46 protein-coding genes and 1 pseudogene (2 of these 47 only partly in view) are annotated in these 57,671 nt (G+C 71.5%); 15 read left to right on the top strand and 32 right to left on the bottom strand.

All coding sequences use genetic code 11. From position 1 onward, the window contains the following. A protein-coding gene (locus tag ACZ4NB_RS19180; RefSeq protein WP_467662956.1) for a Uma2 family endonuclease crosses the window boundary here: on the top strand, positions 1-370 show its 3' portion. The gene continues 263 nt to the left of window position 1, outside the view; 370 of the gene's 633 nt are visible here — the last part of the coding sequence; its start codon lies beyond the left edge, outside the window; its stop codon occupies positions 368-370. Positions 371-439: 69 nt separating this feature from the next. On the opposite strand, the gene pruA is transcribed toward ACZ4NB_RS19180, so the two are convergent. Further along, the gene (gene pruA / locus ACZ4NB_RS19175) at positions 440-2,071 is read right to left on the bottom strand and encodes an L-glutamate gamma-semialdehyde dehydrogenase (RefSeq protein ID WP_467662954.1); all 1,632 of its coding nucleotides are present in this window, start codon (positions 2,069-2,071) and stop codon (positions 440-442) included. Between the two features lie 59 nt (positions 2,072-2,130). Beyond that, complete coding sequence (locus tag ACZ4NB_RS19170; protein WP_467662952.1) at positions 2,131-3,057, bottom strand: proline dehydrogenase family protein; 927 nt, start codon at positions 3,055-3,057, stop codon at positions 2,131-2,133. Positions 3,058-3,261: 204 nt separating this feature from the next. Between ACZ4NB_RS19170 and ACZ4NB_RS19165 the strand changes: the two genes are divergently transcribed. Both ACZ4NB_RS19165 and ACZ4NB_RS19160 read left to right on the top strand, forming a co-directional pair. Continuing rightward, a complete protein-coding gene (locus ACZ4NB_RS19165) occupies positions 3,262-4,503 on the top strand; it encodes a PucR family transcriptional regulator (RefSeq protein WP_467662950.1) in 1,242 nt (413 codons plus the stop codon). A 318-nt stretch (positions 4,504-4,821) separates the two neighbouring features. Further along, entirely contained in the window at positions 4,822-6,447 is a 1,626-nt protein-coding gene (locus ACZ4NB_RS19160; protein WP_467662948.1) for a DHA2 family efflux MFS transporter permease subunit, read from the top strand. Positions 6,448-6,509: 62 nt separating this feature from the next. On the opposite strand, the gene ACZ4NB_RS19155 is transcribed toward ACZ4NB_RS19160, so the two are convergent. From ACZ4NB_RS19155 to ACZ4NB_RS19120, 8 genes are all read right to left on the bottom strand, one after another. After that, positions 6,510-7,109 (bottom strand): TetR/AcrR family transcriptional regulator, encoded by a 600-nt coding sequence (locus ACZ4NB_RS19155; RefSeq protein WP_467662946.1) that lies wholly within the window; start codon positions 7,107-7,109, stop codon positions 6,510-6,512. An 81-nt stretch (positions 7,110-7,190) separates the two neighbouring features. Then, positions 7,191-8,162: a DUF2382 domain-containing protein gene (locus tag ACZ4NB_RS19150; RefSeq protein WP_467662944.1), complete on the bottom strand. Its 972-nt coding sequence runs from the start codon at positions 8,160-8,162 to the stop codon at positions 7,191-7,193. Between the two features lie 161 nt (positions 8,163-8,323). After that, positions 8,324-9,916, bottom strand: a complete 1,593-nt coding sequence (gene serA, locus ACZ4NB_RS19145) for a phosphoglycerate dehydrogenase (protein WP_467662942.1) — start codon at positions 9,914-9,916, stop codon at positions 8,324-8,326. 272 nt (positions 9,917-10,188) lie between these two features. Then, positions 10,189-11,187 carry a ketol-acid reductoisomerase gene (ilvC, locus tag ACZ4NB_RS19140; protein WP_467662941.1) on the bottom strand — a complete coding sequence of 333 codons (999 nt, stop codon included), beginning with the start codon at positions 11,185-11,187 and terminating at the stop codon, positions 10,189-10,191. 111 nt (positions 11,188-11,298) lie between these two features. After that, positions 11,299-11,823, bottom strand: coding sequence for an acetolactate synthase small subunit (ilvN, locus tag ACZ4NB_RS19135; protein WP_384431750.1), 525 nt, complete (start codon positions 11,821-11,823; stop codon positions 11,299-11,301). A 41-nt stretch (positions 11,824-11,864) separates the two neighbouring features. After that, positions 11,865-13,724, bottom strand: a complete 1,860-nt coding sequence (locus ACZ4NB_RS19130) for an acetolactate synthase large subunit (protein ID WP_467662939.1) — start codon at positions 13,722-13,724, stop codon at positions 11,865-11,867. A gap of 208 nt (positions 13,725-13,932) precedes the next feature. Then, positions 13,933-16,881: a putative bifunctional diguanylate cyclase/phosphodiesterase gene (locus ACZ4NB_RS19125; RefSeq protein ID WP_467662937.1), complete on the bottom strand. Its 2,949-nt coding sequence runs from the start codon at positions 16,879-16,881 to the stop codon at positions 13,933-13,935. Between the two features lie 290 nt (positions 16,882-17,171). Further along, on the bottom strand, positions 17,172-18,149 hold the full coding sequence (locus ACZ4NB_RS19120; protein ID WP_467662935.1) for a 2-hydroxyacid dehydrogenase: 978 nt from the start codon (positions 18,147-18,149) through the stop codon (positions 17,172-17,174). Positions 18,150-18,237: 88 nt separating this feature from the next. On the opposite strand from ACZ4NB_RS19120, the gene ACZ4NB_RS19115 reads away from it, so the two are divergent. The 3 genes from ACZ4NB_RS19115 (at position 18,238) to ACZ4NB_RS19105 (ending at position 20,918) form a co-directional block, all read left to right on the top strand. Next, positions 18,238-19,284, top strand: a complete 1,047-nt coding sequence (locus ACZ4NB_RS19115) for an aldo/keto reductase (protein WP_467662933.1) — start codon at positions 18,238-18,240, stop codon at positions 19,282-19,284. Positions 19,285-19,402: 118 nt separating this feature from the next. After that, complete coding sequence (locus ACZ4NB_RS19110) at positions 19,403-20,590, top strand: PQQ-dependent sugar dehydrogenase (RefSeq protein WP_467662931.1); 1,188 nt, start codon at positions 19,403-19,405, stop codon at positions 20,588-20,590. A gap of 88 nt (positions 20,591-20,678) precedes the next feature. Beyond that, positions 20,679-20,918: a DUF6191 domain-containing protein gene (locus tag ACZ4NB_RS19105; protein ID WP_467662929.1), complete on the top strand. Its 240-nt coding sequence runs from the start codon at positions 20,679-20,681 to the stop codon at positions 20,916-20,918. Here ACZ4NB_RS19105 and ACZ4NB_RS19100 read toward each other — a convergent pair. The 5 genes from ACZ4NB_RS19100 to ACZ4NB_RS19080 all read right to left on the bottom strand — a co-directional run bounded on the left by ACZ4NB_RS19100 (position 20,821) and on the right by ACZ4NB_RS19080 (position 27,941). Next, a complete protein-coding gene (locus ACZ4NB_RS19100) occupies positions 20,821-21,312 on the bottom strand; it encodes a hypothetical protein (RefSeq protein ID WP_467662927.1) in 492 nt (163 codons plus the stop codon). The genes ACZ4NB_RS19105 and ACZ4NB_RS19100 overlap by 98 nt on opposite strands. Positions 21,313-21,424: 112 nt before the next feature. Further along, entirely contained in the window at positions 21,425-24,529 is a 3,105-nt protein-coding gene (locus tag ACZ4NB_RS19095; RefSeq protein WP_467662989.1) for a helix-turn-helix transcriptional regulator, read from the bottom strand. A gap of 74 nt (positions 24,530-24,603) precedes the next feature. Further along, a complete protein-coding gene (locus ACZ4NB_RS19090; RefSeq protein ID WP_467662925.1) occupies positions 24,604-24,804 on the bottom strand; it encodes a hypothetical protein in 201 nt (66 codons plus the stop codon). A gap of 147 nt (positions 24,805-24,951) precedes the next feature. After that, positions 24,952-25,566, bottom strand: coding sequence for a hypothetical protein (locus tag ACZ4NB_RS19085; RefSeq protein ID WP_467662923.1), 615 nt, complete (start codon positions 25,564-25,566; stop codon positions 24,952-24,954). A 110-nt stretch (positions 25,567-25,676) separates the two neighbouring features. Continuing rightward, the gene (locus tag ACZ4NB_RS19080; protein WP_467662921.1) at positions 25,677-27,941 is read right to left on the bottom strand and encodes an MMPL family transporter; all 2,265 of its coding nucleotides are present in this window, start codon (positions 27,939-27,941) and stop codon (positions 25,677-25,679) included. Between the two features lie 353 nt (positions 27,942-28,294). On the opposite strand from ACZ4NB_RS19080, the gene ACZ4NB_RS19075 reads away from it, so the two are divergent. Next, positions 28,295-30,025, top strand: coding sequence for a chitinase (locus ACZ4NB_RS19075; protein ID WP_467662920.1), 1,731 nt, complete (start codon positions 28,295-28,297; stop codon positions 30,023-30,025). A gap of 124 nt (positions 30,026-30,149) precedes the next feature. On the opposite strand, the gene ACZ4NB_RS19070 is transcribed toward ACZ4NB_RS19075, so the two are convergent. Continuing rightward, positions 30,150-31,055 (bottom strand): LLM class F420-dependent oxidoreductase, encoded by a 906-nt coding sequence (locus ACZ4NB_RS19070; protein WP_467662918.1) that lies wholly within the window; start codon positions 31,053-31,055, stop codon positions 30,150-30,152. Between the two features lie 396 nt (positions 31,056-31,451). On the opposite strand from ACZ4NB_RS19070, the gene ACZ4NB_RS19065 reads away from it, so the two are divergent. The 3 genes from ACZ4NB_RS19065 to ACZ4NB_RS19055 are packed head-to-tail and all read left to right on the top strand — an operon-like array spanning position 31,452 to position 32,574. Beyond that, positions 31,452-31,859, top strand: a complete 408-nt coding sequence (locus tag ACZ4NB_RS19065) for a hypothetical protein (RefSeq protein WP_467662916.1) — start codon at positions 31,452-31,454, stop codon at positions 31,857-31,859. Continuing rightward, positions 31,859-32,296, top strand: coding sequence for a hypothetical protein (locus ACZ4NB_RS19060; RefSeq protein ID WP_467662914.1), 438 nt, complete (start codon positions 31,859-31,861; stop codon positions 32,294-32,296). The genes ACZ4NB_RS19065 and ACZ4NB_RS19060 overlap by 1 nt, the downstream gene beginning before the upstream one ends. A gap of 17 nt (positions 32,297-32,313) precedes the next feature. Beyond that, entirely contained in the window at positions 32,314-32,574 is a 261-nt protein-coding gene (locus tag ACZ4NB_RS19055; RefSeq protein WP_467662912.1) for a hypothetical protein, read from the top strand. Positions 32,575-32,701: 127 nt separating this feature from the next. Here ACZ4NB_RS19055 and gatB read toward each other — a convergent pair whose 3' ends face one another. The 13 genes from gatB to ACZ4NB_RS18990 form a co-directional block, all read right to left on the bottom strand. Continuing rightward, on the bottom strand, positions 32,702-34,210 hold the full coding sequence (gene gatB, locus ACZ4NB_RS19050) for an Asp-tRNA(Asn)/Glu-tRNA(Gln) amidotransferase subunit GatB (protein WP_467662910.1): 1,509 nt from the start codon (positions 34,208-34,210) through the stop codon (positions 32,702-32,704). A gap of 32 nt (positions 34,211-34,242) precedes the next feature. Continuing rightward, positions 34,243-34,485: a hypothetical protein gene (locus tag ACZ4NB_RS19045; RefSeq protein ID WP_467662908.1), complete on the bottom strand. Its 243-nt coding sequence runs from the start codon at positions 34,483-34,485 to the stop codon at positions 34,243-34,245. Further along, a complete protein-coding gene (gatA, locus tag ACZ4NB_RS19040) occupies positions 34,482-35,975 on the bottom strand; it encodes an Asp-tRNA(Asn)/Glu-tRNA(Gln) amidotransferase subunit GatA (protein WP_393497837.1) in 1,494 nt (497 codons plus the stop codon). Before gatA ends, ACZ4NB_RS19045 begins: the two co-directional genes overlap by 4 nt. 5 nt (positions 35,976-35,980) lie before the next feature. Then, entirely contained in the window at positions 35,981-36,277 is a 297-nt protein-coding gene (gene gatC, locus ACZ4NB_RS19035; RefSeq protein ID WP_384431793.1) for an Asp-tRNA(Asn)/Glu-tRNA(Gln) amidotransferase subunit GatC, read from the bottom strand. Positions 36,278-36,734: 457 nt separating this feature from the next. Further along, positions 36,735-38,843: a putative bifunctional diguanylate cyclase/phosphodiesterase gene (locus ACZ4NB_RS19030; protein ID WP_467662906.1), complete on the bottom strand. Its 2,109-nt coding sequence runs from the start codon at positions 38,841-38,843 to the stop codon at positions 36,735-36,737. Between the two features lie 156 nt (positions 38,844-38,999). Then, on the bottom strand, positions 39,000-41,216 hold the full coding sequence (gene ligA, locus ACZ4NB_RS19025; RefSeq protein WP_467662904.1) for an NAD-dependent DNA ligase LigA: 2,217 nt from the start codon (positions 41,214-41,216) through the stop codon (positions 39,000-39,002). Between the two features lie 31 nt (positions 41,217-41,247). Next, a complete protein-coding gene (locus ACZ4NB_RS19020) occupies positions 41,248-42,261 on the bottom strand; it encodes a methionine synthase (protein WP_467662902.1) in 1,014 nt (337 codons plus the stop codon). A 164-nt stretch (positions 42,262-42,425) separates the two neighbouring features. Continuing rightward, positions 42,426-43,847: an MFS transporter gene (locus ACZ4NB_RS19015; RefSeq protein ID WP_467662900.1), complete on the bottom strand. Its 1,422-nt coding sequence runs from the start codon at positions 43,845-43,847 to the stop codon at positions 42,426-42,428. Positions 43,848-43,998: 151 nt separating this feature from the next. Continuing rightward, complete coding sequence (locus ACZ4NB_RS19010; RefSeq protein ID WP_467662987.1) at positions 43,999-44,385, bottom strand: MarR family winged helix-turn-helix transcriptional regulator; 387 nt, start codon at positions 44,383-44,385, stop codon at positions 43,999-44,001. A 163-nt stretch (positions 44,386-44,548) separates the two neighbouring features. Continuing rightward, positions 44,549-45,238, bottom strand: a complete 690-nt coding sequence (locus ACZ4NB_RS19005) for an SDR family oxidoreductase (protein WP_467662898.1) — start codon at positions 45,236-45,238, stop codon at positions 44,549-44,551. Between the two features lie 73 nt (positions 45,239-45,311). Next, positions 45,312-45,854 carry an LOG family protein gene (locus ACZ4NB_RS19000; protein ID WP_467662897.1) on the bottom strand — a complete coding sequence of 181 codons (543 nt, stop codon included), beginning with the start codon at positions 45,852-45,854 and terminating at the stop codon, positions 45,312-45,314. Between the two features lie 137 nt (positions 45,855-45,991). Next, on the bottom strand, positions 45,992-47,368 hold the full coding sequence (gdhA, locus tag ACZ4NB_RS18995) for an NADP-specific glutamate dehydrogenase (RefSeq protein ID WP_467662895.1): 1,377 nt from the start codon (positions 47,366-47,368) through the stop codon (positions 45,992-45,994). Between the two features lie 381 nt (positions 47,369-47,749). Then, positions 47,750-48,511, bottom strand: coding sequence for a VC0807 family protein (locus tag ACZ4NB_RS18990; RefSeq protein ID WP_467662893.1), 762 nt, complete (start codon positions 48,509-48,511; stop codon positions 47,750-47,752). 518 nt (positions 48,512-49,029) lie between these two features. Here ACZ4NB_RS18990 and ACZ4NB_RS18985 point away from each other — a divergent pair. Then, a complete protein-coding gene (locus ACZ4NB_RS18985) occupies positions 49,030-49,872 on the top strand; it encodes a hypothetical protein (RefSeq protein ID WP_467662891.1) in 843 nt (280 codons plus the stop codon). A gap of 117 nt (positions 49,873-49,989) precedes the next feature. After that, entirely contained in the window at positions 49,990-50,343 is a 354-nt protein-coding gene (locus ACZ4NB_RS18980) for a Uma2 family endonuclease (RefSeq protein ID WP_467662889.1), read from the top strand. Here ACZ4NB_RS18980 and mnmA read toward each other — a convergent pair. Then, positions 50,337-51,482 (bottom strand): tRNA 2-thiouridine(34) synthase MnmA, encoded by a 1,146-nt coding sequence (gene mnmA, locus ACZ4NB_RS18975; RefSeq protein ID WP_467662887.1) that lies wholly within the window; start codon positions 51,480-51,482, stop codon positions 50,337-50,339. The genes ACZ4NB_RS18980 and mnmA overlap by 7 nt on opposite strands. A gap of 45 nt (positions 51,483-51,527) precedes the next feature. On the opposite strand from mnmA, the gene ACZ4NB_RS18970 reads away from it, so the two are divergent. Beyond that, complete coding sequence (locus tag ACZ4NB_RS18970) at positions 51,528-52,286, top strand: N-acetylmuramoyl-L-alanine amidase (RefSeq protein ID WP_467662885.1); 759 nt, start codon at positions 51,528-51,530, stop codon at positions 52,284-52,286. A gap of 312 nt (positions 52,287-52,598) precedes the next feature. Next, positions 52,599-54,641, top strand: coding sequence for a PA14 domain-containing protein (locus ACZ4NB_RS18965; protein ID WP_467662883.1), 2,043 nt, complete (start codon positions 52,599-52,601; stop codon positions 54,639-54,641). Between the two features lie 76 nt (positions 54,642-54,717). Here the strand turns inward: ACZ4NB_RS18965 and ACZ4NB_RS18960 are convergent. Together ACZ4NB_RS18960 and ACZ4NB_RS18955 are read right to left on the bottom strand one after the other, a co-directional pair. Beyond that, positions 54,718-55,968 (bottom strand): annotated as a pseudogene (locus ACZ4NB_RS18960) (IS701 family transposase). Positions 55,969-56,036: 68 nt separating this feature from the next. Further along, a complete protein-coding gene (locus tag ACZ4NB_RS18955; RefSeq protein ID WP_467662881.1) occupies positions 56,037-57,206 on the bottom strand; it encodes a cysteine desulfurase family protein in 1,170 nt (389 codons plus the stop codon). Positions 57,207-57,393: 187 nt separating this feature from the next. Between ACZ4NB_RS18955 and ACZ4NB_RS18950 the strand changes: the two genes are divergently transcribed. After that, on the top strand, positions 57,394-57,671 hold the 5' portion of the coding sequence (locus ACZ4NB_RS18950; protein ID WP_467662879.1) for an alpha/beta fold hydrolase. 568 nt of this gene lie beyond the right edge of the window; only the first 278 of its 846 coding nucleotides appear in the window; it begins with the start codon at positions 57,394-57,396; its stop codon lies beyond the right edge, outside the window.

Here is a 57,671-nt window from a genome sequence, read left to right as displayed (position 1 = left end):
GGTCTGGATCCCGGACGCATTCGTCGCACCGGAAGACGACGACGAGTTCGTCACCGAAGACGGTCTCGGTCTCGACGCCCGCTGTGTGGAACTCATCGTCGAGGTGGTCTCACCCGGTCACGACGGTACGCAGCGCGACCGAGTCCGCAAGCGCCGTGCTTATGCCCGCGCAGGAATTCCCGTATACGTACTCATCGACGCATACGACGATCACGGCATCGTCACTCTGCTCACCGATCCTCGCCCCGACGAAGCGAAGTTCGCCGGCGAGAAGCGCGTGCGCTACGGCACCGAGGTCACCATCCCCACAGGCCCCGCCAAGGGCTTCGTCATCGGCGAGGCGATCACCGGCCCGCCCCGGAACGCCTGACACCACGCCGACGGCCCGGCGCCCCTGACGAGAGGGGTGCCGGGCCGTCGGCGTGGTCGCCCGTGGGCGTCAGCCCATGTGGGGGTAGCGGTAGTCCGTCGGCGGGACCAGCGTCTCCTTGATGGAGCGGGTGGAGGTCCAGCGCATCAGGTTCTGCTTGGCGCCGGCCTTGTCGTTGGTCCCGGACGCCCGGCCGCCGCCGAAGGGCTGCTGGCCGACGACGGCGCCGGTGGGCTTGTCGTTGATGTAGAAGTTGCCCGCCGCGAAGCGCAGCTTCTCGCAGGTGACGGCGGCCGCCGCACGGTCCTGGGCGATGACGCAACCGGTCAGGCCGTAGGCCGAGGCGGACTCCATCTGGGTGAGCATGGCGTCGTAGTCGGCGTCGTCGTAGACGTAGACGCCGAGGATCGGGCCGAAGTACTCGTCCTTGAAGATCTCGTTCTCCGGGTCGGTGGAGACCAGGACCGTCGGGCGGACGAAGTAGCCCTCGCTGTCGTCGTACACGCCGCCGGCCACGACCTCGACGGTCGGGTCGGCCTTGGCGCGGTCGATCGCCGCCTTGTTCTTGGCGAAGGAGCGCTCGTCGATCACGGCGCCCATGAAGTTCGCCAGGTCCGAGACATCGCCCATGGTCAGCGACTCGACCTCGGCGGCGAACTCCTCCTTGAAGCCGGCGTTCCACAGGGAGGCCGGGACGTACGCGCGGGAGGCCGCGGAGCACTTCTGGCCCTGGAACTCGAAGGCGCCACGGGTCATGGCGGTCTTCAGCACGGCGCGGTCGGCCGTGGGGTGGGCGACGATGAAGTCCTTGCCGCCGGTCTCGCCGACCAGTCGCGGGTAGGTCTTGTAGTTCTCGATGTTGTTGCCGACCGTCTTCCACAGGTGCTGGAAGGTCCTGGTCGAGCCGGTGAAGTGGATGCCCGCCAGGTCGGGGTGGGTCAGCGCCACCTCCGAGACGTCCTTGCCGTCACCCGTGACGAGGTTGATCACGCCCTTGGGCAGACCGGCCTCCTCCAGCAGCTGCATCAGCAGCACGGCGGCGAAGGTCTGGGTCGGGGACGGCTTCCAGACGACCACGTTGCCCATGAGGGCGGGGGCGGTCGGGAGGTTGCCGGCGATCGCGGTGAAGTTGAACGGCGTGATCGCGTAGACGAAGCCTTCGAGGGGGCGGTGGTCCGAGCGGTTCCACACGCCCGGGGAGTTCGCCGGGGGCTGCTCGGCCAGGATCTGGCGCGCGAAGTGCACATTGAAGCGCCAGAAGTCGATCAGCTCGCAGGGGGTGTCGATCTCGGCCTGCTGAGCCGTCTTGGACTGGCCGAGCATGGTGGCGGCGGCCATCGTCTCGCGCCACGGGCCGGAGAGCAGCTCCGCGGCCCGCAGGATGATCGCGGCGCGGTCGTCGAAGGACATCGCGCGCCAGGCCGGGGCGGCGGCCAGCGCGGCGTCCACCGCGTCCTGGGCGTCCTGGACCGTGGCGTTGGCATACGTGCCGAGCCGGGCCGAGTGGTTGTGCGGCTGTACGACGTCGAAGCGCTCGCCGCCACCCATCCGCCGCTCCCCGCCGATGGTCATCGGCAGCTCGATCGGGTTGCCGGCGAGCTCCTTGAGCTTGGCCTCCAGACGGGAGCGCTCGGGGCTGCCGGGGGCGTAGGTGTGGACCGGCTCGTTCACCGGCACGGGGACCTGGGTCACAGCGTCCATGGCCGTTCTCCTTCGATCGTCGGTTCGTGCGTACGTACTGCGGTCTGCTGGGGTGTCCGTCATCCTCGTGTCGCGAGCGACCTCAGGAAGAAGCCGAGGTTCGCGGGGCGCTCGGCGAGCCGGCGCATGAAGTATCCGTACCAATCAGTGCCATAGGGGATGTACACCCGCATGCGGTTCCCCTCGGCGACCAGCCGCTGCTGCTCCGCCTCACGGATGCCGAACAGCATCTGGAACTCGTAGTCGGTCGGCTTGCGCCCGTTGCGGTGGGCCAGCTCCTGGGCGATGGCGACCATCCGCGGATCGTGCGACCCGATCATGGGGTAGCCCTGCCCGGCCATGAGGATCTTCAGGCAGCGCACATAGGCCCTGTCGACCTCCCGCTTGTCCTGGAAGGCGACGGTCGCGGGCTCCTTGTACGCCCCCTTGACCAGTCGCACCCGGGAGCCTTCCCCGGCCAGCGCATGGCAGTCGTCCTCGGTGCGGAAGAGGTAGGACTGCACCACCGCGCCCGTCTGGGGGAAGCGCTCGCGCAGCTCGGCGAGGATCGCGAGGGTGGAGTCGACCGTGGTGTGGTCCTCCATGTCGAGGGTCACCGTCGTGCCGGCCGCGGCGGCGGCCTCGACCACCGGAGTGACGTTCTTCAGCGCCAGTTCGTGCCCGCCGGCCAGCGCCTGGCCGAATGCCGACAGCTTCACCGACATCTCGGCCTTGACGCCGAGCCCCTGCTCCTTGAGGGCCTCGGCCAGCTGGAGGTAGGCGTCGCGGTTGCGCAGCGCCTCGGCCGGGTCGGTGATGTCCTCGCCGAGGTGGTCGAGGGTGACCTCCATGCCGCGCGCGGCCAGGGACCGTACGGCCGCCATGGACTCGTGCAGATGCTCGCCGGCGACGAACCGGTCCACCACGGGACGAGTGACCGGAGCGGCCGCGACGATACGGCGGATGCTGTCGCTGCGCGCTGCGGCGAGGAGCACGGGACCCAGCATGGGGCACCTCCACGATTCAGGATGACAAATGCCATGCGAACGCCGGACGAGGCGAATGCCCCGGCACGAATGAGCCACCTGAAATTTAAGGATCGCGCCACTTCCCGGCCATCGACAGCTGTCACGCCTTCGTGGCCGGGATCTCAGACAGATGTATGAGAATGGTGGGGGGCGACCACTGCGACAGGAGAGGGCCGGCAAGGGATGCGGGGCGACTACCAGCAGCTCGTGGACGAGATCTCGGCGGCGCTCGGCGCACCGGCGACGCTGGAGGACCGGGATTTCGGGCTGATCGCGTTCGGCGCGCACGAGGGCGAGGACGACGAGGTCATGGACCCGGTGCGGACCCGCTCGATCCTGCAACGGCGCTCGTCGGCGGCCGTACGGGCCTGGTTCGAGGCGTTCGGGATCGCCCGGGCCACGACGGCGCTGCGCATTCCGCCGGACCCGGCGGCCGGGGTCTTCCGCGGCCGGATCTGTCTGCCCGTACGCCATCAGGGCATCGCGCACGGCTATGTCTGGCTGCTGGACGACGGCCATCTGAGCGACCTCGCCCTGGGCGGCCACGGCACACCGCCCGACCCGCGGATCGCCCAGGCCATGGAGACCGCCGCCCGGATCGGCGCGCTGCTGGCCGCCGAGGCCCGCGCCGGCACCGAACTCGGCGATCTGCTGCGGGAGTTGCTGCTCGTCGAGCCCGCCGGGCGGCCGGCCACCGCGGCCGCGCTGCGCGACGCCCTGCGGGACACCCTGCGCTTCACCTCCGGGGTGCCGCTCACCCTGGTCGCGGTGGTGCCCTGGGACACCTCGGACACCGGCGCGGCGCCGCTGCCGAGCCTGCCGGGGCTGCTCGCGGTGTGTGCGCTGCGCGCCGGCGAGCTTCCGGGGTCCGCGGCGGCCGGGCCCGCCCTGGCCGCCCTGGTGCGGCTGCGCTCGACCGGTGCGCTCACCCCCGCCCATACGGTGGCCGAACATCTGCTGCGCTCACCGCGCGCGGGCGCCGCACCGGCCGCCGGGCACCAGTCCCCGCGGCCCGGTTCGGGCGCCGCCGGGATCGCCATCGGCGTTCGGGAGCTGACCGACCTCCCGGCCGCCTGGCGGGAGGCCCTGGACGCCGCCCGCGCGGCCCGCGCCGAGCCCCGGCTGGGGCCGATCGCCCAGTGGGACGCCATCGGCTCGTACCGCATGCTGACCGCGCTGCCCACCACCGGCCCCGACCCCGCGATCGGCCCGCTGCTCACCCCGGCACACGCCGAACTCGCCCGCACCGCCGAGGTGTTCCTCGACTGCGCGGGCCAGGCGAGCCGCACCGCCCAGGCCCTGGGCATCCACCGCCAGACCCTCTACTACCGGCTCGGGCGAGTGGAGAAGCTGACCGGCCTCGACCTGGACGACGGCGAGCACCGGCTGCTGCTGCACATGGCCCTCAAGGCGGCGCGCCTGTAAGGGCGTTGGGGATCCGCGACGCCGTGCTGTGTTACGGTGCGAGTCGACTTCTCACCGTTGGGCCTTACGCCTCGCAACCAGCTTCACCCGGGTCCCGATGACGCGGGGAAGGTGGAAGTCACTCATCACACCTGACAAGGGTGTTCTGTGATGGTGACGACGTGCGTCGGCCCTTCCGGTCCTTTCCGGGGCCCCGGGGAACTGCCGGGGACCGTGTTCCGGCGTGAGCACCGTTCCGGCATCAGCGACCCGGTCCGCAACAGCGGCTCGGTCCGCGTCGTCGCCAGCACAGCCGGTTCCCTCAGGGAGGTTTCCGGAGTGCCGGAAGTCCCATCCATCCCGGACCAGGCCACGCGGCGTCCGTGGCGGGTACTCGCGATCATGTGCATCGGCTTCTTCATGTCGCTGCTCGACGGATCGATCATCAACGTCGCCGTCCCCACGCTGATCCACAGCCTGAACGCCTCCTACGACCAGGTGCTGTGGGTCATCGACGGCTATCTGCTGGTCTTCTCGGTGCTGCTGATCAGCACCGGACGGCTGGGCGACATCTTCGGATACCGCCGGCTGTACGTGATCGGCATCGTCACCTTCACCGTCGCCTCGGCACTGTGCGGGCTGGCCGGTTCGCCGGCCTGGCTGCTGGCCGCACGAGCGCTCCAGGGACTCGGCGGGGCGCTGCTGTTCCCGCAGGTCATCTCGTCGATTCTGACGATCTTCCCGCCGCGGCTGCGCGGTCGCGCGTTCGGCCTCTTCGGCGCGATCGTCGGCTTCGCCCCGATCGTCGGCCCGGTCGTCGGCGGTTTTGTGCTCGCCCGCCTCGGCTGGCGCTGGATCTTCTTCCTCAACGTCCCGATCGGGATCGTCACCGCCGTGCTGGCACTGGCCTGGGTGCCGCCCCTGCGCTCGGGCCGCACCCACCGGCTCGACCTGGCCGGTGTCGCACTGGCCACCGCCGGACTGAGCGGCATCGTGTTCGGCCTGATCGAGGGAGAGCGCTACGACTGGGGCACGGTCACCGGGCCGATCAGCATCGCCTCGGTCATCGCCGCGGGCGTCGTGCTGCTGGCGGTGTTCGTCGTCTGGCAGCACCGGCAGCGGGGGGAGCCCCTGATGCCCCTGGCCCTGTTCCGTACGCGCGACTTCGCGGTCGGCAACGGCGTCGGGTTCGTCTTCCAGCTCGGCATGATCGGCATCATGTTCGTGCTGGTGCTGTACCTGCAGACGGCCCGCGGGTACTCGGCGCTGGAGACCGGCCTGGCGGTGCTGCCGAACGCCGTGCTCACCGCGGTCGGCTCGGCGTACGCCGGGCGGCTGTCGGACCGGTTCGGCGGCAAGTACCTCCTGATGGCCGGGATGACGCTGCTCGCCGTCGGCCTGCTGGTGCTGCTGTGCATGACCGGCCCCACCAGCAGCGCGTGGAGCCTGCTGCCGGGTCTGCTCATCATCGGGATCGCCGGCGGCGCCACGTTCGCACCGCTGCAGCAGGCCACCACGGACGGTGTGGACCCGCGGCTGGCCGGGGCGGCCTCCGGCGTCTCCAGCACCACCCGGCAGATCGGCGGTGTCCTCGGCACCGCCGTGCTGGGCGCCCTGCTGTCGGCCCGCCTCTCCTCGGCCCTGCGCGGCGCGGCGGAGCAGCACGCCGGCCGGCTACCGGAGGAGCTGCGCGCCCGGTTCATCGGCGACAGTGCCACCGCCGCGCAGAACTACAGTCCGCCCGCGCCGCCTGGCGGTCTGAACCGGGCCACGGCCGGCCTGTACGAACGCGTCACCGCCGACACCTTCGCCGCCGGTTTCGCCGACGCCATGCAGACCGTCCTCGCGGCGTGCGCGGTGACCCTGCTGGCCGCCGTGGCGCTCTGCTTGCTGTTCGGCCCGCCCAGGAAGCCGACGGCCGAGCCGGCGCGACAACGGCAGGCCGAGACCGCACCGCGGGACTGACCCGGCCGGGACGTGGCCGCGGCCTGCCGGCCGCGGCCACCGTCGGGCTCCCGGCCGGACGGTCAGGGCTTGCGCAGCACCTCGCCCGCGGTGACCCGCCGCAGCGCGGCCGCCAGGTCCTCCCCGGTGGGCAGCGCGTCGGGGGTGACCAGCGACTGCACCATCAGGCCGGTGAGCAGGGCCTGGTAGAAGGAGCCGACGACCCGGGCCGCCTCCGCGTCGACCTCGGTGTCCGGTACCCCCTCGAAGATCGCGACGAGCCCCTCGTTGCCCTCCGGCAGCACCTCGCCGATCGCCTCGCGCAGCCCCTCGTCGCGCGGCAGCAGCCCCAGCACCTCGACCTGCGCGGCGATGAACTCCCGTTCCGTGGCGATCCGCCGCAGGACGTTGTCCCAGACCGCGGCGAACCGCTCCAGCGGGTCCGCGTCCGCCGCCCGCGCGTCGCCGCCGGCGGACGGCGCCTCGGCCACGCTCGCGCCCCACTCCTCGCTGGACGCGATGACCGCCTGGCGCATCAGGGCGTCCTTGGAGCCGTAGTGGTATCCGATGGAGGCGAGGTTGGCGCCGGAGGCGGCCACGATGTCGCGCGCGGTGGTGCGCGCGTACCCCTTCTCCAGCAGGCAGCGCTTGGCGCCTTCCAGCAGATCTTCACGGTGTCCCATGCCGGCAGCCTAGCTCTGCGCATACGCTCGTACCAGACAGGTGTCTTAAACGTACGTATACGTTCTGGTGGTCACCCCCGGTCACCGGGGGCGGTCCGGCCCGGGGTCCTTGCGCGGCCCCGTGCCGTCGTCGATCTCGACCTCTTCCCGGTGGATCTCGGTGGTGATCTCCTTCTGCTCGGTCACCCGCTCCGTCTCCAGCCACACCCGCTCGACCGGCACCATCTTCTTGCTGATCGTGGGCTGCTCCTCGTGGAGGACCACCTCGGACCGGCCGTGACCGGTCCGCGGCGCCGCCCGGCCCGCCCGCCGGTCCTCCTCGGTGATCTCCTCGCGGACCACCCGGACCTCCTCGTGTGTGACCGGGACGGTGCGGTGCACCTCCTCGGTGACCACGTGCTTGCTCAGGTGGACCCGGCCGGTCACCCGCTCCTCGGTGCCGATCTCCAGCCGCTCCTCGGAGAGCACGATCTCGGTGACGGGCTCGCCACCGGGCCGGGTGTCCGCCCCGTCGCGGCCGCGCGTGGCCGCGCCCGCCCCGGCCGCCGGCTGGTCGAAGAGCTTGTTGCGCTCACCGCGCGCCGGGGAGCGGGCCGTGGTGTCCGCCGTGGCCCGGGGCCCGGCACCGGCCGCGCCCGCCGCGGGCCGCGGGCCGAGGCCGGACGCCACGACGGTGTCGGCGCGGGCGCGGTCGTCGGCGATGCCCTCCAGCTCACCGGGGTCGGCGGCATCCGGCCGCAGCAGCCCGTAGTGGCGGTAGAGCCGGGCCTCCTCGGACGGGTCGAGATGGCCGTCGGCGTCGATCCGCGGCGCCTCCTTGATGGTCGCCTTGGTGTGCGGAACGCGCAGCTCACCGCCGGTCCGGCGGGCCCCGGCGAGCGGGATGAAGGTCTCCTTCATCCCGAACAGGCCGGTACGCACGGTGATCCACTCGGGGTCGTTGGTCGCGTCGTCCCGGTAGACCTGCTGGACCGTACCCACCTTCACGCCGTCCGCATCGACCACCCGCAGGCCGGTCAGGCTCTGCGGGGACTCGCCCACAGGTGCATTCATGGCGTGTCCTCCTTCCGGCACGCGCCGGCGGGGGCGTGCACGCTTCCCCGTGCACTCCTCCCATTGCGCGCCGCCGGGCGGTGCCACGCAAGCGCTGACGCCAACGGGCCCGGACTCCGCGAATGCGGGGTCCGGGCCCGTTGACCTGCGAGATCGTACGATCAGTCGCCGAGGTTCACCGCACGCACGGAGGTCGCGCCGATCTCCTCGGAGATCTCGCTCAGCACGCCCGGCGGAATCGTGTCGTCGACGGTCAGCGCGACCAGCGCCTCGCCACCGACATCGGCCCGGGAGACCTGCATCCCGCCGATGTTGATGCCCGCCTCGCCCAGGATCCGGCCGACGGTGCCGACGACACCGGGGCGGTCGCTGTAGCGCATGAACGCCATGTGGTTCGCGAGCGACAGATCGATCGAGTGGTCACCGACCGCCACGATCTTCTGGATGTTCTTGTGGCCGGCGAGCGTGCCGGAGATCGACACCTCGTCGCCGCCCGCCAGGGTGCCGCGCACGGTCACCACATTGCGGTGCTCGGGCGACTCGCTGCTGGTCGTCAGCCGCACCTCCACCCCGCGCTCCTGCGCGAACAGCGGGGCGTTGACGTACGACACCGTCTCGTCCACGACGTCCTCGAACACGCCCTTGAGCGCGGAGAGTTCGAGCACCTTGACATCGTGCTGGGTGATCTCGCCGTACACCTCCACGTCGAGGCGCATGGCCACCTCGCCGGCCAGCGCGGTGAAGATCCGGCCCAGCCGCTCGGCCAGCGGCAGCCCCGGCTTGACGTCCTCGGCGATCACGCCGCCCTGGACGTTGACCGCGTCCGGCACCAGCTCGCCGGCGAGCGCCAGGCGCACCGACTTGGCGACCGCGATACCGGCCTTCTCCTGCGCCTCACCCGTCGAGGCGCCCAGGTGCGGGGTGGCGACGACCTGGTCGAACTCGAAGAGCGGGGAGTCGGTGCACGGCTCGACGGCGTAGACGTCCAGCCCCGCGCCGGCCACCCGGCCCTCCTTCAGCGCGCTGGCCAGCGCCACCTCGTCGACGATCCCGCCACGCGCGGCGTTGACGATCCGGACCGACGGCTTGACCTTGCGCAGCGCCTCGTCGCCGATGAGGCCGACGGTCTCGGGCGTCTTGGGGAGGTGGACGGTGATGAAGTCCGAGACCTCCAGCAGCTCGTCGAGGGTCAGCAGCTTGACGCCCATCTGGGCGGCGCGGGCCGGCTGGACGTAGGGGTCGTAGGCGACGACCTTCATGCCGAACGCCGACATCCGCTGGGCGACCAGGACGCCGATCCGGCCGAGGCCGACCACGCCGAGGGTCTTCTCGCTGAGCTCGACGCCGGTGTACTTGCTGCGCTTCCACTCGCCGTTCTTCAGGGCGGTGTTGGCCTGCGGGATGTTGCGGGCCGTGGCGACCAGCAGACCGCAGGCGAGCTCGGCGGCGGTGACGATGTTGGAGGTCGGTGCGTTGACGACCATCACGCCGGCCTTGGTGGCGGCGGAGACGTCGACGTTGTCCAGGCCCACGCCCGCGCGGGCGACGACCTTCAGCTTCTTGGCGGCGGCGATGGCCTCGGCGTCCACCTTCGTCGCGCTGCGCACGAGGATGGCGTCGACATCGACGACCGCGGGGAGCAGCTCGGCGCGGTCCGCGCCGTTGCAGTGCCGGATCTCGAAGTCCGGGCCGAGAGCGTCGACGGTGGCGGGCGACAGCTCTTCGGCGATCAGTACGACAGGTTTCGAGCTCACGTGGTCTTCAGTCCTCACTAGTCCTTCGCGGACGGCCGTCCCGACGGCCGAAGGCGGTGAAGGGGGAAAGCCGCGTGGAAGACGCACGACGTTGTGGGCCTGAACGCGCTTGTGATGGGCAGTGTAGTGGCGGTGGAGGGCGTGTCCTGCGCCGTTGCGGAAGGATCACCCGTGCGTGGTTCTACGCGGTGGACAAGGCACCTGGTCGGCGCCCGGCCGGGCACATGGACGAGGGGGCCGCGAGCTGCTTCGCGACCCCCTGTCCGTCGGGCTTACGCCTCGTCGTCCACCCAGCTCATCAGCTTGCGCAGCTGCTTGCCGGTGGTCTCCAGGAGGTGGCCCTCGTCGGCCTTCTTGTACTCGTTGTACTTCGGCAGACCGGCGTTGTACTCCGCCATCCAGTTGTTGGCGAAGGTGCCGTCCTGGATCTCGGTGAGGACCTTCTTCATCTCCGCCTTGGTGGCGTCGGTGATGACGCGCGGGCCGGTGACGTAGTCGCCCCATTCGGCGGTCTCGGAGACCGACCAGCGCATCTTCTCCAGGCCGCCCTCGTACATCAGGTCCACGATCAGCTTCAGCTCGTGGAGGCACTCGAAGTACGCGATCTCCGGCTGGTAACCCGCCTCGACCAGCGTCTCGAAGCCGGCCTTGACCAGCGCCGAGGCGCCACCGCACAGGACCGCCTGCTCACCGAACAGGTCGGTCTCGGTCTCCTCGGTGAAGGTGGTCTTGATGACGCCGGCGCGGGTGCCGCCGATGCCCTTGGCGTAGGAGAGCGCCAGCTCGAAGGCCCTGCCGGACGCGTCCTGCTCGACGGCCGCGATGCACGGCACGCCGCGGCCCTCCTCGTACTGGCGGCGCACGAGGTGGCCCGGGCCCTTGGGAGCGACCAGCGCGACGTCCACGCCGGCCGGGACCTTGATGAAGCCGAAGCGGATGTTGAAGCCGTGCGCGAAGAACAGCGCGTCGCCGTCCTTCAGGTGGTCCTTGATGGACTCCTCGTAGACCTTCGCCTGGATCGGGTCCGGGATGAGGATCATGATGACGTCCGCCTCGGCCGCGGCCTCGGCCGGGGTCACCACGCGCAGGCCCTGCTCCTCGGCCTTGGCCTTGGACTTGGAGCCCTCGTGCAGACCGACGCGCACGTCGACGCCCGAGTCGCGCAGGGACAGCGCGTGGGCGTGGCCCTGGCTTCCGTAGCCGATCACCGCGACCTTGCGGTTCTGGATGATGGACAGGTCGGCGTCGTCGTCGTAGAACAGCTCGGCCACTTCGGGTATCTCCTTGGATCTAGCGGGGTGCCCACACAGTACGTCGGGCGGGGTCGGGAAGGTCGGTGGGTCTCGCCATACGGTCGGAACGAGCCGCGGGCGGATCGGGCGTCAGGCCGAACGGTCCAGCGCGCGCAGCGAGCGGTCCGTGATGGACCGGGCGCCACGGCCTATGGCGATCGTGCCGGACTGCACCAGTTCCTTGATGCCGAACGGCTCCAGCATCTTGAGCATCGCCTCCAGCTTCTCGCTGGATCCGGTGGCCTCGATGGTGACCGCCTCCGGGGAGACGTCCACGGTCTTGGCGCGGAAGAGCTGGACGATCTCGACGATCTGCGAGCGGGTCTCGTTGTCCGCGCGGACCTTGACCAGGACCAGTTCGCGCTGGATCGCGGCGGCCGGCTCCAGCTCGACGATCTTCAGGACGTTGACGAGCTTGTTGAGCTGCTTGGTGACCTGCTCCAGCGGCAGCGACTCGACGCTGACCACGATGGTGATGCGGGAGATGTCGGGGTGCTCGGTGACCCCGACCGCGAGCGAGTCGATGTTGAAGCCGCGGCGGGAGAACAGCGCGGCGATCCGGGCGAGGATGCCGGGGGTGTTCTCCACCAGGACGGAGAGCGTGTGCTTGGACATGGTCTTCTCTCTTCTTCCGTGCGTCCGTGTCGTCCTGGGCTCTAGTCGTCTTCGCTGTCGCCGAAGTCGGGACGCACGCCCCGGGCAGCCATGACCTCGTCGTTGGAGGTGCCGGCGGCGACCATCGGCCACACCTGGGCGTCCTCGTGGACGATGAAGTCCACCACGACCGGGCGGTCGTTGATGGCATTGGCCTTGGCGATGACCGCGTCCAGTTCCGCCGGGTCCTCACAGCGCATCGCCACACAGCCCATCGCCTCGGACAGCTTCACGAAGTCCGGGATGCGGGTGCCGGCGCTCGGCTGCTTGCCGTCCGCCTCCGGGCCGCTGTGCAGCACGGTGTTGGAGTAGCGCTGGTTGTAGAACAGGGTCTGCCACTGGCGGACCATGCCCAGCGCACCGTTGTTGATGATCGCGACCTTGATCGGGATGTTGTTCAGCGCGCAGGTGACCAGCTCCTGGTTGGTCATCTGGAAGCAGCCGTCGCCGTCGATCGCCCAGACCGTGCGGCCCGGCTCTCCCGCCTTGGCGCCCATGGCGGCGGGCACGGCGTAGCCCATCGTGCCGGCGCCGCCGGAGTTCAGCCAGGTGGCGGGCTGCTCGTAGTCGATGAAGTGGGCGGCCCACATCTGGTGCTGGCCGACGCCCGCGGCGTAGATGGTGTCGGCCGGGGCGAGCTGGCCGATGCGCTGGATGACCTGCTGCGGGGACAGGCTGCCGTCGTCCGGCAGGTCGTAGCCCAGCGGGTAGGTCTCGCGCCAGCGGTTGAGGTCCTTCCACCAGGCGCTGTAGTCGCCCTTGTGGCCGGCCTCGTGCTCGGCCTGGACGGCGACGATCAGGTCGGCGATGACCTCGCGGGCGTCGCCGACGATCGGCACGTCCGCGGCGCGGTTCTTGCCGATCTCTGCCGGGTCGATGTCCGCGTGCACGACCTTGGCGTACGGCGCGAAGGAGTCCAGCTTGCCGGTGACCCGGTCGTCGAAGCGGGCGCCGAGGGTGATCAGCAGGTCCGACTTCTGCAGCGCGGTGACGGCGGTGACCGAGCCGTGCATGCCGGGCATGCCGACGTGCTGGGGGTGGCTGTCGGGGAACGCGCCCAGCGCCATCAGCGTGGTGGTGACCGGCGCGCCGGTCAGCTCGGCGAGCACCTTCAGCTCGGCGGTGGCGCCGGCCTTGAGCACGCCGCCGCCGACGTAGAGCACCGGGCGCTTGGACTCGGCGATCAGCCGGGCCGCCTCGCGGATCTGCTTGGCGTGCGGCTTGGTGACCGGGCGGTAGCCGGGCAGCTCGGTGTGCGGCGGCCAGGCGAAGGTGGTCTGCGCCTGGAGGGCGTCCTTGGCGATGTCGACCAGGACCGGGCCGGGGCGGCCGGTGGAGGCGATGTGGAACGCCTCGGCGATCGTCCGGGGGATCTCGGCGGGGTCGGTGACCAGGAAGTTGTGCTTGGTGATCGGCATCGTGATGCCGCAGATGTCCGCCTCCTGGAAGGCGTCCGTGCCGATCGCCTTGGAGGCGACCTGACCGGTGATCGCGACCAGCGGGACCGAGTCCATGTGCGCGTCGGCGATCGGGGTGACGAGGTTGGTGGCACCGGGACCGGAGGTCGCCATGCACACCCCGACCTTGCCGGTGGCCTGGGCGTACCCCGTGGCGGCGTGCCCGGCGCCCTGCTCGTGGCGGACCAGGATGTGCCGGACCTTCGAGGAGTCCATCATCGGGTCGTACGCAGGCAGGATCGCACCGCCGGGAATGCCGAACACGGTGTCGGCCCCGACCTCCTCCAGCGAACGGATGAGGGACTGCGCGCCCGTGACGTGCTCGACGGTCGCGGGCTGCTGCGGTCCGCCGGAGTTACGGGCCCGCGGCTGCGGATGGTGGGCCCCGGAGGCCTGCTCGGTCATCTGCGTCTCTTCTCGAAGCTGAGGGTTTTGGCGGGATTTGTGAGGTTGCTATGCAACAAAAAACCCCTCGTGCCGTGAGGCAAGCGAGGGGAGCGCGTCGGTGCGGTCAGCTGGGTTTCATCAGGGCCCAGCTTCAGCCGACGCGCTTTCCAAGTACGAGAATTCGGGTGCGCATGGCACTGACCCTCCCCCCGTCGTGCACCGAGTGTCAAGTGGGTGGGACGGAGGTCTCACTATTTGAGCGCAATGGCGGATGCACGAGCGAATCCGGACCCGCCAGCCCGCCGCGCCGAACGGGCAGTCCGCTGCCGCTGAGCACCACCGCACGGCCCTGCCCGGCCAGGTCCGGCACGGGGTAGCCGGAGTGCGTCAGCGTGCGCCGCAGCCGGTGCTCGTCGAGCGGCCCGGAGAACGCCACGCCCATGCCGTGGGTGCAGCCCATGGAGCGCAGCGCCAGGACCTGCTCGGGCAGATCGACGCCGTCCGCGACGGACTGCATGCCCAGGTCCCCGGCGATCCGCAACAGCCCGGCGGTGATCTTGTGCAGCCGGGAGGACTCCACCACCCCGTCGACCAGCCCGCGGTCCAGCCGCAGCACGTCGATGGGGAGCCGGCGCAGCGCGCTGATCGCGGCGTACCCGCTGCCGAAGCCGTCCAGGGCGATCCGCACGCCGATACGGCGCAGCGCGACCAGCCGGCGCTCCAGATCGTCCAGCGGCAGCCGGGGATCACTTTCGGACAATTCCAGGACGAGCGCGCGCGAGGGCAGGCCATGCCGGGTGAGCAGCGACTCCACGCCCTTGGGGGACAGCGAGCGGTCCAGCAGCCGCCGGGCCGAGAGCCGGACCGCGACCGGGATCTGATGGCCGGCGCGATGGCGCGCCGCGGCCTGCTCGACCGCCTCCTGCAGCTGCCAGCGGTCCAGCTCGGCGGCGCGGTCGCCGTCTTCCTTGTACCGGCCGCGGTCGCCGACCCGCAGGAATTCGGCCGGGGTGAAGAGGATGCCCTGGGCGGAACGCCAGCGGGCGTGTGCCGCGACCGCGGTGACCCGTCCGCTGGCCAGCTCGACCACCGGCTGGTGCAGCAGCGCGAACTCGCCGTCCTGGAGGGCCGAACGCAGCTTCGTGGCGAGCTCGGCGCGGTGCGCCACCTCGTCCTGCATCTGCGGGGCGTACAGCTCCACCCGGCCCTTGCCGGCCTGCTTGGCGCGGTACATCGCCAGGTCGGCGTTGCGCAGCAGGCCCGCGGGGGTGACGCCGGGCTCGGCGAAGGCGACGCCGATGCTGGCGGCGACCCGTACCTCGCGGCCGTCGATGCGGTACGGCTCGGAGAGCTTGATGCGCAGGCGGTCGGCGATCTCGTGGATCCGGAACTCACGGGCGGCGCGGTCGCGGGTGCCGTCGCCCGTGATCAGCGCGGCGAACTCGTCGCCGCCCAGCCGCGCCGCTATGTCCCCGGAGCGCACCGAGTCGCCGAGCCTGCGGGCGGCCTGCACCAGCAGTTCGTCGCCCGCCTGATGGCCGATGGTGTCGTTGACCTGCTTGAAGCCGTCGAGGTCGATGTAGAGCACGGCGGTGTCGTGGTCGCTGGCCCGGCGGCCGGTGACGGCCTTCGTGACGCGTTCGGTGAACAGCGCGCGGTTGGGCAGGTCGGTGAGCGCGTCGTGCGAGGCGTTGTGCTGGAGCTGGGCCTGCAGCCGGACCCGCTCCGTGACGTCCCGGGAGTTGAAGATCAGGCCGCCGTGGTGGCGGTTGACCGTGGACTCGACGTTCAGCCAGCCTCCCCCATTCTCGGCTTCGCTCGAACGGGAGGTGCCCCCACGGCCCGAGCGCCGGGCGCCGGCGCGGAAGCGGCATTCGATCCGGGTGGTCGGCTCGTCCTCGGGGTCGGCGGCGAGGAACCTGCGGACCTCGTGGACGACCCGGCCCAGGTCCTCGGGGTGGATCAGCGTTGCCAGTTCGGAGCCGACCAGCTCCTCCGCGTCCCGCCCGTAGACGCCGGCCGCGGCCGGGCTGACATAGCGCAGCACACCGGACGGGGCGGCGATCATGATGACGTCGCTGGAGCCCTGCACCAGGGAGCGGAAGTGGTTCTCCTTCTGGGCCAGTTCCTGGGTGAGGGTGATGTTGTCGAGCAGCATGATGCCCTGGCGGACGACCAGTGCGAGGACGACCGTGCAGCCGGTGAAGAGCACCACCCGGTCGATCCGCCGTCCGCCCAGGACGTTGGTCAGGATGCCCAGGGTGCACACCGCGGCGGCGAGATACGGGGTGAGCGCGGCGAGCGAGCCGGCGATGGGGCGGCTGCCGTGCGGCAGCGGGCGGCGGGCGGGCTCGGCCTCTTCGGGCTCCTCCTCGCCCACGCGGCGGGCGACCCAGGGCGCGTACGCGAGAAGTATCGAGCCGGCGAACCATCCGGCGTCCAGGATCTGGCCGGAGCGGTAGTGCTCACGCAGCAGCGGGGAGCTGAACAGGGCGTCGCACAGCACCGTCAACGCCAGTGCCGCGACGGCGGTGTTGATCGCGGAGCGGTGTACGGACGAGCGCCGAAGGTGCAGCGCGAGCACCATGCTCACCAGCACGATGTCGAGCAGCGGATAGGCCAGCGACAGTGCGCTCTGCGCCACGCTGCGGCCCTGGAAGTGGGCGGTTTGCGCGAGCGCGAGGCTCCAGGAGAGCGTGAGCAGCGATCCGGCGATCAGCCAGGAGTCCAGCCCCAGGCAGACCCAGCCGGCCCGGGTCACCGGCCGCTTGGCGAGCACCAGCAGGCCGACGATGGCCGGCGGCGCGAAGAGCAGGAAGCAGAAGTCGGCCAGCGAGGGGCTGGGCACGGCCGTCTGCTCGATGACCTCGTACCATCCCCAGACGCCGTTGCCGATGCCCGCCATCCCCGAGGAGGCGGCGAACAGCATCCAGGCCGGGCGGAACCGGCTGCGGTGCCGGCGTGCGTACAGTCCGCAGGAGACCGCGGCCACCAGGGCCGCGAAGCTGAGGCCGAAGTCGCCCATGAACATGGCGACTTGGCGGGAGCCCCAGCCGAAGGCGGCACCGACGGCGTAGCCGCCGCAGACCACGGCCAGGACGATCTGCGGCACCGCGCTCGACGGACCGCCGACCGGCGCGGTCGACCGGAAGAGCATCGCCCCGGGGGCAGTCACCGTACTCTCCCGCTGTCCCGTGCGGGGCTTCGTCGCGAACGGTGCGCCCGGGGGCCTCGCCGCGGTCCCGCGGGCGCTCGTGGATCACGCATCTCGCGGATCGTCGATCGGCCATACATCACCCGTCGCCCCCCTCGCGTTCCGGATCTTTCCCATCGCGCCGCATTCGTCCGGCGCCGTCCCCGATCGGGACGATACACCAGTTCCGTCACTCAGGGACATAGCACCTCTACGGAGCGTGACTGGTAGCGCGTTTTGAATACCCCCTGCAGTCGTACGGCCTCGTAGTGCTACGCGCAACCGCTTTCACCGGCGGTGGCGACCACGTTGCGCAGGGGCTCGCCCGCCGCGAAAAGCGTCAACTGCTCCCGCAGCAGCCGCTTCGCACGGGGCAGGAAGGCAGAGCTGGGGCCACCGACGTGTGGAGTGATGAGCACGCCGGGAGCGTGCCACAGCGGGTGTCCGGCGGGCAGGGGTTCCGGATCGGTGACGTCGAGCGCCGCACGAAGCCGCCCGGACTCCAGTTCGCCGAGCAGCGCCTGGGTGTCGACGATCGGGCCGCGCGCGATGTTCACCAGCAGTGCGCCGTCCTTCATCCGCGCCAGGAAATCGCCTCCGACCAGGCCACGGGTGCCTTCGGTGAGCGGTGCGGCGAGCACGACGACGTCCGCCGCGGGCAGGAGGGCGGACAGGTCGGAGAGTGGATGCACAGGGCCGCGCACAGTGTCACGCGCGGTGCGTGCGACGCGCACCACCCGCGCACATTCAAAAGGCGTGAGCCGGTCTTCGATGGCACTGCCGATCGAACCATAGCCCACAATGAGGACCGACTTGTCGGCGAGTGCGGGACGGAAGTCCGGCCGCCACTCCCCCGCGTCCTGACTCCGTACGAAGCCGGGGATATCGCGCAGCGCCGCCAGGATCAGGGTGAGCGCCAGCTCCGCGGTACTGGCGTCGTGCAGCCCGCGGGCGTTGCACAGTTGGGCACCGGGCGGCATCTGCGACAACCCGGGCAGCATGTGCTCGATACCGGCGGTGAGGGTCTGCACGACCCGCACCCGGCTCATCCGGGGCAGCGGGCGCAGGCTCGCCTCCGCGCCCTTCATGTAGGGGACGACGTAGAACGCGCACCGGGCGGGATCGGCCGGGAAGTCGGGGCCGGCGTCCCAGTGGACGTAGCGGAATCCATCGGGCAGGCCCTCGATCTCGCCGGGCGGGATCGGGAGCCAGACGTCGTTCGCGTCGCTGCGCTGCTCTGCGGTTGCCATGGCCAGAGGCTATGCGAAGAGATGTTCTGCTCAGACGTTAGTTTGGTCTGGCCCTTGATCGGGGGCGAGGGGACGGAGGCACAACCAGGTGGAGCGCAGGACGATCGGCGCGGCGGCCCTCGAAGTGGGCGCCATCGGGCTCGGATGCATGCCGATGAGCTGGGGGTACACCGAGTCGCAGCGCAACAAGGAGGGGTCGCTGCGGGCCGTGCACACCGCGCTGGACCGGGGCTCCAGCCTGCTGGACACCGCCGATATGTACGGGCCGTTCACCAACGAGCTGCTGGTGGGGCGGGTGCTCAAGGAGCGACGGGCGGAGGCGTTCGTATCGACCAAGTGCGGGCTGCTGGTCGGCGAACAGCACATCGTCGCCAACGGGCGGCCCGGGTACGTCAAGCGGGCCTGCGACGCCTCGCTGCGCCGGTTGCAGACCGACCACATCGACCTCTACCAGCTGCACCGGGCCGATCCGGAGGTGCCCATCGAGGAGACCTGGGGCGCGATGGCGGAGCTGGTGGCGGCCGGGAAGGTGCGGTCGCTGGGGCTGTGCGCGGTGGGCGCGCGGGCGGTACGGCAGGCACGGCCGCCGCTCACCTCCCGTACGCAGCGGCGGACGGTGTCTCCGGCGGCCCGCCCCCGTTCCCGGATGCACGACGGCACGCTGGCCCAACTGGAGCGCATCCAGCAGGTGTTCCCGGTCAGCAGCGTGCAGGCCGAGCTGTCGGTGTGGTCCCCGGAGGCGCTGGAGGAGCTGCTGCCGTGGTGCGCGTCGCGCGGCATCGGCTTCCTGGCGGCGATGCCGCTGGGCAACGGCTATCTGACCGGCACCCTCACCCCGGGGCAGGGCTTCGAACCGGCGGACATACGGGCCCGCCATCCGCGCTTCACCGCCGAGATGATGGCCTCGAACCAGCCGGTGGTGGCCGGGCTGCGCCGGGTCGGCGACCGGTACGGCGCGAGCCCGGGGCAGGTGGCGCTGGCCTGGGTACTGGCCCAGGGCCGCCATGTCGTCCCCGTCCCGGGCGCGAAGAAGGAGCGGTGGGTCGCGCAGAACGCCGCGGCGGCGGATCTGGTGCTCACCCGCGAGGACCTGGCGGAGATCGCGGCGCTGCCGCCGGCGCTGCAGTCCTGGTAGCCGTACGGGTGCCGGTGCCCGCGTGCGGATGGCGACGGCGCGGACGGGCCGAGTGAGCACGTTCGGCGGCCCGATGTGGTGTTCTTGTGCACGCCCCGCCGACGAGAGGACCACTTCCGTGCAACGCCGTTCCCAGACCGCCGTGTTGGCTGCCGCTTCGCTGCTCCTGGCAGCGGGCTGCTCGTCCGGTGGCGGCAAGCCCCAGGACGGCGGGCGTGCCACCGCTCCGGCGAAGAGCCCCGGTGCCTCGGCGGGCGCCGGCTCGCCGGCCGCCACGCCGTCCTCGACCGCGCCGCCCGCCAAGGGCACGGTGAAGGTGACCGCCACGCTGACCACCGGCCTGAAGTCCCCCTGGGGCGTGGCGGTGCTGCCGGGCGGGGACCTGCTGGTCGCCTCCCGCGACACCGGCAAGATCGTCCGGGTGGCCGCGGACGGCGGGAAGACCACCGAGCTGGGCTCGGTGCCGGGCGTGGACCCGGGGGGCGAGGGCGGGCTGCTGGGGATCGCGGTGTCCTCGGCGTTCGGCACGGACCACCAGGTGTACGCGTACTTCACCACCGCCTCCGACAACCGCATCGCACGGATGATCTACGACGAGAAGCGCCCCCAGGGCGATCAGCTCGGCGCGCCCGACACGATCCTGAGGGGGATCCCCAAGGGGCAGATCCACAACGGCGGGCGGCTCGCATTCGGCCCGGACAAGATGCTCTACGCCGGCACCGGCGAGACCGGCGACGGCCAACTGGCCCAGGACAGGAAGTCGCTCGCCGGCAAGATCCTGCGGATGACCCCGGAAGGCGAGCCGGCGCACGGCAACCCCTCCGCCGACTCCGTGGTCTACGACTACGGCCACCGCAATGTGCAGGGCCTGGCCTGGGACGGCGACCACCGGCTGTGGGCCTCGGAGTTCGGGCAGGACACCTGGGACGAGCTGAATCTGATCGAGCCGGGCAAGAACTACGGCTGGCCGGAGACCGAGGGCAAGGCCAGGGCCGGGCAGGCCGGCGCCGGTTTCGTGGACCCCGTCGAGGTGTGGAAGCCCGCGGACGCCTCGCCCAGCGGCATCGCCTACGCCAAGGGCTCGATCTGGATGGCCTCGCTGCGCGGCGAACGGCTGTGGCGGATCGCGCTGAACGGGACGAAGCCGGTGGCGGCGCCGCAGGGCTTCTTGAAGGGCACCTACGGGCGGCTGCGGACCGTCGTGGCGACCGGCGACGGCGGGTTGTGGCTGGTCACCAGCAACACGGACGGCCGGGGCACCCCGCACAAGGGCGATGACCGGATTCTCCGGCTCAAGGTGAGCTGACCCCTTCTGCCCCCTCTTTTCGCCTCTGCTGCCTACACTCGGGTGCCAGGGGACGGGTGCGCGTCATGCCGAAGAGGGGGCAGGCACCATGTTCAACATCGCCGAAGAGCTGTTCTCACCGGGCCGTCGGCACACCGACGAGGAGCGGCAGAAGATGTCGCTCGTCGTCGATGACGTGGGCGACGGCGATCCCGGGACGGGCCCGATAGACCTCTCCTCCGGAGTCGTCGTCATACGGGCGGGACGGGGCGCTGCCCCGGACGCCCGGGGTGCGTGCCCGGGGGCCCGATCCGCGCGGCCGCGAGGTGCCGGCTGCGGGCCGCGGTGACCGCGCCGACCACCGGCATGGCGAGCAGCGCCAGGAGGACCGGCGCGGGGCCTCCGTCGCTCGACTCCATCACGACCACCACCTCGCCGAAGGCCAGCGCCGTGGCGAGCAGGAAACAGACCGGTACCCGCAAGGGCCCGCAGGAGACCAGCCGGAGCGGGGCATAGGCCAGCACCAGGCCGATGACCGCGCCGATCGACGCGCCGACGGCCAGCGAGCCCAGCACCGCGACCGCGGCCAGCACCGGGTCTTCCAGCGTGCTGCCGCCCGGGCCGTTGACGAACCGCGTCAGCAGGGCGAGCACCCACAGGAAGGCGCCGGTCCCCGCCGGGATCGCCCCGGCCCGCAGACCGAACACCAGCCCCCGCCGCAGCACGGCGCGCGAATTCCCCATGTCGTCCCCGCATCCCGAAGTCCCGAAGGCGCCGCCGACCGCCGGCATCCGCGTCCGCAGTATCCCAGCGGCCCACCGTCCGGACGCGGCGGGGCCGGACGCGGCGGCCGGGTCAGGAGGCTGCCGGTTCGCCGAACAGGCGCAGCCGGTGGGCCACCGCGCCCGCCTCGCCGCGGCCGGATACGCCGAGCTTGGCGAGGATGTTGGAGACATGGACGCTGGCGGTCTTCGGGGAGATGAACAGCGTGTCGGCTATCTGGCGGTTGCTGCGGCCCTCGGCGACCAGGCGGAGCACGTCCCGTTCGCGCGGCGTCAGGCCGAGCGCCTCGGCGGGGGCGGGGTCGGCGGGTGAACCGTCCGCGGTGGCGCGGCGGGTGGCACCGGCGGTCGCGAGGGCCGCGGGAGCCGGTATCAGCCCGGTCAGCGGGATCCGGGCCCGCTGGGCGAGGAGGGTGAGTTCGTCGGCGAGCGGGCGGGCGCCCATGGCCGTGGCGGCGGTGTGCGCCTGGGTGAGCAGGAGTGCGGCGGCCTCGCGCGGGCTGCGGCCGTCCAGCCCGGCGGTGGCCCGCTCGCCGGCGTGCAGCAGGGACTCGGCCCAGCGGTAGCAGGACCGGGCGAGGTCGTGCGGGCGCTCCAGGGGCCGGAAGGCGGCGACCACCTCGGCCCAGGCGTCGGGGGTCTCGCGGCCCTCGGCGCGGCGGAGTTCGGCGTCGACGGCGAGGGCGTGCGCCTCCCAGACGGGGGCGAGCCGGGGCAGCTTCTTGGCGGTGTCCCGCACGCGGGCCAGGACCGCGGCCCGGCCGGGCTCGGCTGCGGGCAGTCCGCGGGCGTCCGCCTCGGCGGCGGCGGCCGACCACAGCAGCGGCCAGACATAGCGCTGGGTACCGGGCGGGCAGCCGGCGTCCAGGGCCTGGACGAGGATGGCGCGGGCGTCGAGGATCCGGCTCTGGTGCACGGCCAGGCGCAGGGCGTGCCGCGCGAGCGGGAGGGCGTGCTGCGGCTGGGGGTCGTGGGTGCCGTAGTGCTCACGGGCGACGGCCAGTTCGCGCTCGGCGGCGGCGAGGTCGCCCTGGTCCAGGGCGAGGTCGGTGAGGCGGTTGGCCGCCAGGGCGATCGAGCGGGCGCTCTGGGCGAGCCGGCGGCAGTCGGCGGCGGCCCGGCCCGCCTCCTCCCAGCGGCCCAGGGACTGGAGCGATTCGGCGCGGTTGCCCATCACCCAGCAGGTCTTGTCCTTGAGGCCGTAGCGGGTGGTGAGTTCGATGCCCTGCTCGGTGACCTCGGCGGCCTCCCGGGAGCGGCCCACGCCCTCCAGGAAGGACGGGAGGTTGACATGGCCGCGGCCGATGGCGGAGAAGTAGCCGCGCTCGACGGCGCGGTCGACGGCCCCGCGGAGGTCCGCCAGGCCCTCGTCGACCGCGCCGGAGTCGACCCGCAGACCCGCCAGCGTCAGCCGGGAGTTCAGCTCGGCCTCCTCGTCGCCCACCAACTGGGCCAGCTCCACCGCGCGTTCGGACGTCGCGAAGGTCTCCGGGCCCGGCTCGTGCAGCACCGCCCAGCTGGCGACGGCGGCCAGCACCTCGGCGTGCACGGAGGACGGCGGCAGACCGCGCACCAGCTCCTGTGCCCTGCCGAGGTCCTCCCAGCCGTTGCCGCGGCCGGTGCCCTGGCAGAGGCGGGAGCGCTGGACCAGGAACCAGGCCGTGCGCAGGGGGTCGTTCTCCTCGCGCAGGGCGCGCAGGGCGCGCTTGGTGATCGTGAAGGCCCGCTCGCCGTCGCCGGAGAGCCGGGCGGCCACCGCGATCTCGGCGAGCAGATCGAGGAAGCGCAGCGCGTCGTCGTCGCAGCCGCAGGCCGGATACGCCTCGGTGTAGTCGACCGAGCGCACCGCTTGGCGGACCTCCGCGGGCGCGTCGTCCCACAGCTCCAGGGCGCGGTCCAGCAGCCTGAGCTGCTCGGCGTAGGCGTGGCGGCGGCGGGCCTGGACGGAGGCGGCGAGGACGGCGGGCAGCGCCTTGGCCGCGTCATGGGCCTTGTACCAGTAGCTGGCCAGCCGGGCGGCGCAGGCGTCGGCGCGCACCAGGGAGGGGTCGGCCTCCAGGGCCTCGGCGTAGCGGCGGTTGAGGCGGGTGCGCTCGCCCGGCAGCAGGTCGTCGACGACGGCCTCGCGGACGAGGGCGTGCCGGAAGCGGTAGCCCGTGCCGTCCTGGGTGGGCACGAGGGTGTTGCTGCCGACGGCGGAGCGCAGCGCCTCGATGAGGTCGTCCTCGGGCATCCGGCAGACGGCGGAGAGGAGTTCGTGCTCGATGGTGGAGCCGCCCTCCGAGGCGATCCGCACCACCCGCTGGGCGTCCTCGGGGAGCGCCTCGACGCGCACCAGCAGCAGATCGCGCAACGGGTCGCTCAGCCCGTGCAGACAGCCGTCGGCGAGGCTGCGGGCCAGCTCCTCGACGAAGAAGGCGTTGCCCTCGGAGCGCTCGAAGACCCGGTCGACGGTGGCCTCTTCGGGATCGCTGCCGTTGATCCCCGCTATCTGGGAGCGGACCTCGTCCCTGTTGAAGCGGGCCAGCTCGACCCGCCGGACGGTCCGCATCCGGTCGATCTCGGCGAGGAAGGGGCGCAGCGGATGGCGGCGGTGGATGTCGTCGGAGCGGTACGTCGCCACCAGCAGGATGCCGGCGTCGTGCAGCGCCCTCAGGAGGTAGGCGAACAGCTCGCGGGTGGAGCGGTCGGCCCAGTGGAGGTCCTCGATGACGATGACGAGGGTGCGGTCGGCGGCGAGTCGCTCCAGGAGCCGGGCGGTCAGCTCGAAGAGGCGGGCGCGGCCGATCTCCTCGTCATGCGCCTCGCCCGGTGTCTCCCCCAATTCGGGCAGGATGCGGGCCAGCTCGCCCTCCTGGCCGGCGACGGCGGCGGCGAGCTCGTCGCGCAGATGCCAGTTGAGGGTGTGCAGGATCGCGGAGAACGGGGCGAAGGGCAGGCCCTCGGAGCCGATCTCGATGCAGCCGCCGAGCGCGACCAGCGCGCCCCGGGCACGCGCGGCCTCGCTGAACTCCTCGATGAGGCGGGTCTTGCCGACCCCGGCCTCGCCCCCGATGAGCAGGGCCTGCGGCTCACCGGAGGCCGCGATACGGGCGAGCGCGTCGCCCAACGCGGCGAGTTCGGCCGCGCGGCCGACGAACACGGGACTGACGGACCTGTTCTCCACGCTGCCGAGCATCGCACAGGCCGCTGACATTCCGGCAGGGGGTTTCGCCACGGCGGGATTTCCCGGTCTTCGGGGCCCGGCGAGGGTCAGGCGGCGGCGCGGCGTACGCGCCACCGCCATCCCCGCCTGCCGCTCACCGGCCCTTCGGGTTCGTTCTCCCCGGAGCGGGCGGCCGCGCCGCGCCCGGCGCGCAGGGTGCCGGTCGCCTCGCGGACCAGGCGCTGCCGGTCGGCCTCGCGGCGCAGCTCTTCGTAACGGACCCGCATGTGCAGTTCGGAGGTGTACACGGTGGTTCTCCCTTGAGACGTGGGCTTCTTGATGTGCTCAAGCCTCGTCGCCAAGGGGGGTAAGCCGCATCGGGAGGGTTCCCGATCTTTCCCTACGGGTGGTGCTTAGAAACCCGGCCGCAGGTGCCTCATGGGCCGGTTCCTGCCTTAGGCGCCCGGCCCGGGGCCCTTAGGGACGCTGGGCAGGCTCCCGAACAGGTCGAGGTACATACCGGCGGAGATCAGGATCCCCAGTACGGCGAGCGCCAGTCCGGCCCAGGCGACGGCGCGCACCCAGGGGGCGCGGGGACGGGTCAGCACCACCGCGGCGACGACCGCGGCGAGCACCGCGAAGACGCCGTTGACCAGGGCGGTGGTGTGCCACGGCGTGCCGTACACGGTGGCGATCTGGTCGGTGGCCTTGCCCGTCTGGAGCTTGATCTGGCCCAGCAGCGTCTGCCGCTCGGCCATCAGCGTGCCGAGCCAGGTGCCGGTGACGGACGCCAGGCCGAGCCCGGCGGCAACGACGGCACCGGCACCGGCGGCGACCCCGGTGGCGGGCGGTGCGGCGGCGGTGACTTCGTCGTCGTCACCGAGGCCGTCCTCGCCGTTGTCGTCCTCCTGCCCGGCGGCGGCCGCCTCCTTGGCGGCCTCGGGCTCCGCGCTCCCGGCTTCGGCGCCCGAGGTCCGTGCGCCCTCCGCCTTCTCTTCCTCCGCGGCGGCGGCCTGCGCCGGCACGGTCTCGTCGTCGGTTCGCTTCTCGGTCGTCCTGGTCGTTCCCATGGGCGCGACCGTAGGTGCCGCGTCTGAGAGCGAGATGAGAACGCGCTGCGAGCCGGCGTCTGCGGTGGCCGGGAGGCGGCTGCGGGCCGGGCGGCGGCCCGCGGCACGCCCTACACGCGCACCAGCGGCCGCTCGCCGCCCGGCTCCGGCGCGCCGTCGTCGTCCGGCTCCGGCGCGGCCTCGTCCGGCGACGGCGGCGGTTCGATGCTGATCCGGGGCAGCAGGCGGCCGAGCCAGGACGGCAGCCACCAGTTGGCGCCGCCCAGCATGTGCATCAGGGCCGGGACCAGCAGCGTGCGGAGGACGAAGGCGTCCAGCGCGACGGCGGAGGCCAGGCCGATGCCGAACATCGCGATGGTCCGGTCGCCGCTGAGGACGAAGGCCCCGAACACCGCGATCATGATGACCGCCGCCGAGTTGATCACCCGGCTGGTCTCGGCGAGACCGACCCGTACCGCCCGGCGGTTGTCGCGCGTGAGCTGCCACTCCTCGTACATCCGCGACACCAGGAACACCTGGTAGTCCATGGACAGCCCGAACAGCACCGACACCATGATCACCGGCAGGAACGGCTCGATCGGCCCGGCGCTGCCCAGCCCCAGCAGCTCGCTGCCCCACCCCCACTGGAAGATCGCGACGACGATCCCGAAGGACGAGGCGACGGCCGCGACGTTCATCAGCGCGGCCTTGAGCGGTATGCCGATGCTCCGGAAGGCGAGCAGCAGCAGGAGCGAGCCGAGCGCCACGACCACGCCGATGAACAGCGGCAGCTTGCCGACGATGACGGAGGCGAAGTCGTCATAGCTCGCGGTGATGCCGCCGACCCGCACCTGCATCGTGGTCCCGTCGGCGGCCTGGGGGAGCACGTCCGTGCGCAGGCGCTCCACCAGGTCGGAGGTCTGCCGGGACTGCGGTGAGCTGTCGGGGACGACGGTGATCAGCCCCGTGCTCCGGCTCCCGTCGAACTGCGGACGGCCGACCTCGGCGACGCCGGGCGTGGTGCGCAGTTGGTGCGGCAGTTTGTCGAAGGCGATCCGGTCCTTGGGGCCGTCGAGGGCGCCGACGAGGGTCAGCGGCCCGTTGGACCCGGGTCCGAAGCCGCTGCCGGGGCCGTCCCCCGGCCCGCCGTGCGCCAGCAGGTCGTAGGCCCTACGGGTGGTGGACGCGGCCGGGTTGTTGCCCTGGTCCGAGGTGCCCAGGTGGAGCCCGAAGGCGGGCAGTGCGAGGGCGAGCATCACGGCGGCCGCGGTCGCCCCGAGCAGCTTGGGGTGCCGCTCGACGAAGCCGGCCCAGCGGGCCGCGATGCCGGCGCGCCGCTCGGGCCGCGGCCCCTCCTCGGCGAGCCTGCGCCGCTCCCGACGGCCGAGCACCCGCATCCCGATCAGCCCGAGCAGCGCCGGCAGCAGCGTCACGGAAGCGGCCACGGTCAGGACGACGGTGAGCGAGGCGGCCAGCGCGACGCCGTTGAGGAAGTTCAGCCGCAGCATCAGCATGCCGAGCAGCGCGATGCACACCGTGGCCCCGGCGAAGACGACCGCGCGCCCGGATACACAGACGGCGCGTTCGGCGGCCTGTTGGACCGACATCCCCGCCCGCAGGCCCTTCCGGTGCCGGGTGACGATGAACAGCGCGTAGTCGATACCGACGCCGAGGCCGATCAGACTGCCGAGCATCGGCGCGAAGTCGGCGACGGTCATGGCGTGGCTGAGCAGGCTGATACCGGCCGAGGCGGTGCCGACGGCGGCCACCGCGATGACGATCGGCAGGAACGTCGCGGCGAGCGACCCGAAGGCGAGGAAGAGCACCACGGCCGCGGCGCCGATCCCGATGATCTCCGGGAGCTGGGCCCGCGGCGCCTCGGTGAGCGCGATGCCCGCGCCGCCCAGCTCGACCTGGAGGCCGTCGCCGGCCGCGTCCTGCGCGGTGTCGACGACCTGCTGGACCTCAGGGGCCTCCAGTTCGTCGACGGGCCGGTCGAAGACGAGCCGGGCGTAGGCGGTGTGCCCGTCCTCGCTGATCTGCCGCGCGCCGTGCGCACCGTCGCCGCGGACGCCGTAGGGGCCCCGCACCTCGGAGACCCGGGGCAGCTCGGCGACCTTCTCCAGGGTCTGCCGCATGGTCTTCTCGACCGCGCCGGAGCGCACCGTTCCGCGGTCGGTGTGCCACACGATGGTGTCGCTGTCCCCGGACTGCCCCGGAAACGCCTTCGCCATCAGGGCGCTCGCCCGCCCGGATTCGGTCCCAGGAACCTCGTAGTCGTTCGAGTACGCGGACCCGGTGACGCCCGCGGCGACGGCGGCGCCCGCGAAGGCGGCGAGCCAGAGGACGATCACCACGATGCGGCGCCTGAGACACCACCGAGCAAGAGCGGTCACGACGTCGATGCTTCCCGGGGTCGTGCGTCGATATCTCCCGGGTACGGGTGGTGCCGAGCGCGTATGTACGGGGACGGGCGGATGCGCCGCCAACCGATCGGGCGAGCGGCGGGCCCCTGACTGAGCAGAGTGGCACCCCGAGGAGATCCTTTGCGCTCTTTGTGGAATTCCCCACAAAGGGCCCGGATGCGGGGACTCGTCCCGCGCCGGGCGCGCCCCGCGCCGTCAGACCTCTTGACCACCCCATTGGTCTGAACCATTCTGAGCCACAGGGCCGGTCGAGCCGGCCCCGGCGGCGGTGGCCACCGTCTCGCACAGTTCCCCGGGTTTCCCCTTCGGCACTGGAGACAGCCATGCCTGGCACCGCGCGCACCAGACCGTCCCGCCACAGACGCCTGCTCACCACGCTCCTGGCGATCGTGGCCGCCGCCGCGGCGAGCACGACCGCCTCGGCCGCCCCGGCCCCCTCCCCCACCGCGTCCGCCGCCGACGTCAACGTCGCCAGGAACGCCGGCTACGAATCCGGCCTCAGCAACTGGACCTGCTCGGCGGGCAGCGGCAGCACCGTGACCTCCCCCGTCCACAGCGGCACCGCCGCCCTCAAGGCCACCCCCACCGCCTCGGACAACGCCCGCTGCTCGCAGACCGTCGCCGTCAAACCCGGCGCGACATACCGGCTCAGCGCGTACGTCCAGGGTTCCTACGTCTACCTGGGAGCCTCGGGCACCGGCACCACGGACGTCTCCACCTGGACGCCGTCCGCCACCGGGTGGCAGGAACTTTCCACCACCTTCACCACCGGCCCCAGCACCACCTCCGTCACCGTCTACACCCACGGCTGGTACGGACAGCCCGCCTACCACGCCGACGACTTCAGCGTCCTGGGACCCGACGGCGGAGGCGGGACCGACCCCGGCCCCGAGATTCCGGCCGCTCCTGGCGGTCTGGCGGCCGGTGCGGTGACCTCGTCGTCGGTGGCCCTGTCCTGGAACCCGGTCCCCGGCGCGACCGGCTACACGGTCTACCGCGACGGCGCCAGGGACCGCACGGCGAACGGCACTTCGGCGACGGTCACCGGGCTGAGCCCCTCGACCGCCTACCGCTTCCAGGTCTCCGCCACCAACGCCGCCGGCGAATCCGCCCGCTCCGCGGAGGTCCGGGCCACCACCGCGCCCTCCGGTGGCGGCACCGACCCCACCGTCCCCAAGCACGCGGTCACCGGCTACTGGCAGAACTTCAACAACGGCGCCACGGTCCAGAAGATCAGCGACGTCCCCGGCCAGTACGACATCATCGCGGTCGCCTTCGCCGACGCCACCACCACGCCCGGCGCCGTCACCTTCCACCTCGACTCGGCGGGCCTGGGCGGCTACACCGTCGACCAGTTCAAGGCCGACATCAAGGCCAAGCAGGCGGCCGGCAAGTCGGTGATCGTCTCCGTCGGCGGGGAGAAGGGCACGGTGTCGGTCAACGACGCGGCCTCGGCGGCCAACTTCGCCGACAGCGTCCACGCGCTGATGCAGCAGTACGGCTTCGACGGCGTCGACATCGACCTGGAGAACGGCCTCAACCCGACCTATATGACACAGGCGCTGCGCTCGCTCTCCCAGAAGGCGGGCGGCCGACTCGTGCTCACCATGGCGCCGCAGACCATCGACATGCAGTCCACGTCGGGCGGCTACTTCCAGACCGCGCTGAACGTCAAGGACATCCTCACGGTCGTCAACATGCAGTACTACAACAGCGGTTCGATGCTCGGCTGCGACGGCAAGGTCTACTCCCAGGGCAGCGTCGACTTCCTCACGGCGCTCGCCTGCATCCAGCTCGAAGGCGGACTGGACCCCTCGCAGGTGGGCCTGGGACTGCCCGCTTCCCCCCGCGGCGCCGGCAGCGGCTATGTCGCCCCGAACGTCGTGAACGCCGCGCTGGACTGCCTCACCAAGGGCACGAACTGCGGCACCTATAAGCCAGCGAGGACCTACCCCGGCCTACGGGGCGCCATGACCTGGTCCACCAACTGGGACGCGGCGAACGGCAACGCCTGGTCGTCGGCGGTCGGTCCGCACGTGCACGGCCTGCCGTAGGCGCACACCGACGGGCTTTGTCATAGGTCCGGCCGCGGCCCTATGACAAAGCCTCGGCAGTGTCGGGCCTCTTCCGCGCACGCCCGACGCCGGCGCACCCGCCCGCGCAGCCGGACGCTCTGCCCTAGCCGGAGGCCAGCAGCACCGGGGCCAGTTCCCGGAGTTGCTCCAGGCCCAGGCCGCGCTGGGTGGCGACGGGCTGGATGGCGACATGGTCGGCGCCCGCGTCGAGGTGTTCCCGTACCCGGCGCAGCACAGCGTCCTCGTCGCCCCACGCCACGATCGCGTCGACCAGCCGGTCGCTGCCGCCGTCGGCGAAGTCCGCGTCGTCGAAGCCCAGGCGGCGCAGATTGCCGGTGTAGTTGGGCAGCTGGAGGTAGAAGCGGGTGTGGTGCTCGCGGGCCAGGGCACGGGCCTTCGCCGGGTCGGTCTCCAGCAGGACGGCCTGCTCGGGAGCGAGCAGCGGATCCGTACCGAGGATCTCGCGGGCACGGGCGGTGTGCTCGGGCGTGACGAAGTACGGGTGGGCGCCGGCCGTCCGGTCCCGGGCCAGCTCCAGCATCTTCGGGCCGAGTGCCGCCAGCACCCGGCCCGGGGCGGGGTCGGCCACCGGACCGTCATACGGGGCGGCGTCCATCGCGTCGAGGTAGGCGCGCATCGCGGCCAGCGGCTTGGTGTAGGTGTGTCCGCGCTGGCCGATGATCGGGGCGTGGCTGGCGCCCAGGCCCAGGAGGAAGCGGCCGTCGTACGCCTCGGCGAGGGTCTGCGCGGCGGCGTACGCGGCGGAGGCGTCGCGCACCCAGATGTTGGCGATGCCGGTGGCGACCGTGATGCGCTCGGTGGCGGCCAGCAGGACGCCGGCCAGACTGGCAGATTCGGTCGTGGGATTCTCACCGAACCACAGGGCGCCATAGCCGAGTTGCTCGATCTCGACGGCCGCCTTACGGGCCGTTGCCGCCGGGACGAGGCCGAGCCCGCCGTGCCAGACACCGATCCGGCCGATCTTCGTAGCCAGCGTGCGCTGCTGCATCGTTTCGTTCCTCCACTGCCCGGGGTCGCGATCCGCACCTGCCGGAACCCTGCCCGCTCCAAGATCCGTACCGTGCACAGCATCCAGGAGGCGCCGGGCATTCCCCGCCGACACAACCGAAGCGGCCGCCCTTCCCGAGAAGGACGGCCGCTCGGCGGTACCGGACCGGCGGTGGCGGCGATCGCCTCGTCGACGGCGGTGCCCAGGGCACCCGCGTCGGAGACGACCTTCAGGCCGCGCTTGTCGCCGACCTCGTCCGGGGTGGTCACCCCCGGAAGATTCAGCCAAATAATCAGACAAATAAATCCATCGAGTGGAGCACGGGAAGTCCGACAAGGCAGAATCCTTGGGCGTGAATCAGATATGTGCCGACCACTACACCGGAGGCATTCGGTAGTGCGGAATAAAGAACGAGAAAATTATGTCGATGAGTCCGAATTCTCGGATATCGCCAAGAGCCCGGCCGAGGCACGTGCCGTTAAGAATGCATTGAAATTGGTCGCCGAGGGCGGCGCGGGCGACACACTCAAGGAAATGGCTCAAGAAATTCTCACAGGACGCATAGGGCTACGTGAGGCACTGAACGTATCCGCCTATACCGAGCAGATAGCCCAGCAGTCGGATTCAGCCCGTGAGCGCTGGGACGGCATGTCGGAGCGCGAGCGGGAAGCCCTGGCCACCGAGGGGGAGCGGCACCTGGAAGAGCTGCAGCGGGAGATTGACGAGGAACACTCGCAAAGAATGCACGGCGGCACATCAAAGGGCTCCGAACCCCGTCACAGCGGCGGCTCCTGGTCACTGTAATGACGGAGAGTCCCGCCGCCTGGCGATATTTTCACGAAATCGGCCAGAAGCTGAAAGGAGCTGCCGAATCCTTCAGGTCGCTGCAGCAGCACTACGACCAAATCGCCCGAATGGTGTACTCGGCAGCCGAGCTCGTCAAGGGCGTCATCGTCATGATCTGCGACCTGGCGGTCCAGGCAATTCTTTTCAACATTGCTATGGCTGCGGCACTCGCCTCGGTCTACGGCTCCGCTGCCGCGCCCGTACTGGAAGCGCTCGCCATGGCGCGCGTGATGGCGGCCCTGAAGAAGTACACCGAAATGCTCGCAATCCTGGAAAAGCTGGTCACGGGTGTGCATGCGGTCATCGGTCTTGTCTTCGCCGCATCGACCGGCCTCTGCAGCCAAGTCAAGGATTTCCCCCGCCCCGGCTCCGGATATGACCACCAGGCCGTTTAGAAGAGGAAGGACGGGCCATGTCGTTCGTACCGGACCACTATCCGCCGCGCATCGCCGTGGGAATATGCGGGATCACGGCGCTGGTCACCGCCTCAGACGCCGTGAGTATCAGCAGAGGCCAGCCTCAGACGATGCTCATCGTGATCAACCTGGTCCTTCTGCTCTGCTCGGTTCTCGCCGTGGCCGGATGGCGCAGAGAACGCCATGAATTGCTCTTGGCGGCGGGCTTGGGTGTGGTGGCTGTCGCCTTCGCCGGTGGTTGGCTGTTCACCTCGTGACACCTGCCGCGTGAAGCCCGCTCGGAGCGGAACGAGCCTCCTCGCCGCGCACTGCTGATGCGACGGCACGAAGCGGCCGCCCTTCCCGAGAAGGACGGCCGCTCGGCGGTACCGGATCGGCGGGGTGTCAGCCCTCGACGCCCAGCTTCTCCAGGATCAGTTCGCGCACCCGGGCCGCGTCGGCCTGGCCGCGCGTGGCCTTCATGACCGCACCGACCAGAGCGCCGGCCGCGGCCACCTTGCCGCCGCGGATCTTGTCGGCGATGGCGGCGTTGGCGGCGATCGCCTCGTCGACGGCGGTGCCCAGGGCACCCTCGTCGGAGACGACCTTCAGGCCGCGCTTGTCGACGACCTCGTCCGGGGTGCCCTCGCCCGCGAGGACGCCCTCGATGACCTGACGGGCCAGCTTGTCGTTGAGGTCTCCCTTGGCGACCAGCTCGGCGACCCGGGCGACCTGCTCGGGGGTGATCGCCAGGGCGGCCGGCTCGACGCCGTCCTCGTTGGCGCGGCGGGCCAGCTCGCCCATCCACCACTTGCGGGCCGCGGCGGCGTCCGCGCCGGCCTCGACGGTGGCGACGATCAGGTCGACCGCGCCCGCGTTGAGGATCGACTGCATGTCGTGCTCGCTGATGCCCCACTCGTCGCGGAGGCGGTTGCGGCGCACCCGCGGCAGCTCGGGCAGCGTGCCGCGCAGCTCCTCGACCCACTCGCGGGAGGGGGCCACCGGCACCAGGTCCGGCTCGGGGAAGTAGCGGTAGTCCTCGGCCTCTTCCTTGATCCGGCCGGAGGTCGTGGAGCCGTCCTCCTCGTGGAAGTGCCGGGTCTCCTGGACGATCGTGCCGCCGCCGTTCAGCACGGCCGCATGCCGCTGGATCTCGAAGCGGGCCGCGCGCTCCACGGAGCGCAGGGAGTTGACGTTCTTGGTCTCCGAGCGCGTACCGAACTTCTGCGTGCCGTTGGGGCGCAGCGAGAGGTTCACGTCGCAGCGCATCTGGCCCTGCTCCATACGGGCCTCGGAGACGCCCAGCGCCTTGATGAGCTCGCGCAGCTCGGCGACGTACGCCTTGGCGACCTCGGGGGCCCGCGCGCCCGCGCCCTCGATGGGCTTGGTGACGATCTCGATGAGCGGGATGCCGGCGCGGTTGTAGTCCAGCAGGGAGTGCCGGGCGCCGTGGATGCGGCCGGTGGCGCCGCCGACGTGCGTCGACTTGCCGGTGTCCTCCTCCATGTGCGCGCGCTCGATCTCCACGCGGAAGACCTCGCCGTCCTCCAGCTGCACGTCGAGGTAGCCGTCGAAGGCGATCGGCTCGTCGTACTGGGAGGTCTGGAAGTTCTTCGGCATGTCCGGATAGAAGTAGTTCTTCCGGGCGAAGCGGCACCATTCGGCGATGGTGCAGTTCAGGGCCAGGCCGATCTTGACGGCGGACTCGACGCCGGTCGCGTTGACGACCGGCAGCGAGCCGGGCAGGCCCAGGCAGGTGGGGCAGGTCTGCGAGTTGGGCTCGGCGCCCAGGGTGGTGGAGCACCCGCAGAACATCTTGGTCTTGGTGCCGAGTTCGACGTGTACCTCAAGCCCCATGACGGGGTCGTAGGCGGCCAGCGCGTCCTCGTACGACACCAGGTCGGTGACAGTCACGGTGAAACTAACCTCTCAGGTCCGGCGCCGGGTCAGTCCGCGAGGACGTCGTCGTCGCCAAGACGGCGCAGTTCGCGGATGAGCAGGGCGACGCCGGTGACGATGGCGGCGGCGGAGACGACGGCGTCGATCATCTGGAGCGTGTCCTGCTCCGTCTTGGCCTTCTTCGCCTGCTTGACGATGCTCACCGCGCCGAACAGCGTGGTGCCGATGGACAGATACGTACCGGGCTTGGACTTCTTGAAGCCCTTGGCCTTGGCGAGCTTTCCACTCACAGTGCGGGTGCCTCCTCAAGCAGCGGGTGGCCCCAGCGCCCGGTGAACGCGGCCTCGACCGCGGCACCGACCTTGTAGAGCCGGTCGTCCTTCATGGCAGGGGCGATGATCTGGAGTCCCACCGGCAGCCCGTCCTCGGGGGCCAGGCCGCAGGGCAGCGACATGGCCGCGTTGCCCGCGAGGTTGGTGGGGATCGTGCACAGGTCGGCGAGGTACATCGCCATCGGGTCGTCGGCCCGCTCGCCGATCGGGAAGGCGGTGGTCGGCGTCGTCGGCGAGACGATCACGTCGACCTGCTCGAACGCCTTCTCGAAGTCGCGGGTGATCAGCGTCCGCACCTTCTGGGCGGAGCCGTAGTACGCGTCGTAGTAGCCGGAGCTGAGCGCGTACGTACCGAGCATGATCCGGCGCTTGACCTCGGGGCCGAAACCGGCCTCACGGGTCAGCGCGGTGACCTCCTCGGCCGACTTCGTGCCGTCGTCGCCGACCCGCAGGCCGTAGCGCATGGCGTCGAAGCGGGCCAGGTTGGAGGAGCACTCGGACGGCGCGATCAGGTAGTACGCCGACAGCGCGAGGTCGAAGGACGGGCAGTCCAGCTCGACGATCTCGGCGCCCAGCTCCTTGAGCAGCTCGACCGACTCGTCGAACCGCTGGATGACGCCGGCCTGATAGCCCTCGCCGCGGAACTGCTTGACGACGCCGACCCGCATGCCCTCGACGCTGCCGTTGCGCGCGGCCTCGACGACCGGCGGTACGGGCGCGTCGATGGACGTGGAGTCGAGCGGGTCGTGGCCCGCGATGGCCTCGTGGAGCAGCGCGGCGTCCAGGACCGTACGGGCGCACGGGCCGCCCTGGTCCAGGGAGGAGGAGAAGGCGACCATGCCGTAGCGGGAGACGCCGCCGTAGGTGGGCTTGACGCCGACCGTGCCGGTGACGGCGGCGGGCTGGCGGATGGAGCCGCCGGTGTCCGTGCCGATGGCCAGCGGGGCCTGGAAGGAGGCGAGCGCGGCGGAGGAGCCACCGCCGGAGCCACCGGGGATCTTGGTCAGGTCCCAGGGGTTGCCGGTCGGCCCGTAGGCGCTGTTCTCGGTCGAGGACCCCATGGCGAACTCGTCCATGTTGGTCTTGCCGAGGATGACGACGTCGGCGGCCTTGAGCTTCTTGGTGAGCGTCGCGTCGTACGGCGGGAGCCAGCCCTCAAGGATCTTGGAACCGACGGTCGTGGGCATGCCCTCCGTCGTGAAGATGTCCTTGAGCGCGAGCGGGACGCCGGCCAGCGGGCCGAGCTTCTCGCCGCGGGCGCGCTTGGCGTCCACGGCGCGGGCCTGGGCGAGCGCGCCCTCGCGGTCGACGTGCAGGAAGGCGTTCACCTTCTCGTCGACGGCCTCGATGCGCGCCAGGTGGGCCTCGGTCACCTCGACGGCGGTGAGCTCGCCGGCGGCGATCTTCGCCGCGATCTCGGCGGCGGTGAGCTTGATCAGGTCTGCCATGTCGGTCACTCCTCCCCCAGGATCTGCGGCACCTTGAAACGCTGCTGCTCCTGGGCCGGGGCGCCGGAGAGCGCCTGCTCGGGAGCGAGCGACGGACGGACCTCGTCCGGCCGCATGACATTGGTCAGGGGCAGCGGGTGGGAGGTCGGCGGTACGTCTTGGTCGGCGACCTCGGAGACGCGGGCGACCGCGCCGATGATGTCGTCGAGCTGTCCGGCGAAGTGGTCGAGCTCTTCGTCCTGCAGCTCCAGACGTGCCAGCCGGGCGAGGTGAGCGACCTCCTCGCGCGTGATGCCAGGCATGCAGCGATCCTCTGGTGTTCTTGGCGGAGTGTTCCGGGCGGAGTGTTCCGGTGGAGTCTTCTGGGCGAATGCTCCGGTGAACTTGTCCGGCCCAATCCTATGGCGTACGCACCAGCTGCCGCGAAACCCTTTCCCCGGGGCGCCGCCCATGAGACGGGCGCGCCCCGTCGTCGCACCGTTCACGGGGCCTCGGAGGCCGGGGGGCGAGGGCCTCCGGCCGCGTCGCCTCCGTCGTCTCCGTCGCCCTCTGCGGGCTGGTCACGTTCTGCGGGGTCTGCGGGCTGGTCACATTCGGCGGGGTCTTCGGCGGCGGCGTGCGCGTCGGCGTCGTCGCCTGCGTCTGCGTCGTGCTGGTCGTTCCGATCGCTGTCGTCGGGCTGGTCGTGCTGATCGCTGTCGTCGGGCTGGTCGCTGTGATCATTGTCGGAGCGGGGACACGGGACGGCCGGTGGCCGGGTCAGTTCAAGACCTGTCCCGAAGGGCGCTCGGCTGCCTTCTCCGCCGCCAGGGCGGCCGTCTCCGACTCACGGTGCCAACCGTGCTCACCGCGGGCCCTCAGCCAGGCCGTGGTCTCGTCCGGTGGCATCGCCGCCGCCACCAGCCAGCCCTGTACGGCGTCGCAGCCGAGGTCGCGCAGGCGCTCCCAGGTCTCGTCGTCCTCGACGCCCTCGGCGACGACCAGGAGGCCGAGGGAGTGGGCGAGGTCCAGGGTGCAGCGGACGATCTCGGCGTCCTCCGTGTCGACGGCGAGCCGGGCGACGAAGGAGCGGTCGATCTTCAGCTCGCTGACCGGGAGGCGCCGCAGATGGACCAGCGAGGAGTAGCCGGTGCCGAAGTCGTCGAGGGACATCTTCACCCCGTGGGCGGTGAGCCCGGCCAGGGTGTCGGCGGCCCGCTGCGGGTCCTCCAGGAGGACATGCTCGGTTATCTCCAGTTGGAGGGCGCCCGGTGGGACCCGATGTCGGGCGAGCCGGGCGGCGACCGCGCCGGCGAAGCCCGGGGAGTGCACATCCCGGGGGGAGACGTTGACCGCGACCGGCACCTCCAGGCCCATCGCGCGCCAGCGCGCCACCTGGGCGAGCGCGGTCTCCAGGACGTACTCGGTCAGCCTGGGCATCAGCCCGGAGGACTCGGCGATGGCGATGAACTCGTCCGGTGGGACCCGGCCGCGGTCCGGGTGGACCCAACGGACCAGCGCCTCCAGCCCGGCGACATGCCCGTCGAAGCCGACCTTGGGCTGGTAGTGCAGCTCGACGTCGCCGGCGTCCAGGGCGCGGCGCAGATCGCCCAGCAGGCCGAGCCGGTCGGGGGTGTTCCCGTCCCGCTTGGCCTCGTAGAGCTCGACACCGCTGCGGTCGCGCTTGGCCTGGTACATCGCCACGTCGGCGCGGCGCAGCAGCCCCTCGGCGTCGAGGGCGTGGTCGGGGAAGACGGCGACCCCCGCGCTGGCTTCGAGCACGAGGGTCAGCCCGTCGAGGTCCAGCGGCGACCCGAGGGCGGCGACGAGGTTGCGGGCCACCCGCTGGGAGCTGGTGAGGGAGTCGGTGGTGGGCAGCAGGACGGCGAACTCGTCGCCGCCGAGCCGGGCCGCCTCGGCGCCGCGCGGGAGGGCGTGCCGCAGCCGGTCGGCGATCTGCAGCAGCAGGCGGTCGCCGGCGAGGTGGCCGAGGGTGTCGTTGACCGACCGGAAGCGGTCCAGGTCGATCAGGACCAGGGCCGAGCGGACGCCGACGCGCTCGGCCTCGTCCAGCGCGGTCCAGGTGCGCTCCAGCAGCCACTGACGGTTGGGCAGGCCCGTGAGCGGGTCGCGCAGCTGCTCCTCGGCGCGGGCCCGGGCTATCCAGAGGGTGGAGTCCAGCGCGATGAGCGGGACCGCGAACAGCGGCAGCAGCAGGGGCGCGTGGACGGCGCAGACGGCGATCAGCGGGGAGATGCCGAGGAGTGCGATGCCGACGAGTGCCTGGCGTACGACGGCCGTTCGGGGGATCGCCGGCAGCGTTCCGCTGCGGGGGGCGAGGCTGATCCACAACAGGGCGCGGCTGACGAGCAGATAGCCGGCGGCGGTGACGAGGACTTCGGGGAGGACCGTCAGATCCCATGCCTTGGGGCTCCAGGGCTGGCGGACGCTGGAGACCACTCCGAAGGCGGCGAGGCCGAGGGCCGCGGCGCCGATGCCGAGGATGTCCACGGCACCGTGCACCACGGCCTGTCGCCACCGGTGCCGGCGGGCGGCGCCGACGAGGACGACGACGGAGAGGCTGACGAGGGTGGCCGGCACCCAGCCGTACAGCAGCAGGACGGCGAGGGCGAGCGCGGCGCCGGATCCCGTGCCGCCCCACCAGCGGTCCCGGCCGAGCGCGACCAGATGGCCGACGATGACGCCCGTGAGGATCGCCAGCGACCAGCCCACCGAGCCGGCCGGGAACAGCGCGTCACCTTTGCCGAGAGTCCAGATCACGCCCGTGGCGAGCGCGAGGCCCGCCACGATGACGATGGTCGCGGGCAGCGCGGGCACGACGAGCCGCCGGAGCCGCGACGCCGGAGCGGCGCTGTCGGTCGGTTTCATTCCGATCCCTCTCACAGCCGGCTGAGCCCGCGCCACGGCAGGCGCACCCCACCAGGTTAGGCCGCGGAAGGCCGCCGCGGGCAGCGATCGGCGACGGTTGCCCGAATGCGACCCGGCGCCCGGGATCAATCTGGTATGCGCTGATGGGGTGACACCTCACTCCTCCTCAGGCGGAGTGACGGCTACCGCTCGTGCCGCGTCGGGACCCTGTTCCAGCAGCACCGCAAAGCCGTCATCGTCCAGTACCGGGACCTTCAATTGCATGGCCTTGTCGTACTTCGAGCCGGGGTTATCGCCCACCACTACGAAACCGGTCTTCTTCGAAACAGAACCGGTCACCTTCGCTCCGAGGTTCTGGAGGGCCTCTTTCGCGCCATCTCTGGTGTGTGACTGAAGTGTGCCCGTTACGACGACGGTGACGCCTTCCAGCGGGCGCGGGCCCTCCTCGCCCGTCTGCTCCTCCTCCATCCGGACGCCGGCGGCCCGCCACTTCTCGATGATCTGCTGATGCCAGTCATCGGCGAACCACTGCTTCAGCGAGGCGGCGATCGTGGCCCCGACGCCGTCGACCGCGGCCAGCTCCGTCTCGTCCGCCTCCCGGATGCGGTCGATGGAGCGGAACTCCCGCGCCAGCGCCTCGGCCGCCACCGGACCCACGTGCCGGATCGACAGGCCGGTCAGGATCCGGGCCAGCGGGCGCTCCTTGGCGGCCTGGATGTTCTCCAGCATGGCCAGGGCGTTCTTCTTCGGCTCGCCCTTCTGGTTGGCGAAGAACGTGACGACCTTCTCCTCGCCGGTCTTCGGGTCGCGCTTGGGCAGACCGGAGTCGGGGTCGAGGACATAGGACTTGATGGGCAGCAGCTGCTCGATGGAAAGGCCGAAAAGGTCGCCCTCGTCCTTCAGCGGCGGCTCCGCGGGCTCCAGCGGCTGGCTGAGCGCCGTGGCCGCGACATAGCCGAAGTTCTCGATGTCCAGGCACTTGCGGCCGGCCAGGTAGAACAGCCGCTCGCGGATCTGCGCGGGGCAGGCGCGGGCGTTGGGGCAGCGCAGGTCGATATCGCCTTCCTTGGCGGGCTGCAGCGCCGTCCCGCACTCGGGGCACTCGGCCGGCATCACGAACTCCCGCTCGCTGCCGTCCCGCAGATCGACGACCGGCCCCAGGATCTCCGGGATGACGTCGCCGGCCTTGCGGATCACGACGGTGTCCCCGATCAGCACGCCCTTGGCCTTGACCACGTCCTGGTTGTGCAGGGTCGCGAACTCCACCTCGGAACCGGCCACCGTCACCGGCGCGACCACGGCGTACGGCGTGACCCGGCCCGTACGGCCGACGCCGACGCGGACGTCGACCAGCTTGGTGTTGACCTCCTCCGGCGGGTACTTCCAGGCGATCGCCCAGCGCGGCGCCCGGGAGGTGGAGCCCAGCCTTCCCTGGAGCCGAATCTCGTCCAGCTTGACGACCACACCGTCGATCTCGTGCTCGACGGCCGTGCGGCGGGTCTCGGGGTCGCCGTAGCGGGTGATGAACTCGCGGGTGTCCGCCAGGGAGTCCACGACCCTGTTGTGGGTGGCCGTCGGCAGGCCCCACTCCTTGAGCAGGTCGTACGCCTCCGACAGGCGGTCGATCTCCAGACCGTCGCGGGCGCCGAGGCCGTGGACGACCATGTGCAGCGGCCGGCTGGCCGTGACCTTGGGGTCCTTCTGGCGCAGCGAACCGGCCGCGGCGTTACGGGGGTTGGCGAACGGGGGCTTGCCGTCGGCCACCAACCGCTCGTTGAGTTCGAGGAACTTCTCCATCGGGAAGTAGACCTCGCCGCGCACCTCGACCAGATCGGGGACCCGGTCGCCCTTGAGGCGGTGCGGGATCTCGGCGATCGTCCGGACGTTGGGGGTGATGTCCTCGCCCGTACGGCCGTCGCCCCGGGTGGCCGCCCGGGTCAGCCGGCCGTGCTCGTAGGTGAGGTTGACCGCGAGGCCGTCGACCTTCAGCTCGCACAGGAAGTGGTACCCGGCGCTCCTGGGGTCACCGCCCAGTTCGCCGGCGAGGCGCTCGGCCCAGGCCGCCAACTCCTCGTCGTCGAAGGCGTTGTCGAGCGAGAGCATCCGCTCGCGGTGCTCGACCTCGGTGAACTCCGTGGCGTACGCCCCGGCGACCTTCTGGGTCGGGGAGTCCGGGGTGCGCAGCTCCGGGTGCTCGTCCTCCAGGGCCTGGAGGGAGCGCAGCAGCGTGTCGAACTCCGCATCGCTGACGATCGGGGCGTCCTTCACGTAATACCGGAAGCGGTGCTCCTCGATCTGCTCAGCGAGCTGCGCGTGCTTCTCCCGCGCCGCTGCGGGCACCTTGGACTCCGCTGCGTGCTGTTCGCCAGCCACTGTCTTGTCCTCCCGTGGTCCTTGAGTGCGGTCACTCAGGGTTGTCTGCGAGTGATCTCGCCGCCCGGACGCAGTGGGCGAGGGCCGAGCGGGCATATGCGGGCGAAGCACCCGCGAGTCCGCACGACGGGGTGACGACCACGGACTCGCCGAGAATCCCTGGTGCCAGCCCCAGCCTGCGCCAGAGCGTCCTGACACCCATGACGCTACCGGCAGGGTCTGACAATCGGCCGTCCACGCCCGGCACCACGCCTGCGAACAGCGTCGTCCCGCCCTCGACGGCCTCGCCGATCGCCTCCTCCTCACGCTCGGTGAGCAGTGCGAAATCGAACGAGATGCCCGAGACACCCGCCCGCCGCAGCAGCCCGAACGGCACCTCGGGCGCGCAGGAGTGGACGACCACGGGCCCGCCGTCCGCGACCGCGACGAGATCGCGCAGCGCGTCCTCGACGACCGCCCGGTCCACGGCCCGGTGGGTGCGGTAGCCGCTCGCGGACTTCACCCGCCCCTGGAGCACGGCCGTCAGCGACGGCTCGTCGAGCTGGAGCACCGGATGCGCACCCGGCACCCGTCGCCGTACGTCCGCGAGATGGCCGCGCAGCCCCTCGGCCAGCGACGCCGCGAGGTCCCGGCAGGCGCCGGGGTCGCTCAGGGCCGCCTCGCCGTTGCGCAGCTCCAGGGCGGTGGCCAGCGTCCAGGGCCCGACCGCAGAGACCTTCAGCGGCCCCTGGTACCCCTGGGTGAACTCCTCCAGGGCGTCGAGGTCCTCACCGAGCCAGGAGCGGGCGCGCCGGGTGTCGCGGCCCGGCCGGTCGCTGATCCGCCAGCCGCTGGGCTCCACATGGCCGTAGACCTCGACGAGCAGCCCGAGGGTCCGCCCGATCATGTCGGCGCCGGGCCCCCGCGCCGGGAGCTCCGGCAGATACGGGAATGCCTCCAGCGAACCGGTGACCGTCTTCGCCGCCTCGCGCGCGTCCCCGCCCGGCATCGACCCGATCCCGGTCGCCGCGCCCGCGGCCCACTTCTGCGTGCTGTTCTCGCTCACCCAGGAAGGGTATGCGGCGGCGGGGAGGAGGGCGGAACGGGTGGCAGTGCGTCCGGCGGCCACCGGGCCGCGAACGTGTGGGAGTGCGTCCGGCGGCCACCGGGCCGCGTCCGGGACGATGCGCCCCGGGACGCTCCGCCCCGGGACGTTCCGCGCCCGCCTCGTCACCCCCGGCCGCGGATCCCCAGCCGGCCGGCCACCGCCGCGACCGCCAGTGCGACCGCCGCCAGGGCGAAGGCGCAGGTCGCGCCCTGGTAGCCGGCGCCCGCCCCGGTCAGCACCGCGCCCATCCCGGCGATGCCGACCAGGGAGCCGATCTGGCGGTTGGCGTTGAGGGTCGCGCTGCCGATGTCGGCGTGCTCGCGGCCCGCGGCGGCCATCAGGACTCCGGTCATCGCCGGGGAGCTGACCCCGCTGCCGATGTTGGCGACGGCGAGGATCAGCGCGATCGCCCAGTACGGCAGGCCGGGCGCGAGGAGCAGGAAGAGCAGCAGATAGCCCGCCGCGGAGAGCGCCAGGGACGCGGTGAGCGCGGTCCGGTCGCCGATGCGCGGTCCGATCCGGGCGTAGAGCATGTTGCCGAACGGGATGACCAGTACGGCCGGCAGCATCTGCAGCCCCGCCGTCACCGAGCTCGCGCCGCGCGCCGTCTGGAGGAAGAGCCCGAGGACGAACAGCGCCCCGTAGAAGGCGAAGTTGAACAGGAAGCCGACCAGGTTGGCCGTGGAGAAGCTGCTCTCCGCGAAGAGCGAGACCGGCAGGATCGGCGTACGGGCGGTCCGTTCCCGGATGAGGAAACCGGCCGCCGCCAGCGCCGCCACCGCGAACGCCGCCAGGACGAAGGGGGCGGACCACCCGATGTCGGGCCCCTCGATGAGCGCATAGCTCAGCGATCCGAGGGCGAGCAGGCCCAGGACGTGGCCGCTGCCGCCGAGCGCCGAACCGCGGCCCGGGACCGCCGCGACGACCCATCGGGTGAGCAGCAGCCCGGCGATGCCGATGGGGAGGTTGACCAGGAAGATCGAGCGCCAGCCGAGGGTCCCGACCAGGAGGCCGCCGATGGTCGGCGCGAGCCCGACGGACGTGGAGACGATCGCGGACCACAGGCCGAGGATCTTCGCCCGGCGCGCCGGCTCAGGGAAGGCATTCATCAGCAGCGACAGCGAGCTGGGCATGAACAGGGCCGCGCCCACCCCCTGCGCGAAGCGGGCCGCCACCAGGACCGTGCCGTTCGGCGCGACCGCCCCCAGGAGGGACGCGGCGGTGAACACGGCGAGCCCGACGAGGTAGATCCGGCGGGCGCCGAACCGCTTCGCCAGCGAGCCCGCGAGCAGCAGCAGCGACGCGAAGGCCAGGACGTAGCCGTCGACGACCCAGGTGAGGCCGGACATGCTCAGCCCGAGCCGGGCCCGCAGCTCGTTCGCCGCGACGTTCATGATGCCGGTGTCCAGGCTGGCCATCACGAATCCGAGGGCCAGGACGAGGAGTTGGAGGCCGCCGCCGGGCCGCCGCCGGGCCCGGTCGGGGGTCGGTGCGGCCGGTACCTCATGTGCGGCGCGGCGCGCGGCCGCCTTCTGAACGATCATGTATTTAGTTAAAGCTGTAGCTATCGATGGGGGCAATGATTACAGCTATAACTTTACTGAATGCATACGGAACCGCGGACAGCGCGCCGCAGACGGCCGGTCCGCAGCGCTCGGGGCCGGCAAGGACTCAGGGAGCCCCGCCCCAGGCCCCTCAGCCCCGCCCCAGAGCCTTCAGCAGGTCGTCGCGCAGCGCGGACCGCTCCTCGTGCGAGAGGTGGTCCAGCGGCGACGCGGTCCCCATCCTCCGCAGCAGATCGAGCCGCAACTCCCGCCCCGCCTCGGTCAGTACGAGCTGCTTGGCCCGCCCGTCCAACGGGTGCGGCTGCCGGACGACCATGCCCTGCTTCTCCAGTTTGGAGATGACATAGGTGACGTTCGGCGGCTCGCAGCACAGCACCCCGGCCAGCTCGCGCGCGGTCTTCGGCTCGCCGAGCTCCTCCAGCGCCTTGGCCTGCGTCGGCGTCAGGTCCAGCTCGGCGATCCGGCTGCGCTGATGGGCGTCCAGGCGGCGGCCCAGCTCGGTGACGAGCCCCCGGATCTCCCGGAACCCGCACCCCGCCGCCGCAGTCGACTTCGCTTCAGTGGTCACTCATGCAGCGTACGTCGCCGCGGCCGCGACCACGGGGTGCCCGCGGCGCCGCATCGGCGCGGAGTACGGGCGCCCCCGTGGTCGGTCCGGCGTACGGGCCGCCCCGGGGCGGTCAGCGCCCCGGCCGCACCGAAACATCGTTGATCTCCGCGTCCCGCGGCAGGTCGATGGCGGTGAGGATCGCCGTGGCGACCGACTCCGGATCGATCCAGCGGGACGGGTCGTAGTCCTTGCCCTCCTGCCGGTGGGTGCTCTCCTGCATCGGCGTGGCCGTACGCCCCGGGTAGACCGAGGTCACCCGTACGCCGTTGCCGTGCTCCTCGGCCCGCAACGAGTCGGCCAGCGCCTTCAGGCCGTGCTTGCTCGCGGCGTACGCGCTCCAGTTGGCGTGCGCGTTGAGCCCCGCACCGGAGTTGACGAAGACCACATGCCCCTGGGCGACCCGCACCAGCGGCAGCAGCAGTCGGGTCAGCTCGGCGGGCGCGACGAGGTTGGCGGAGAGCTGCCGCTGCCATGCCTTGGCCGGCAGATCGCCGACCGCGCCCAGCTCGATGACGCCCGCGATGTGCTGCAGGGAGTCGATGCGGTCCGGCAGCGGCTGCTGCCCGAAGGCCCAGGACAGCTTCTCGGGGTGGGCGAGGTCACCCACGAGCGTGCGGGCGCCGGGGAACTGCGCGGCCAGCTCCTTCGCCCGGACCGCGTTGCGTGCCAGCAGCCACAGGTCCTCCCCGCGCTCGGCGAGCCGCCGTGCGACCGCCGCTCCGATGCCCGACCCTGCGCCCGTGATCAAGTGCGTACCCATGACGCCGATCCTAACGAGCGGTCGGCCGGGGGCGGGGGCACCGGGCGCAGGGGCGCCCGGCCGGTGCGGCGCGTCAGCCCTGAATGCCCGCCCGCTCCTCCAGGTACGCCAGCGCACCGACGCCGTCCGACGCGAAGAAGACCAGGTCGGTCAGCGGCAGCGGCAGGAACCCCTCCGACTCCATCCGCTGGAACTGCTCCTTCAACCCGTCGTAGAAACCGGCGGTGTTCAGCAGCACCACCGGCTTGGTGTGCATCCCGTGCTTGCGCAGCTCCAGGATCTCGGTCGCCTCGTCCAGCGTGCCGGTGCCGCCGACCATGATCACAATGGCGTCGGCGCGCAGCAGCATCTGCGCCTTGCGCTCGGCGAGGTCCTTGGTGACGACCATCTCATCGGCGTTCGCCCGCGCCTTGTGCGCCAGGAACTCCACGGAGACGCCGATCAGCTTCCCGCCGGCCTCCTGCACCCCGTCGGCCATGACCTTCATCAGCCCGGTGTCCGAACCGCCCCAGACCAGCGCATGCCCGCCCTTGCCGATCAGCTCGGCGAACTGGCGGGCAGGGGTGACATAGCGGTCGTCGAGGTCGTTGGCGGAGCAGAAGACACAGATATTCATACGGCTCACCTTACGAGCCGGGGCCGGAGCGGGGAGGGGTTGGCGCCACCCGCCCCGAGGCGACGCCGATTTCCGTACCCCGCCCCCGGCCCCCGCCCCGTGCCCGCTGCTCCTTGACTCCCCTCGCGCCGTCCCGGTCAGATCAGCCCCTGGTCCAGCATCGCGTCCGCCACCCGCTCGAAGCCGGCGATGTTTGCCCCCGCGACATAGTCGCCCGGCAGGCCGAAGCGCTCGGCGGTCTCGTAGCAGGTGCGGTGGATGCCGCGCATGATCGCCGCCAGTTCGCCCTCCGTACGGTCGAAGGACCACGCCTCGCGCGAGGAGTTCTGCCGCATCTCCAGCGCGCTGGTGGCGACCCCGCCCGCGTTGGCCGCCTTGCCGGGACCGAAGGCCACACCGGCCTCCTTCAGGAGCGTCACCGCCTCCGGCGTGGTCGGCATGTTCGCCCCCTCGGAGACCGCCTTGACGCCGTTGCGCACCAGGATCCGGGCGGCGTCCGCGTCCAGTTCGTTCTGGGTCGCCGACGGCAGCGCCACATCGCAGGCGACATCCCACACCCGGCCACCGGGGACGTACGTCGCCGAGCCGCCGCGCCGCTCGGCGTACGCGCTGATCCGGCCGCGCTCGACCTCCTTGATCTGGCGCAGCAGCGCCAGGTCGATGCCCTTCTCGTCGACGACATAGCCGCCCGAGTCCGAACACGTCAGTACGTGGGCGCCGAGTGCCTGGGCCTTCTCGATGGTGTAGATCGCGACATTGCCGGAACCGGAGACCACGACCTGCTGCCCGTCCAGCTCCTCCCCGCGCTGCTTGAGCATCTCCTGGGTGAAGAGCACATTGCCGTAGCCGGTGGCCTCCGTACGGGCCTTGGAACCGCCCCAGGCCAGGCCCTTGCCCGTGAGCACACCGGCCTCCCAGCGGTTGGTGATCCGCCGGTACTGGCCGAAGAGGTAGCCGATCTCGCGGCCGCCGACGCCGATGTCGCCCGCCGGTACGTCCGTGTGCTCGCCGAGATGGCGGTGCAGCTCCGTCATGAACGACTGGCAGAACCGCATCACTTCGGCGTCCGACCTGCCGTGCGGATCGAAGTCGCTGCCGCCCTTGCCGCCACCGATGTTCAGCCCGGTCAGGGAGTTCTTGAAGATCTGCTCGAAGCCGAGGAACTTCACGATCCCCAGATTCACGGAGGCGTGGAAGCGCAGCCCGCCCTTGTACGGACCGAGCGCGCTGTTGAACTCCACCCGGAAGCCGCGGTTGACGTGAATCGCCCCGGAATCGTCCTGCCAGGGCACCCGGAACATGAGCTGACGCTCCGGCTCGCAGATCCGCTCCAGGATCTTCGCCTCGGCGAACTCGGGACGGGCGGCCAGCACCGGGGCCAGCGTCTCCAGCACCTCAAGAGCCGCCTGGTGGAACTCGGGCTCCCCGGGGTTGCGCCGGACCAGCTCGGCGTACAGGGATGCCGGTCCGGCCCGATGATCGCCGGGCTTGACCTCAGTGTGCACAGTCGACATGACTTCCGTTCCCTTCGTGGCCGAGGAAAGGCTGCCCGCAGTCCGGACCGAGACGCCCCCTCACAGGGCGTTCAACTCCGCGCGAGCCCTTGGCGTCACCGGTCCCCGGCTCAGCGGTCTGTGACGTCCATCGCTGCGCCGACACTATGTGTCGGCCCGGCCCGGCGGCTGTGGGATGGATGACACCCCGCTCCCGTATACCGTTTCGCCGCCTCCGCCGGCTCCTCCCCCCGCCCCCTCCCCTCGCCGCATGTCCGCAGGTCAGCGCACCGCCACCGCCGGCCGGGGGCGAACCTTCCCGGCACGCCCTGTGCGCCACCTCACAACCGGCCCCGCGCCGGCCCCGTACGCGACCGCGCCACGCCACGCCACGCCACGCCACTACGGCGCAACCCCCGCAACCACTCCGGTTTCGGCATCAACAGCTCCTGCCGGGGCATCAGCTGTCGCCGGGCCGTCCTCGATCTCGGCCTTGACCATCTTCTCCATCGGATCGGCACAGCTGCCCCCGGCGACGAACATCGCCAGCAGGATGGCGACCACGGTCAGCACCGTGCCCAGCCAGACCATCGTCTCCACCGGCACGGTGTAGGCACCGACGACCTTCAGCACGCACTCGGTCAGCAGCGCGGTCCCCCATATCGCGGAGAACCTCCGCTCCGCGCGCCGGAACCGCTCCGAGCCCGCCATCAGCCGGTCCCAGGCGGCGTCGCCCGCCTCGCTGCCCTTGGTGACCCACGGCTTGAGGCCCGCGGTCATCAGCGGCCGCTTCGTCCGCACCGAGAGCAGCACCGCGATGCCGACGACACTGCTGACGGCGCTGTCCTTGGCCAGCATCAGCCGGGCGTCGCCGGCCACCGCGCTCATCGCCAGTCCGACGACGTTGACGATCAGCATCAGCAGGGCCAGGCCGTTGACCCCGCGGCCGGCGACCAGCCCCCACACCGTGCGCAGTGCGGGCACCACACTGCTCCAGCCCAGCGCGGCCACCGCGCTCAGCCCGAAGCCGGAACTGAGGATGTAGTACGAGGCGATGGGGATCCCCGCGTCCACGACGAGCGGCGTGAGGCTCGCCACGAGCGGATTGACCGGCTTGCGCGGGTCGACCGGCTTGCCTCCGGCGGCGGACTGCTTCTGACTCACGGTGTACTCCCCCGAGTTGGACTGCGGACGGCGTCTCGTTCAGATCGCCGCCCTCGCGACACCTCCAGCTTCGTGCACGGCCCGAAGCGCCGACAGTCCCGTCTGTCCTGCGTTCGGCATGACATTTGTCAGTGCTCCCGCCGCCCGGCCGTCGCCCGCGCGCCTCCCCCGCCCGCCTCCGGGCACCGGTCAGCCCGTCCCCGCAGGTCGCACCGGAAGCCGTCCGAGCGGACACCGGCCGGGCGGTACCAGGTGCCGCCCCGCCGTCTTCCGGTGACACGGCCGACTACCAAAGAACCCGGGGAGAGAACCCCACCCACCTACCGCCGCCCAACTTCTCACCCCATCGGGTGACTTGGGCGCGGAAGCGTCCGAAATGCGGTTACGCTCGCGGCAGTTCGTCCACCCCGCGCGGCCTTCACCGCCGCGCGACCACCACAACCGCACATGGAACAGCCCTCGGCGGGACGGCAATCCCAATCCGAGGGCCTGATCACCAGGAAGAGAGAACCTTCCCGATGACTTCAGCGCAGTCTAACGCGCCTTCCTCCGCGCCCTCGCGCGCTTCAAGCGGCGTCGTCCACATCCGTACGCGCCAGACCTCCCACTTCACCGTCCTCGCCAACCGCCTTGCGCAGCGCGCCGGTAGCGCCGTCACGGTCGGCGTCGCCGCGTACATCCTGTCCCTCCCCGATGGCGCGCCCATCACCATCACCGCCCTCTGTGCGCACTTCGCCGAGGGCAAGAAGGTCATCGCCGAGGCGTTACGCGAGTTGGAGCACGAGGGCTGGCTGGAGCGCCGTATCGAGCGGGGGCCGGGCGGCCGGATCATCACCCGGACCTTCGCGTACGACGTGCCCGGAGCGGTACCGCAGGAGCCGGCCGCTCCTGAGGAGGCCGCACCGCAACCCCCGCCGGAGCCCGCCACGCCCCCGCCCCCCGCCCCGCAAGGCGCCGCGGAAGGCACCCCGGATGGCGCTGCGGAAGGCACCCCCGCGGCCCTCGGCCTCCTGGCCCGCCTCCACCAGCGCGATGCCCGGCTGCTCCTCTCCGAGCGGGAGATCACGGCGCTGGCCCCGGCCGTCACGGAGCGGCCCGACCACGGCGCACCCGCGCAGGAGATCACCGCGGCCCTGACCGACGGCCTTCCGGCCCGGTTCCACCGCCGCCCGGCCCGCCTCCTCGCCCACCGGCTCAGCGCCCTGCGGCCACCGACCCGTACGGCCCTTCCCCCACAGCCCGACCGGCCGCCCGTCGTCCCCCTCCAGAACTGCGACGGCTGCGACCGCGCCTTTCGCGCCGATCGCCCCGAACGCTGCCGCAGCTGCCGAACCCCGGAAGGGAGTCACGTTGCCGCATAAACCGAGCAGCGGCCCGACGCACTAGGACTGCGTGCGGGCACGTTCACACAGAGCTACGCCGGCGCGAATCAGAACCCTGGGCGAGGGCGCACCATGACGGCGCAAATGGAGAGCCCAGTGCAGACCGAAGAGATGCGGCGCTTCGAGCAGTTGGACGCGGCGTTCCCGGACTACCCCTCTTGCCGCGGCACTCAACTGAAGCAGTTCCCCGCCGACGAGGTCCTCCTCACCGTCGAGGTCGTCTCCGAATCCAACCCCGAGAACGACACCGACAAGAAGGTGAAGATGTACGCCCAGGCAGGAATCGCGTACTACCTCATCGTCAACCCCATAGAGGGCAAGTGCCTGCTCTACTCGCTGCCCGAAAGGGAGCACTACCGCGCGTCGCTGGAGACCGATTTCGGCAAGCCGGTGCCGATCGGTGAGCCGTTCGATCTCGCCCTCGACACGACGGCGCTCTACACCTACTGAGCGGTGGCCGGTGCCCTCGCCGTCGCTCGCCGCTCCGTGGTCGCGATCGTCGCCGAGCCGACCACCCGGGTGCCGTCGTAGAGGACGATGGCCTGGCCCGGGGCCACGCCGCGGACCGGCTCGGTGAACGTGACCTGGAGGTCCGTGCCGTCGATCAGCTCCGCCGTGACCTCGGTCTCGCCGCCGTGGGCGCGCAGCTGCGCCGTGTACGTGGCGGGGCCGGCGGCCGGGGGGCGGCCGCACCAGCGGGGGCGGATGGCGGTGAGGGCCGTGACGTCGAGGGCCTCTGCGGGGCCGACGGTGACGGTGTTGTCCACCGGGGAGATGTCGAGGACGTAGCGCGGCTTGCCGTCGGGGGCGGGGTGGCCGATGCGCAGGCCCTTGCGCTGGCCGATGGTGAAGCCGTACGCGCCCTCATGGGTGCCGAGGCGGTTGCCGGACTCGTCGACGATGTCGCCCGTCGCCGCGCCGAGCCGCTTGGCGAGGAAGCCCTGGGTGTCGCCGTCGGCGATGAAGCAGATGTCGTGGCTGTCGGGCTTCTTCGCCACGAACAGGCCGCGGCGGGCCGCCTCCTCGCGGATCTCGGCCTTGGTGGTGAGGGTGTCGCCCAGCGGGAACATCGCGTGCGCCAGCTGGCGGTCGTCGAGGACGCCGAGGACGTAGGACTGGTCCTTGGCCATGTCCGAGGCGCGGTGCAGCTCGCGGCTGCCGTCCTCCTTCAGCACCACCGTCGCGTAGTGGCCGGTGCACACCGCGTCGAAGCCGAGGGCCAGGGCCTTGTCCAGGAGAGCGGCGAACTTGATCTTCTCGTTGCAGCGCAGGCACGGGTTCGGGGTGCGCCCGGCCTCGTACTCGGCGATGAAGTCGTCGACGACGTCCGCGCGGAAGCGCTCGGCGAGGTCCCAGACGTAGAAGGGGATGCCGATGACGTCGGCGGCGCGGCGGGCGTCGTGCGAGTCCTCGATCGTGCAGCAGCCGCGGGCGCCCGTACGGAACGACTTCGGGTTCTCGGAGAGCGCGAGATGCACGCCGGTCACATCATGGCCGGCCTCGGCGGCGCGGGCCGCGGCGACGGCGGAGTCGACGCCGCCGGACATGGCGGCGAGTACGCGGAGGCGGCGGGGGGCGTCATCAGTCATAGCCCGTCCAGAGTAGACGGAACCGCCGACAGTGCGGAAAGCGTTATGCAGCGCATGGGGAACAGGGCCGGGGAGACGGCCGGCGAGAACGGCGACGACGGCGGCGGCGAGAGGAGCGGCGAGGGCGGCGGTGAGCGCGGCTCGCGCGGGATCACACGGCGGCGGGCGCTGTGGATCGGGGGCGGCGGGGCGCTGGCCGCCGGGGCGGTGGCCTTCGCGGCGCGCGACGAGCTGCGGCACTGGTGGTGGCAGCTGCCGGGCAACGACAAGCCGCGGACGCCGGGCGCCGTCGACCACCGGGGCGCGCGGTGGGTGGCGGCGTCCGCCGAGAACTACCGGCGGGCGGACCGTCCCGCGGACTACGCCATCGACCGGGTGGTCGTCCATGTCGTCCAGGGCAGCTACGCGACCGCGCTGAAGGTGTTCCGGGACCCGGACCACGAGGCCGCCGCGCACTATGTCGTGGGCCGGGACGGGCGGCTCGCCCAGATGGTCCGGGAGCTCGATGTGGCCTTCCACGCCGGGGACCGCGGGTACAACGAGCGGAGCGTCGGCATCGAGCACGAGGGGTTCGTGGACCGGCCGGAGTCGTTCACCGCCGCCATGTACGCGTCGTCGGCACGGCTGACCGCGGGGATCTGCCGCCGTTACGGGTTCCCGGCCGACCGGGAGCACATCGTGGGCCATGCGGAGGTTCCGGGCACGGACCACACCGACCCGGGGCCGCACTGGGACTGGGACCGCTATCTGGGGCTCGTCCGCGCGGAGCTGCGCAAGGGCCGGGCGGAGGCCCGCAAGGGCTGAGGCGCGACGCCGCGGAGGTCCGTCAGAAGCGCCCTAGTAGTGCTTCGTGAGGTCTGCTGATCTTGGCTGGTCGGGGGCATGGCGGAGGGATGTGGCCGGCGCAAGTCGATCCAGCTGATGGCCGAGCGGTTGCCGGACGGGAACATGCGCGCGGCGCCGCTACGGCTGACGTCCACCGGTACGGCCGACGCGTGGCGAACGTCCGTGAAAAGTGGTGAGCGGGCGGGGCAACCCTGCCCCCGCCCCATGAGTCACACAGGCGTCACCCGTTTCACATGCTTTCCCTTGGTCCAGAAGGGGCCCACTCTCCTGATGACTCGTACCCGGCTGTCCGCGCTGGCCGCGACGGCGGCGCTCGCCACCACCGGCAGCCTGATCATCGCCGCCCCCGCCTCCGCGGCGGTCACCTGCACCTCTCCCGTCTGGAGGGCGCAGTACTTCGGCAACTCCACCTTCAGCGGCACGCCGAAGCTGACCGCCTGCGACTCCGCCATCAGCGAGAACTACGGGTACGGCGACCCGGCGGGCGTCACGCTGCCCAAGGACAACTTCTCCGTCCGCTGGTCCCTCACCCGTGACTTCGGCTCCGGCGGCCCCTTCCGGCTCTCCGCCGCCACGCAGGACGGCATGCGCGTCTACGTCGACGGCGTGCGGAAGATCGACCTGTGGAAGAACGTCTCCACCACCGCCCGCAAGACCGTCGACCTGACCATCCCGGCCGGCAAGCACACGATCCGCGTGGACTACGTTGCCTGGACCGGCGTCGCCAACGCCGCCTTCACGTACACCCCGCGCACCGAGGCCGCCGTCGACACGGTCAAGCCGCTCGCCCCGACCGGCCTCACCGCCGCGTACAACCGCGACACCGCCAAGACGACCCTGCGCTGGGCCGCCAACAAGGAGATGGACCTCGCCGGGTATCGCGTGTACCGCCGACTGAGCGCCACCAGCTGGGCGAAGGTCAGCGGCACGTCGCTGCTCACCACCCCGTCCTTCGTCGACGCCCCGCCCGCCACCGGCCAGACCTTCCTGTACGAGGTCCGCGCCGTCGACAAGGCCGGCCGCGAGTCCACCGGCAGCCCGGACGTGACGGCGACGACCGTCGACCGCACCGGGCCGGCCGCCCCCACCGGACTCACGGTCGCCACCGGCGACGGGTGGTGGGACACCCTGAACTGGCAGGGAGTCGCCGACACGGCGAAGTACGAGGTGTACGCCTCGTCCGCGGCTGCCGGACCGTTCGAGCTGCGCGGTACGACGACCACAACGTCGTACCGGACCAGCGGCACCGTGAACACGAACACGTACTACCGGGTCCGGGCCCTCGACGCAGCCGGCAACCCGGGGGCGTACGCGACGGTCACCAGCGACGGCGTCGATCGGATGCCTCCGAAGTCCCCGACCGGCGTCACCGCAAGCGCCCGTCCCGGCTACACCAACGTGCACTGGAGCCAGCCCGACGGTTTCTACGAGGACTGGGACAACGGCGGGCACTACCGCGTGTACCGCTCGCCTGGCAAGACGTTCGACCCGACCGCGCGCACCCAGGTGACCTGCGTCGCGGAGGAGAGCCACGAGGCGAGCAACGGCGGCAACTGCTACGACGCGGACATGCCCGCGAACACGTACGTGACGTACGCCGTCACGGCGGTGGACCCGTACGGCAACGAGTCGGCGTACTCCGCGCCGGTCGTCGTCCGCACCGGCGACACCGTGGCGCCCGGCCCGGTCACCGGCGTGAAGGTCACCCCGCGCGCCGACGGCGTGCTGGTGAGCTGGGCCGCCTCGCCCGAGGACGACATCGACGAGTACGTGGTGTGGACGGGCGTCCGGCAGGCCGACGGCACGGTCAAGTGGCTCGGCCCCGACACCTGCGCGGAGGGCACGAGCAACCCGCTCGCGATCCTCTGCGGCGACCTGCCGGACGGCGAGACGCACGTGTACGCGGTGATGGCCAAGGACCGCTGGGGCAACACGCTGCACCCGAGCGACCCGAAGGTCACCGTGGTCGAGGCCACCGAGCTCGACGTCCGGCCGTCCGTGACCGTCACCCGGGACTGGAACCTCGGCAGCTTGAGCCACAACGCGACGGCCACCCGTCCGTCCGTCGACTGGCAGTGCACCGACACGGCCCGCTGCGCCACGGTCACCGGCTACCGCGTGAGCCGGTGGAACCCGGTGACCAAGGCGTACGAGCCCCAGCACGACGGACTACTCCCGGCGGACGCCCGGACGTGGGCGGACACCACGGCGACGAAGGGGAACACGTACTTCTACACGCTGGAGGCCGTGACGGCCGACGGCGCCGTGGTGGGCACGTACCCCTGGTACACCGTCTTCCAGGACCGCGTCTAGCTTCGTCAGGCTCTGGTTCTGCTTCTGTTTGTGGTGAGGGGGCGGCCGCAGGTGGTGCAGGTGCCGGTCCGGCACCTCAGCAAGTCCTGAAGGACGTCAAGGACTTGGTAGAGGGTCAGACCGGCGTGTGTGCTTTGGGAAGGCTTGGGCGGCGGTGACGAGGGGGACGTGGTGGTGCCAGCCGCGCCAGGTGCGGCCTTCGAAGTGGTCCAGGCCCAGACCGTGCTTGAGCTCGCGGTAGTCGTGCTCGATGCGCCAGCGCATCTTGGCCCCTCGCACGAGGTCGGTGATCGGTGTGGTGGCGGGCAGGTTGGTCATCCAGTAGCCGGTCGGCTGCTGTGCTCCCTCGGACTGTTCGACCAGCAGGGTCCGCAAGGGCAGCACTCCATCCCACTGGCTGCGTCCGCCGCCCTCTTCCTGGGCGGTTCGGGAGGCTTCCTTGCCGAACGGCCGCACCTCGATCGAGAACAGCAAAGCGGGAGGTCATCGTGCCTTTGCTGCCCTCACGCCAGGCGACTTCCTCAAACCGGATGTCGGCATCGATGAGCTGCGGCAGAGACCGTGCCGACTCACGGTAGCGGGGCAGAGTGGGCGGCCCCAGGCCGCCACAGGCAGGCTGATGCGGCTTGGCCCCAACCGGACGGGCGATCTCCTTGGGGTCGACGGCCATCACGTATGACCAGCCCCGTTCTTCCCGCGCAAGTCGGAAGGAGACGCCGCGTCCGTAGCCGGCATCGGCCACGATCACCGGCACCGTCGGCAACCAGGTGGCCAACCGGTCCAGCAGGCCCAGTGCCAGCCGGGACTTGGAGGCATGCCCGACATCGCCCGGCACCTTGGCCGCCTGGCGCCGGATGGAATCTGCCGCCCACTCCTGGGGCAGGAACAGCTCCCACTCCAGCGGGCAGGACGCGGTGTCGGTCGCCGCGTGCACGCTGACCGCGACCTGGCAATTCGCCCGCTTGCCCAAGGCTCCGCAGTACTGGCGGGCCACCCCGACGGAAGCCGTGCCGCACTTGGGAAACGACACATCATCGACCACCCACACCTCGGGCTGGATCGCTTCGCACAGCTTGTGCGCAATCCACTGCCGCACCGGCAGCGGACCCCAAGGCGACTGGTTCACGAACTGCTGCAGGGCCTGCATGTTCCCGTCCGGCAGCCGCTCGGCCATCGGCTGGATCGACTTGCGCCGACCGTCCAGCATCAGACCACGCAGATAACGATCACCCCACCGCCGCTGATCCCGCCGCGGCAGCGACCCAAACACATCAGCAACGAACTCCGATAACTCACCCCGGAGCCTTTCCACCTCCCCGAGCTTCATACCCACCACCATGCCGGTGACCAGGCAAGACCGGGAGAGCTAACGAAGCACTACGAGGGACCTGCGCCCTAGCTCAGGCCCGCGCTGCGGGCGCGTTCCACCACCGGGCCGATGGCCTGCGCCAGTGCCGCCACGTCCTCCGCGGTCGAGGTGTGCCCCAGGGAGAAGCGCAGGGTGCCCCGGGCGAGGTCCGGTGACATGCCCGTCGCCAGCAGGACGTGGCTGGGCTGGGCCACACCGGCGGTGCAGGCCGAGCCCGTGGAGCAGGCGATGCCCTGGGCGTCCAGGAGGAGCAGCAGGGAGTCGCCCTCGCAGCCGGGGAAGGAGAAGTGGGCGTTGGCGGGGAGGCGGCCCGCGGGGTCCGGGTCGCCGCCGAGGACGGCGTCCGGGGCGGCCGCGCGGACGGCCTTGACCAGGTCGTCGCGGAGTGCGCCGATGTCGCGGGCGAAGTCCGCGCGGTGTGCGGCGGCGTACCGGCCGGCGGCGGCGAAGGCGGCGATGGCGGGGGTGTCCAGGGTGCCGGAGCGCACCTGCCGCTCCTGGCCGCCGCCGTGGAGCACCGGCACCGGGGCGTGGGCACGGCCCAGCACCAGGGCGCCGATGCCGTACGGGCCGCCGATCTTGTGGCCGGAAACCGTCATCGCGGCGAGCCCGGAGGCGGCGAAGTCGACCTCCAGCTGACCGAACGCCTGCACCGCGTCGGCGTGCAGCGGGACCTCGAACTCCCCGGCCACCGCGGCGAGTTCGGCGACCGGTTGGATGGTGCCGATCTCGTTGTTGGCCCACATGACGGTGGCCAGCGCGACATCGGCGGGGTTGCGGGCGATGGCCTCGCGCAGCGCGTCGGCGTGCACCCGCCCGTAGGTGTCGACCGGCAGCCATTCGACGCGGGCGCCTTCGTGCTCGGCGAGCCACTCCACGGCGTCCAGGACGGCGTGGTGCTCGACGGGGCTGGCGAGCACGCGGACGCGGGCCGGATCGGCCGCCCTGCGCGCCCAGTACAGGCCCTTGACGGCGAGGTTGTCGGCCTCGGTGCCGCCCGCGGTGAAGACGATCTCGCTGGGGCGCGCGCCGAGCGAGTCGGCGAGGGATTCCCGCGCCTCCTCGACGGTGCGCCGGGCCCGCCGGCCGTCGGCGTGCAGTGAGGACGCGTTGCCGGTGACGGTCAGCTGGGCGGTCATCGCCTGCACCGCCTCCGGGAGCATCGGGGTGGTGGCGGCGTGGTCGAGGTAAACCATGGTGCGCACGATTCTACGAGCTGGCGCGGTGGGCTCCGGGGGCGCATACGCGGCGCGCGGAAGCGCCGCGCGCCGGGGGTGCCCGAGTCGCGGATGCGGAGTCGGGGAGTCCGGGTCGCGGACGAGGGACGGCGGCTGTGTACGGAGACCTCGACAGCGCATGTAAGGAGTCACTACGGTTACGGTCATGACAGAGTGGCTGCTGGATCGTACGTTCTGCACTGCGAGCGGCGACGAGGTGCGATGGGCCGTCCTCGGGGAGGACGCCGCGGCGCCGCCGGTCGTCCTGCTGCACGGGACGCCGTTCTCGTCGTACGTCTGGCGGGGCGCCGCCCGGGCCCTCGCCGCCCGGCACCGGGTGTTCGTCTGGGACATGCCGGGCTACGGCGCCTCCGGGATGCGGGACGGGCAGGATGTCTCGCTCGGCGCGCAGGCCCGGGTGTTCCTGGAGCTGCTGGAACACTG

It is taken from the genome of Streptomyces sp. NPDC026575 (assembly GCF_055567415.1).
The sequence above is the reverse complement of the archived record's forward strand: the minus strand, read 5'-3'. Positions and strand labels throughout refer to the sequence as shown.

What these genes read in the sequence shown, in the direction of transcription:
- pruA (WP_467662954.1), bottom strand. Translation starts at nt 2,071, where the DNA reads ATGGACGCTGTGACCCAGGTCCCCGTGCCGGTGAACGAGCCGGTCCAC.
- ACZ4NB_RS19170 (WP_467662952.1), bottom strand. Translation starts at nt 3,057, where the DNA reads ATGCTGGGTCCCGTGCTCCTCGCCGCAGCGCGCAGCGACAGCATCCGC.
- ACZ4NB_RS19165 (WP_467662950.1), top strand. Translation starts at nt 3,262, where the DNA reads ATGCGGGGCGACTACCAGCAGCTCGTGGACGAGATCTCGGCGGCGCTC.
- ACZ4NB_RS19155 (WP_467662946.1), bottom strand. Translation starts at nt 7,109, where the DNA reads ATGGGACACCGTGAAGATCTGCTGGAAGGCGCCAAGCGCTGCCTGCTG.
- ACZ4NB_RS19150 (WP_467662944.1), bottom strand. Translation starts at nt 8,162, where the DNA reads ATGAATGCACCTGTGGGCGAGTCCCCGCAGAGCCTGACCGGCCTGCGG.
- ilvN (WP_384431750.1), bottom strand. Translation starts at nt 11,823, where the DNA reads ATGTCCAAGCACACGCTCTCCGTCCTGGTGGAGAACACCCCCGGCATC.
- ACZ4NB_RS19130 (WP_467662939.1), bottom strand. Translation starts at nt 13,724, where the DNA reads ATGACCGAGCAGGCCTCCGGGGCCCACCATCCGCAGCCGCGGGCCCGT.
- ACZ4NB_RS19120 (WP_467662935.1), bottom strand. Translation starts at nt 18,149, where the DNA reads ATGGCAACCGCAGAGCAGCGCAGCGACGCGAACGACGTCTGGCTCCCG.
- ACZ4NB_RS19105 (WP_467662929.1), top strand. Translation starts at nt 20,679, where the DNA reads ATGTTCAACATCGCCGAAGAGCTGTTCTCACCGGGCCGTCGGCACACC.
- ACZ4NB_RS19100 (WP_467662927.1), bottom strand. Translation starts at nt 21,312, where the DNA reads ATGGGGAATTCGCGCGCCGTGCTGCGGCGGGGGCTGGTGTTCGGTCTG.
- ACZ4NB_RS19095 (WP_467662989.1), bottom strand. Translation starts at nt 24,529, where the DNA reads ATGCTCGGCAGCGTGGAGAACAGGTCCGTCAGTCCCGTGTTCGTCGGC.
- ACZ4NB_RS19085 (WP_467662923.1), bottom strand. Translation starts at nt 25,566, where the DNA reads ATGGGAACGACCAGGACGACCGAGAAGCGAACCGACGACGAGACCGTG.
- ACZ4NB_RS19075 (WP_467662920.1), top strand. Translation starts at nt 28,295, where the DNA reads ATGCCTGGCACCGCGCGCACCAGACCGTCCCGCCACAGACGCCTGCTC.
- ACZ4NB_RS19070 (WP_467662918.1), bottom strand. Translation starts at nt 31,055, where the DNA reads ATGCAGCAGCGCACGCTGGCTACGAAGATCGGCCGGATCGGTGTCTGG.
- ACZ4NB_RS19060 (WP_467662914.1), top strand. Translation starts at nt 31,859, where the DNA reads ATGACGGAGAGTCCCGCCGCCTGGCGATATTTTCACGAAATCGGCCAG.
- ACZ4NB_RS19055 (WP_467662912.1), top strand. Translation starts at nt 32,314, where the DNA reads ATGTCGTTCGTACCGGACCACTATCCGCCGCGCATCGCCGTGGGAATA.
- gatA (WP_393497837.1), bottom strand. Translation starts at nt 35,975, where the DNA reads ATGGCAGACCTGATCAAGCTCACCGCCGCCGAGATCGCGGCGAAGATC.
- gatC (WP_384431793.1), bottom strand. Translation starts at nt 36,277, where the DNA reads ATGCCTGGCATCACGCGCGAGGAGGTCGCTCACCTCGCCCGGCTGGCA.
- ACZ4NB_RS19030 (WP_467662906.1), bottom strand. Translation starts at nt 38,843, where the DNA reads ATGAAACCGACCGACAGCGCCGCTCCGGCGTCGCGGCTCCGGCGGCTC.
- ACZ4NB_RS19015 (WP_467662900.1), bottom strand. Translation starts at nt 43,847, where the DNA reads ATGATCGTTCAGAAGGCGGCCGCGCGCCGCGCCGCACATGAGGTACCG.
- ACZ4NB_RS19005 (WP_467662898.1), bottom strand. Translation starts at nt 45,238, where the DNA reads ATGGGTACGCACTTGATCACGGGCGCAGGGTCGGGCATCGGAGCGGCG.
- ACZ4NB_RS19000 (WP_467662897.1), bottom strand. Translation starts at nt 45,854, where the DNA reads ATGAATATCTGTGTCTTCTGCTCCGCCAACGACCTCGACGACCGCTAT.
- gdhA (WP_467662895.1), bottom strand. Translation starts at nt 47,368, where the DNA reads ATGTCGACTGTGCACACTGAGGTCAAGCCCGGCGATCATCGGGCCGGA.
- ACZ4NB_RS18985 (WP_467662891.1), top strand. Translation starts at nt 49,030, where the DNA reads ATGACTTCAGCGCAGTCTAACGCGCCTTCCTCCGCGCCCTCGCGCGCT.
- mnmA (WP_467662887.1), bottom strand. Translation starts at nt 51,482, where the DNA reads ATGACTGATGACGCCCCCCGCCGCCTCCGCGTACTCGCCGCCATGTCC.
- ACZ4NB_RS18970 (WP_467662885.1), top strand. Translation starts at nt 51,528, where the DNA reads ATGCAGCGCATGGGGAACAGGGCCGGGGAGACGGCCGGCGAGAACGGC.
- ACZ4NB_RS18965 (WP_467662883.1), top strand. Translation starts at nt 52,599, where the DNA reads ATGACTCGTACCCGGCTGTCCGCGCTGGCCGCGACGGCGGCGCTCGCC.
- ACZ4NB_RS18955 (WP_467662881.1), bottom strand. Translation starts at nt 57,206, where the DNA reads ATGGTTTACCTCGACCACGCCGCCACCACCCCGATGCTCCCGGAGGCG.